This is a genomic window from Candidatus Babeliales bacterium (assembly GCA_040879965.1).
Lineage (GTDB): Bacteria > Babelota > Babeliae > Babelales > JACPOV01 > JBBDJI01.
The window spans coordinates 57,672-115,342 of record JBBDJI010000007.1 but is presented as its reverse complement, the minus strand read 5'-3'; the positions used below and the strand labels follow the sequence as shown (position 1 = coordinate 115,342).

56 protein-coding genes and 1 tRNA gene (1 of these 57 only partly in view) are annotated in these 57,671 nt (G+C 31.6%); 36 read left to right on the top strand and 21 right to left on the bottom strand.

All coding sequences use genetic code 11. From position 1 onward, the window contains the following. Positions 1–103 precede the first annotated feature (103 nt). On the top strand, positions 104–1,645 hold the full coding sequence (locus WDZ41_01110) for a hypothetical protein (protein MEX0939940.1): 1,542 nt from the start codon (positions 104–106) through the stop codon (positions 1,643–1,645). On the opposite strand, the gene WDZ41_01105 is transcribed toward WDZ41_01110, so the two are convergent. The 3 genes from WDZ41_01105 to WDZ41_01095 are packed head-to-tail and all read right to left on the bottom strand — an operon-like array spanning position 1,642 to position 4,005. Then, complete coding sequence (locus tag WDZ41_01105) at positions 1,642–2,643, bottom strand: NAD(P)H-dependent glycerol-3-phosphate dehydrogenase (GenBank protein ID MEX0939939.1); 1,002 nt, start codon at positions 2,641–2,643, stop codon at positions 1,642–1,644. The genes WDZ41_01110 and WDZ41_01105 overlap by 4 nt on opposite strands. Continuing rightward, on the bottom strand, positions 2,640–3,326 hold the full coding sequence (gene uppS, locus WDZ41_01100) for a polyprenyl diphosphate synthase (GenBank protein MEX0939938.1): 687 nt from the start codon (positions 3,324–3,326) through the stop codon (positions 2,640–2,642). The genes WDZ41_01105 and uppS overlap by 4 nt, the downstream gene beginning before the upstream one ends. Before the next feature lie 28 nt (positions 3,327–3,354). Then, the gene (locus tag WDZ41_01095; protein ID MEX0939937.1) at positions 3,355–4,005 is read right to left on the bottom strand and encodes a hypothetical protein; all 651 of its coding nucleotides are present in this window, start codon (positions 4,003–4,005) and stop codon (positions 3,355–3,357) included. A 272-nt stretch (positions 4,006–4,277) separates the two neighbouring features. On the opposite strand from WDZ41_01095, the gene WDZ41_01090 reads away from it, so the two are divergent. Beyond that, complete coding sequence (locus tag WDZ41_01090; GenBank protein MEX0939936.1) at positions 4,278–4,910, top strand: HAD-IA family hydrolase; 633 nt, start codon at positions 4,278–4,280, stop codon at positions 4,908–4,910. On the opposite strand, the gene WDZ41_01085 is transcribed toward WDZ41_01090, so the two are convergent. Genes WDZ41_01085 through WDZ41_01075 form a run of 3 tightly spaced genes read right to left on the bottom strand, consistent with a single transcriptional unit; the run spans position 4,902 to position 6,665 of the window. Continuing rightward, the gene (locus WDZ41_01085) at positions 4,902–5,330 is read right to left on the bottom strand and encodes an EamA family transporter (GenBank protein MEX0939935.1); all 429 of its coding nucleotides are present in this window, start codon (positions 5,328–5,330) and stop codon (positions 4,902–4,904) included. The genes WDZ41_01090 and WDZ41_01085 overlap by 9 nt on opposite strands. After that, entirely contained in the window at positions 5,323–5,967 is a 645-nt protein-coding gene (locus tag WDZ41_01080) for a TIGR00730 family Rossman fold protein (protein MEX0939934.1), read from the bottom strand. Before WDZ41_01080 ends, WDZ41_01085 begins: the two co-directional genes overlap by 8 nt. Further along, complete coding sequence (locus WDZ41_01075; protein ID MEX0939933.1) at positions 5,964–6,665, bottom strand: TIGR00730 family Rossman fold protein; 702 nt, start codon at positions 6,663–6,665, stop codon at positions 5,964–5,966. Before WDZ41_01075 ends, WDZ41_01080 begins: the two co-directional genes overlap by 4 nt. A 188-nt stretch (positions 6,666–6,853) precedes the next feature. Between WDZ41_01075 and WDZ41_01070 the strand changes: the two genes are divergently transcribed. The 4 genes from WDZ41_01070 to WDZ41_01055 all read left to right on the top strand — a co-directional run bounded on the left by WDZ41_01070 (position 6,854) and on the right by WDZ41_01055 (position 10,443). Further along, a complete protein-coding gene (locus WDZ41_01070) occupies positions 6,854–7,255 on the top strand; it encodes a hypothetical protein (protein MEX0939932.1) in 402 nt (133 codons plus the stop codon). A gap of 126 nt (positions 7,256–7,381) precedes the next feature. Continuing rightward, the gene (locus tag WDZ41_01065) at positions 7,382–8,224 is read left to right on the top strand and encodes a hypothetical protein (GenBank protein MEX0939931.1); all 843 of its coding nucleotides are present in this window, start codon (positions 7,382–7,384) and stop codon (positions 8,222–8,224) included. Positions 8,225–8,236: 12 nt separating this feature from the next. Continuing rightward, a complete protein-coding gene (locus WDZ41_01060) occupies positions 8,237–8,929 on the top strand; it encodes a VTT domain-containing protein (GenBank protein ID MEX0939930.1) in 693 nt (230 codons plus the stop codon). Between the two features lie 131 nt (positions 8,930–9,060). After that, positions 9,061–10,443 (top strand): hypothetical protein, encoded by a 1,383-nt coding sequence (locus WDZ41_01055; protein MEX0939929.1) that lies wholly within the window; start codon positions 9,061–9,063, stop codon positions 10,441–10,443. Here WDZ41_01055 and rsmA read toward each other — a convergent pair. The 4 genes from rsmA to WDZ41_01035 all read right to left on the bottom strand — a co-directional run bounded on the left by rsmA (position 10,424) and on the right by WDZ41_01035 (position 13,650). Beyond that, entirely contained in the window at positions 10,424–11,212 is a 789-nt protein-coding gene (rsmA, locus tag WDZ41_01050; GenBank protein MEX0939928.1) for a 16S rRNA (adenine(1518)-N(6)/adenine(1519)-N(6))-dimethyltransferase RsmA, read from the bottom strand. The genes WDZ41_01055 and rsmA overlap by 20 nt on opposite strands. Positions 11,213–11,219: 7 nt before the next feature. Then, a complete protein-coding gene (locus tag WDZ41_01045; GenBank protein MEX0939927.1) occupies positions 11,220–12,260 on the bottom strand; it encodes a rod shape-determining protein in 1,041 nt (346 codons plus the stop codon). Between the two features lie 17 nt (positions 12,261–12,277). Then, on the bottom strand, positions 12,278–13,519 hold the full coding sequence (locus WDZ41_01040; GenBank protein MEX0939926.1) for a hypothetical protein: 1,242 nt from the start codon (positions 13,517–13,519) through the stop codon (positions 12,278–12,280). 39 nt (positions 13,520–13,558) lie between these two features. Next, positions 13,559–13,650, bottom strand: a tRNA-Ser gene (locus tag WDZ41_01035). Positions 13,651–13,856: 206 nt separating this feature from the next. Here WDZ41_01035 and WDZ41_01030 point away from each other — a divergent pair. The 8 genes from WDZ41_01030 (at position 13,857) to sbcD (ending at position 21,156) form a co-directional block, all read left to right on the top strand. Beyond that, entirely contained in the window at positions 13,857–14,690 is an 834-nt protein-coding gene (locus WDZ41_01030; protein ID MEX0939925.1) for a hypothetical protein, read from the top strand. Between the two features lie 123 nt (positions 14,691–14,813). Beyond that, a complete protein-coding gene (locus WDZ41_01025; GenBank protein MEX0939924.1) occupies positions 14,814–15,467 on the top strand; it encodes a hypothetical protein in 654 nt (217 codons plus the stop codon). A gap of 256 nt (positions 15,468–15,723) precedes the next feature. Then, the gene (locus tag WDZ41_01020) at positions 15,724–16,260 is read left to right on the top strand and encodes a hypothetical protein (protein MEX0939923.1); all 537 of its coding nucleotides are present in this window, start codon (positions 15,724–15,726) and stop codon (positions 16,258–16,260) included. A 72-nt stretch (positions 16,261–16,332) separates the two neighbouring features. Then, the gene (locus WDZ41_01015) at positions 16,333–16,965 is read left to right on the top strand and encodes a hypothetical protein (GenBank protein MEX0939922.1); all 633 of its coding nucleotides are present in this window, start codon (positions 16,333–16,335) and stop codon (positions 16,963–16,965) included. A 117-nt stretch (positions 16,966–17,082) separates the two neighbouring features. After that, positions 17,083–17,592, top strand: coding sequence for a hypothetical protein (locus WDZ41_01010; protein MEX0939921.1), 510 nt, complete (start codon positions 17,083–17,085; stop codon positions 17,590–17,592). Positions 17,593–17,607: 15 nt separating this feature from the next. Then, positions 17,608–18,366, top strand: a complete 759-nt coding sequence (locus tag WDZ41_01005) for a hypothetical protein (GenBank protein ID MEX0939920.1) — start codon at positions 17,608–17,610, stop codon at positions 18,364–18,366. Positions 18,367–18,463: 97 nt separating this feature from the next. Next, a complete protein-coding gene (glmU, locus tag WDZ41_01000; protein ID MEX0939919.1) occupies positions 18,464–19,915 on the top strand; it encodes a bifunctional UDP-N-acetylglucosamine diphosphorylase/glucosamine-1-phosphate N-acetyltransferase GlmU in 1,452 nt (483 codons plus the stop codon). Next, entirely contained in the window at positions 19,912–21,156 is a 1,245-nt protein-coding gene (sbcD, locus tag WDZ41_00995) for an exonuclease subunit SbcD (protein ID MEX0939918.1), read from the top strand. The genes glmU and sbcD overlap by 4 nt, the downstream gene beginning before the upstream one ends. Here sbcD and WDZ41_00990 read toward each other — a convergent pair. The 6 genes from WDZ41_00990 to pheT all read right to left on the bottom strand — a co-directional run bounded on the left by WDZ41_00990 (position 21,143) and on the right by pheT (position 27,258). Further along, positions 21,143–22,051: a hypothetical protein gene (locus tag WDZ41_00990; GenBank protein ID MEX0939917.1), complete on the bottom strand. Its 909-nt coding sequence runs from the start codon at positions 22,049–22,051 to the stop codon at positions 21,143–21,145. The two genes, sbcD and WDZ41_00990, sit on opposite strands and share 14 nt — an antisense overlap. 99 nt (positions 22,052–22,150) lie before the next feature. Further along, positions 22,151–23,278, bottom strand: coding sequence for a hypothetical protein (locus tag WDZ41_00985; GenBank protein ID MEX0939916.1), 1,128 nt, complete (start codon positions 23,276–23,278; stop codon positions 22,151–22,153). 77 nt (positions 23,279–23,355) lie between these two features. Beyond that, positions 23,356–24,009 (bottom strand): phosphoribosyltransferase family protein, encoded by a 654-nt coding sequence (locus tag WDZ41_00980; GenBank protein ID MEX0939915.1) that lies wholly within the window; start codon positions 24,007–24,009, stop codon positions 23,356–23,358. Next, positions 24,009–24,464, bottom strand: coding sequence for a phosphatidylglycerophosphatase A (locus WDZ41_00975; protein ID MEX0939914.1), 456 nt, complete (start codon positions 24,462–24,464; stop codon positions 24,009–24,011). Before WDZ41_00975 ends, WDZ41_00980 begins: the two co-directional genes overlap by 1 nt. A gap of 2 nt (positions 24,465–24,466) precedes the next feature. After that, entirely contained in the window at positions 24,467–24,928 is a 462-nt protein-coding gene (gene lspA / locus WDZ41_00970) for a signal peptidase II (GenBank protein MEX0939913.1), read from the bottom strand. Then, positions 24,925–27,258: a phenylalanine--tRNA ligase subunit beta gene (pheT, locus tag WDZ41_00965; GenBank protein MEX0939912.1), complete on the bottom strand. Its 2,334-nt coding sequence runs from the start codon at positions 27,256–27,258 to the stop codon at positions 24,925–24,927. The genes lspA and pheT overlap by 4 nt, the downstream gene beginning before the upstream one ends. A gap of 177 nt (positions 27,259–27,435) precedes the next feature. On the opposite strand from pheT, the gene WDZ41_00960 reads away from it, so the two are divergent. Continuing rightward, on the top strand, positions 27,436–28,368 hold the full coding sequence (locus tag WDZ41_00960; GenBank protein MEX0939911.1) for a rhodanese-related sulfurtransferase: 933 nt from the start codon (positions 27,436–27,438) through the stop codon (positions 28,366–28,368). Beyond that, complete coding sequence (gene murB, locus WDZ41_00955; GenBank protein ID MEX0939910.1) at positions 28,369–29,349, top strand: UDP-N-acetylmuramate dehydrogenase; 981 nt, start codon at positions 28,369–28,371, stop codon at positions 29,347–29,349. Between the two features lie 3 nt (positions 29,350–29,352). Here murB and WDZ41_00950 read toward each other — a convergent pair whose 3' ends face one another. After that, entirely contained in the window at positions 29,353–29,802 is a 450-nt protein-coding gene (locus WDZ41_00950) for a hypothetical protein (GenBank protein MEX0939909.1), read from the bottom strand. 149 nt (positions 29,803–29,951) lie between these two features. On the opposite strand from WDZ41_00950, the gene WDZ41_00945 reads away from it, so the two are divergent. The 5 genes from WDZ41_00945 to WDZ41_00925 all read left to right on the top strand — a co-directional run bounded on the left by WDZ41_00945 (position 29,952) and on the right by WDZ41_00925 (position 35,554). Further along, the gene (locus tag WDZ41_00945; protein MEX0939908.1) at positions 29,952–30,623 is read left to right on the top strand and encodes a queuosine precursor transporter; all 672 of its coding nucleotides are present in this window, start codon (positions 29,952–29,954) and stop codon (positions 30,621–30,623) included. After that, complete coding sequence (gene tgt / locus WDZ41_00940) at positions 30,620–31,750, top strand: tRNA guanosine(34) transglycosylase Tgt (protein ID MEX0939907.1); 1,131 nt, start codon at positions 30,620–30,622, stop codon at positions 31,748–31,750. Before WDZ41_00945 ends, tgt begins: the two co-directional genes overlap by 4 nt. A gap of 2 nt (positions 31,751–31,752) precedes the next feature. After that, positions 31,753–32,499: an RNA methyltransferase gene (locus tag WDZ41_00935; GenBank protein ID MEX0939906.1), complete on the top strand. Its 747-nt coding sequence runs from the start codon at positions 31,753–31,755 to the stop codon at positions 32,497–32,499. A 78-nt stretch (positions 32,500–32,577) separates the two neighbouring features. Beyond that, positions 32,578–33,879 (top strand): amino acid permease, encoded by a 1,302-nt coding sequence (locus WDZ41_00930; protein MEX0939905.1) that lies wholly within the window; start codon positions 32,578–32,580, stop codon positions 33,877–33,879. Between the two features lie 70 nt (positions 33,880–33,949). Beyond that, the gene (locus WDZ41_00925) at positions 33,950–35,554 is read left to right on the top strand and encodes an ankyrin repeat domain-containing protein (GenBank protein MEX0939904.1); all 1,605 of its coding nucleotides are present in this window, start codon (positions 33,950–33,952) and stop codon (positions 35,552–35,554) included. Position 35,555: 1 nt separating this feature from the next. Here WDZ41_00925 and mraY read toward each other — a convergent pair whose 3' ends face one another. Then, entirely contained in the window at positions 35,556–36,617 is a 1,062-nt protein-coding gene (gene mraY, locus WDZ41_00920) for a phospho-N-acetylmuramoyl-pentapeptide-transferase (protein MEX0939903.1), read from the bottom strand. Positions 36,618–36,990: 373 nt separating this feature from the next. Here mraY and WDZ41_00915 point away from each other — a divergent pair, with 373 nt between their 5' ends. The 10 genes from WDZ41_00915 to WDZ41_00870 all read left to right on the top strand — a co-directional run bounded on the left by WDZ41_00915 (position 36,991) and on the right by WDZ41_00870 (position 48,149). Continuing rightward, positions 36,991–37,599: a hypothetical protein gene (locus WDZ41_00915; GenBank protein MEX0939902.1), complete on the top strand. Its 609-nt coding sequence runs from the start codon at positions 36,991–36,993 to the stop codon at positions 37,597–37,599. A 146-nt stretch (positions 37,600–37,745) separates the two neighbouring features. Beyond that, positions 37,746–39,563: a tRNA uridine-5-carboxymethylaminomethyl(34) synthesis enzyme MnmG gene (gene mnmG, locus WDZ41_00910; GenBank protein MEX0939901.1), complete on the top strand. Its 1,818-nt coding sequence runs from the start codon at positions 37,746–37,748 to the stop codon at positions 39,561–39,563. A 50-nt stretch (positions 39,564–39,613) separates the two neighbouring features. Next, positions 39,614–40,273 (top strand): hypothetical protein, encoded by a 660-nt coding sequence (locus tag WDZ41_00905; GenBank protein ID MEX0939900.1) that lies wholly within the window; start codon positions 39,614–39,616, stop codon positions 40,271–40,273. Next, the gene (locus tag WDZ41_00900) at positions 40,270–41,037 is read left to right on the top strand and encodes a prolipoprotein diacylglyceryl transferase (GenBank protein MEX0939899.1); all 768 of its coding nucleotides are present in this window, start codon (positions 40,270–40,272) and stop codon (positions 41,035–41,037) included. The genes WDZ41_00905 and WDZ41_00900 overlap by 4 nt, the downstream gene beginning before the upstream one ends. Then, positions 41,024–42,820: a DNA primase gene (dnaG, locus tag WDZ41_00895; protein ID MEX0939898.1), complete on the top strand. Its 1,797-nt coding sequence runs from the start codon at positions 41,024–41,026 to the stop codon at positions 42,818–42,820. The genes WDZ41_00900 and dnaG overlap by 14 nt, the downstream gene beginning before the upstream one ends. Further along, positions 42,817–44,790: an RNA polymerase sigma factor RpoD gene (rpoD, locus tag WDZ41_00890; protein MEX0939897.1), complete on the top strand. Its 1,974-nt coding sequence runs from the start codon at positions 42,817–42,819 to the stop codon at positions 44,788–44,790. Before dnaG ends, rpoD begins: the two co-directional genes overlap by 4 nt. 35 nt (positions 44,791–44,825) lie before the next feature. Then, entirely contained in the window at positions 44,826–46,127 is a 1,302-nt protein-coding gene (locus tag WDZ41_00885) for a hemolysin family protein (GenBank protein ID MEX0939896.1), read from the top strand. A 128-nt stretch (positions 46,128–46,255) separates the two neighbouring features. Continuing rightward, complete coding sequence (locus tag WDZ41_00880; protein ID MEX0939895.1) at positions 46,256–46,699, top strand: hypothetical protein; 444 nt, start codon at positions 46,256–46,258, stop codon at positions 46,697–46,699. Then, positions 46,684–47,439: a hypothetical protein gene (locus tag WDZ41_00875; GenBank protein ID MEX0939894.1), complete on the top strand. Its 756-nt coding sequence runs from the start codon at positions 46,684–46,686 to the stop codon at positions 47,437–47,439. Before WDZ41_00880 ends, WDZ41_00875 begins: the two co-directional genes overlap by 16 nt. An 8-nt stretch (positions 47,440–47,447) precedes the next feature. Continuing rightward, positions 47,448–48,149 (top strand): hypothetical protein, encoded by a 702-nt coding sequence (locus WDZ41_00870; protein ID MEX0939893.1) that lies wholly within the window; start codon positions 47,448–47,450, stop codon positions 48,147–48,149. A 56-nt stretch (positions 48,150–48,205) separates the two neighbouring features. On the opposite strand, the gene WDZ41_00865 is transcribed toward WDZ41_00870, so the two are convergent. Next, the gene (locus tag WDZ41_00865; protein ID MEX0939892.1) at positions 48,206–49,123 is read right to left on the bottom strand and encodes a hypothetical protein; all 918 of its coding nucleotides are present in this window, start codon (positions 49,121–49,123) and stop codon (positions 48,206–48,208) included. A gap of 190 nt (positions 49,124–49,313) precedes the next feature. Here WDZ41_00865 and WDZ41_00860 point away from each other — a divergent pair, with 190 nt between their 5' ends. The 3 genes from WDZ41_00860 (at position 49,314) to WDZ41_00850 (ending at position 53,433) form a co-directional block, all read left to right on the top strand. Then, positions 49,314–51,386 (top strand): hypothetical protein, encoded by a 2,073-nt coding sequence (locus WDZ41_00860; protein ID MEX0939891.1) that lies wholly within the window; start codon positions 49,314–49,316, stop codon positions 51,384–51,386. 74 nt (positions 51,387–51,460) lie between these two features. After that, positions 51,461–51,886, top strand: coding sequence for a hypothetical protein (locus WDZ41_00855; GenBank protein MEX0939890.1), 426 nt, complete (start codon positions 51,461–51,463; stop codon positions 51,884–51,886). Positions 51,887–52,269: 383 nt separating this feature from the next. Continuing rightward, the gene (locus WDZ41_00850) at positions 52,270–53,433 is read left to right on the top strand and encodes a ubiquitin carboxyl-terminal hydrolase family protein (protein ID MEX0939889.1); all 1,164 of its coding nucleotides are present in this window, start codon (positions 52,270–52,272) and stop codon (positions 53,431–53,433) included. Between the two features lie 41 nt (positions 53,434–53,474). Here the strand turns inward: WDZ41_00850 and WDZ41_00845 are convergent, their stop codons facing one another. Further along, the gene (locus WDZ41_00845) at positions 53,475–54,425 is read right to left on the bottom strand and encodes an SPFH domain-containing protein (protein ID MEX0939888.1); all 951 of its coding nucleotides are present in this window, start codon (positions 54,423–54,425) and stop codon (positions 53,475–53,477) included. A 167-nt stretch (positions 54,426–54,592) separates the two neighbouring features. On the opposite strand from WDZ41_00845, the gene WDZ41_00840 reads away from it, so the two are divergent. Together WDZ41_00840 and WDZ41_00835 are read left to right on the top strand one after the other, a co-directional pair. Beyond that, the gene (locus tag WDZ41_00840) at positions 54,593–55,486 is read left to right on the top strand and encodes a hypothetical protein (GenBank protein MEX0939887.1); all 894 of its coding nucleotides are present in this window, start codon (positions 54,593–54,595) and stop codon (positions 55,484–55,486) included. A gap of 28 nt (positions 55,487–55,514) precedes the next feature. Further along, complete coding sequence (locus tag WDZ41_00835; GenBank protein ID MEX0939886.1) at positions 55,515–57,212, top strand: glycoside hydrolase family 3 N-terminal domain-containing protein; 1,698 nt, start codon at positions 55,515–55,517, stop codon at positions 57,210–57,212. Here WDZ41_00835 and WDZ41_00830 read toward each other — a convergent pair. Then, positions 57,193–57,671, bottom strand: the 3' portion of a protein-coding gene (locus WDZ41_00830) for an EndoU domain-containing protein (protein MEX0939885.1). The gene runs 115 nt beyond the window's last position; the window shows 479 of its 594 coding nt (coding positions 116–594); its start codon lies off the right edge, out of view; its stop codon occupies positions 57,193–57,195. The genes WDZ41_00835 and WDZ41_00830 overlap by 20 nt on opposite strands.

Sequence of the window (57,671 nt, the reverse complement as noted above, 5' to 3'; positions counted from 1 at the left end):
ACAAATACTTTTCTATTTGAAACTTTTTCTTGCAAAAGATTGATTCTGTGCTAAAATAACACTATATATTACTTTCAATCTAGCTAAAAAATGGTGGTTTTTTATGAAATTTAATAAAATTTATCGTTCAATCTTACTTTCGCTCTTAGGAGCTTTCTTCATTTCCAGCTCAGCACAGGCTTTCAGCTGGGGCCAATTAGGTATTTCTTCAATTTTTAACAAAGAAACAGTGAGTCAAAAAATTGAAGGATCAGCAAAATATTGGCCTATTTTGGTGGGCGCCGCTATTGCGGTACCAGTTACTTATTTTGCATATAAATATTTTACTGCACCCAAAAATAAGCCCGAAAACTCAGAAATAAAAGTTATAGTTGTACCAAAAAAGGAAAATATTCCAGTGCCAGAAATTATTGTATCACCGGAAGATTCAAATAATATTGAAAATTCAAGCCAACGAGAAGAATCCAATACTAAAATAGAAACTGAAGAAGAAACACAAGAAAACATTGGAAATCCTCTAGAACCAATAGAAGACCCAAAAAGCTCAGAAAATCAATCTCATGTTCCAAGTGAAATTCCTTGGGCCAAACAAGAAAATGAAGATGAAAAGCCTTCAGATGAACTTACTATGTCTGAAGAAAACGGTTTTGTTAAATTATCAAAATTAGAATCTGAGAAAATTAACAATGGATTGAATCATTATAGCAATATTAAAAACAGCAACTATAACAATGGCTTTGACAATCTATTGAAAGATAAGGATCATTTAACCCAAATTACGGAATTATTGCATTATTTTTATGCATTAGCAGAAAATAAAAATCAAGAATTTAATGAAGGAACATTTGTTATTCAAGATTCCAATTTTGGAATTTTTGAATTTCTAAAATCTTATGTAGATAAAAAATATCAAGGTATCAATGCTGAAAGCCCTGCTATTTGCTTTCAAAATTTAACCGCTTATCCGCGGCCTTCAAGCCATTTTAATCAATATTATGAACAAAGTAATAAAGTTGAACCAAAACCAACTTTTATATCAAGTATTTTTTCTTATTGGGGCTTAGATAATGCTGCGAATTCAGTAAAAAGCCTTCAGAAAAAAGAAGCTTATATACATTATGGTATTGATATTGATAAGCAAGATATCTTTTTACCAGTTTCTAATAAACGCCATATTTTATTTGGTAAAGTTGATGAAGAAAAGCAATTAATTTTTATCAAAATGGAAAATCACGGAATAGGAAATGTACAAGATGCAGGACTTCATTGTCGTGAATTTGGACATTCCATTCTTCGCAAGCTTTATCCTCAATGGTTTGGATCTGATGATGAACAAAATATGCGCAAAGAACGAGTACCTCAAGCGATATTTAATAAGTTCAAATCTATTCTTAATAATTGTGAGGACTATGCTTCTGCTGATATAAAAGAAATCAGAAAAAAAGCTAAAGGACTAGGAATTCAACTTATGTATCGAGAAGCCAAAACTATAAAACAAAACTACATCGATTATAAAAAAGAAGTTCCGCAATCAGTAAATGATTTTATTGAAGACATCAAAAATAAACAATATGATCATTTAGATCTAAGAATTGGTCAAGAAGTAATATTAACCGATGAGCTTGGTCAACAATTTAAAGTTTAAAATACACAATCTTGCTCAGGTGGCCGCTGCATAAGCAAAGTTAAAAGTCCGTCAATTGATTGCTTGCCATTAATAATTTGATACACGCCATTACAAATCGGCAAATCAAGATTATGGTTTTCAATTAATTGATGGACTGAATTTACGGTATTGATTCCTTCAGGGATATAACCAGTTTCATCCAAAATTTTTTCTAATTTTTGACCTTTACCTAATCTTCTACCAACTTCTCGGTTTTTGCTTAATTTACCCATCGCGGTTAACACTAAATCGCCCACACCACAAAGTCCATAAAGCGTCTCCGGTCTGCCGTTATATAACTTTGCTAACGTAATCATTTCCGTAAGCCCGCGTGTTAAAATGAATGCTTTTACATTATCAGTATGTCCTGCGCCATCAAGCATGCCAACTGCTAAAGTGATCACATTTTTTATTGCTGCACCAACTTGCGCGCCCATAATATCCAATGATAAATAAGAACGAAAATAATCGTTATTAAGCAGTTCTTGCAATGAGTAGCCTAACATACAATCATTGACACCCAACGTAACCGCTGTAATTTCTTTATGTGCTAAATCCTGTGCATAGCTGGGGCCTAATAATACCGCCTTTGGCACTGAAATCTTGAATACATCATCGATAATTTGGCTTGGCAGCAACAATGTATCTTGTTCTATTCCTTTGCTTAAAATAACCCAATTTTTTTCGTTTACCGCATATTGCTTAATCTCTTCAATTACTTTGCGTAAAAACTTAACTGGAATAGCTTCAAAAATCCATGAGACGTTTTTTGTTGCCTTTGCAATATCAGTAATAGGTTTAATTTTTGCATCCAAATAAACATTTGGTAAATAACGATTATTATAGCGAGAGATTTTAATATCTTCGGCAATATTTTTATCATAACACCACAACTGAACTTCAATATTATTTGAAGCCAGTAATGTTGCTATCGCAGTACCCCAAGCACCTTCACCGAGCACACAAACCGTCTTCATGAACCAAAATTCCTTTTGCAGTCATTAAAATAGCCAAGCGCCTTTTGTAAATGTACTTGAGATATATCTGGCCATAAACAATCTAAAAAATAAAATTCAGAATACGCTGATTGATACAATAAAAAATTACTTAATCGCACGGCACCGCCAGTTCGAATAATAAGATCCGGCTCCGGTACTCCACGAGTCCATAAATAATCAAAAAAAGATGCTTCAGAGATTTCATCTTCTGCAAGCAAGCCTGCTTTCACTTTACGTACAACCATTTTGATTGCATCAATAATTTCTTGACGAGCACCATAACAAAATAAAAAGTTCACATTCAATTGCGTATTTTGTTCAGTTTTGTGTTCTAATTGCTCAATTATAGATTTAGTTGATTCAGGAAATAATGCACGATTACCAATAAATCGTACTCGTATACCATTTTGAATAAATTCACCTAAATGATTTTGAGCTTCTTGTGTAATTAAGTTAAAAAGATAAGTGCATTCTTGCTTAGATCTATTAAAATTTTCAATTGAAAAAGTAAATAAAGATAAATAATGAATATTGTTATTTAAACAAAATTTGATTACTTCACGAATAGATTCAGCACCTTTTCGATGTCCTAGCCATGGTCTTAAACTATTTTTTTTTGCCCATCGACGATTGCCATCCATAATACAGGCTAGATGCTGCATATGCTTCCTTTTTTATCGATCAATTTTTTTATGCATAAAGATATAAATGTACTCGATTTGCTAACCTTTGGGTGCTAGATCGAGCCGCACTCAATAAGTAATACATAATAGTCATGCCACTTGCGATCAACAGCCGTTCAATAAATACAATTGGCATCAGTGTATAAAAAAGCTCAACATTCATTGAACCAAAATAAAGCCACAATACTGTTCCAACAGCATGCGCAGTAAAAGTACTACCTAAAGATTGGGTAAAAATTGTTTGTGTTGGCAAGCAGTAAATTACCAAAGGAATAAACCAATAAAGTGAATAAAACCACGCGGCATTACCAATTGGATGAATCACAAATAAAGCCATACATACTAAAGGAAGAAAAAGTCTTATTAATTTTGATTTATCTTTCCAATATGCCATGGCACACAGAGTTGGCACATAATAAAGCAATGGGTTAAGAAAGTTGCCGCTTAAAATGTATAATTTAAAAAGATATTTCACGGCTAATATTAATATGGCAAATGGTAGCCCTAAAAAGATCCCTGCCAAAGGCCCAACCAAATTAAACCCTGATAAAAAGGAAAAACTAGATCCCCAAATCATGTTTATTTTGATACCACTGACAATAAATAATACACTAGTAAATAGCAGTATAAAAACAGAAGAAGCAAAACGTTTGCTCATATAATTCTCCGATCATTAAAAACAGGTGTTTTTTATTATTAGTATAGCGAATTTGGCAAAAAGCAAAAGGACCTTTTAATCAAACGACAATCGAAAACCAATACATTCTGAAAGTAGTTGTTTAATTAAAGCTGTATTTTTCTTATTATTATGATAAGCAAAAAGAATGAATTATATCCTTCTTTGTCTAAATTTACATTAAAACCCTTTACCTTTCTTAAAGGAATTAAGTAGCATGAAAAAAGATAATGCTGGGGTTAGGGGGATTATTTATGAATACCAATCCAAATAAGGCTATCTTTGTTTTTGACTTACATGATGTTCTCGTAAAAAAAAATTATCCAAAAATTCTCCGTTATCTTGTTAGGCATTGTTATCGGATCGATTTACTCTGCTTTTTTTTATCACCTTCTTTTATAAAGCATATTATTCAATTACTCACTACAAGTCGCGTTCCAGAACATTATATTGTAAGCACTGCCAAAAAATATCCTAAATTTTCTCCGTTCGTTGATGTTATTATTAATATGATGAATGAACAGGTTCCTATTGATGATACATTAGGATTGGTAGCAGAATTAAAAAATCAAGGTCACCCACTGTATTTATTTTCAAATATTGGTCAGCGTACATTTGCACAATTCAAACAACGCTTTCCGCATATTGTAAATCTTTTTGATGATGTTGCAGTAGCACAAGAAAATGATAATTGGATTCAAAAGCCTTACCATGAAGCATTCGAAAAGTTTATTAAAAAATTTAATCTCTCAGCTCATCAATGCATTTTTATTGACAACAATAAAAGAAATATTAATACGGCGCGAGAATGTGGTTTTAACACTATTCTTTATCAATCTCCTGAAAAACTTGCTCAAACGCTTAAATTTAAAAAAATATTAATTTAAAAAAATAAAAATTATTCCTATCATTATAATTAATAAATCAATAAGTGTTTTCCAGTAAAAACGCTCCCCAAACCCAATTGATAACAATACTAAAAAAATCATTGTAAGACGATCAATGATACTTATCCGAGAAATCGGTGCAATTTTTAATGCAAAAAAATAAGCGAGCCAAGAACAAGCACCGCATAATCCAGATAAAAACAAATAACATAAAGACTGAGAATCAATATGCCAAAGAAGATAAATTTTTTTGTTAAAAATAGTTATCAAAAGAAGATAAAGAAAAGTAAGAAAAGTATAAATCATTACTGCTAAAGTGCTATCAAGATGAGCCACCCCAAGTTTATTAAAAATGCCTACTAATGCGGCAAAAAATGCTGATGTAACTCCTAAGAAAATCCATATATGCTCATCACCCATGTGCTCCTTTAGTTTTTTTGGCTAAAATATTTAAAACATCATCAATATTATCTGTCACATGAAGTATATCAGCATATTTTTTATTAACATATCCTTTATTAACAGCCATTTGAAACCAATTTAAAAACAATTGCCAATATTCTTTGTTGATTAAAATAATTGGCATTATTTTAATTTTATTTGTTTTCATTAAATTCATTACTTCTAAAAGCTCATCTAATGTACCAATCCCTCCTGGAAATATTATGAATGCTACTGAATAATAAATAAGCAATTGTTTGCGATGTGCAAAATCATGCAAAAAAATGGTTTTCTGATTGCATACCGATTCAAATTCAATATCAACACCAGCAACCCCAATTCCCAATGAATACTTTTCTCCTTGTTCTCGTGCACCGCATAATCCCGCTTCCATAATACCAGGGCCACCTCCCGTAATTACCCCAAAACCGGCGGCAATTAATTTTTTTCCTAGCTCAAAAGCCTGATTGTAATATATTGAATCCTGTTTCATTCGCTTTCCACCAAAGATTGTCACAATTGGTTTATTTATTCGATGTAAAGTCCATAAGCCATATACATAGGTAGGGAAATTGCCAAGATAAAAAAAAGCATCTTTTATTACTTGCCAATTCATTTTTGCTCCCATTTATTGTTTAATTCAGCAATACATTTCTTGCATAGTTCGCAGCGTTCTTGCAACAAACAAAATGCTTCATACACATCATCAGTAATGCGTATCAAGTTAATATCTTCTAACGATACTAAGCCATATTTTAAGGCAGATTCATGAAGCCAATTCATAAATGGATCCCAATAATCTCTTCCAAATAGTATTACGGGAACACCTGGTAATAATTTTTGCGTTTGTAATAAAGTTATAACTTCCGCAAATTCATCAAGCGTACCAAAACCTCCAGGAAAAACTGCAAAAGCCACTGAGTAATTAATCATCAACCATTTTCGTGCAAAAAAATGATCAAGCGTTATAAAATTTTTTGCACAAACATTTAGAGGCTCCAAACCTTTCACAGTGATCCCTAAAGTTCGCATTTTCATTTTTTCTGTTTTCTTAAAAATTGCGCCACAATTCACTGCCTCCATAATACCAGTGCCGCCACCACTAATAACTGAAATATTTGCCTGCACTAATCGATGGCTCAACTCATGCGCCTTTTGTGCAAAAAAATCAGTTTGTTTTAACCGTGCACCACCAAATATAGTCACAATTGGTGCAGGCAAATGTGATATTTTCCAAACACCATAAGTTAATTGAATGCTTGATTTAAACAGATGCTTAAATAAAATTAAATAGCGCATTAAAATCTGATTCATGCTTCTCCTTTGAATCACTATATGATTTTAATCATGTAAAGCTCAAGAATTCTTTTTACTTTTGTAAGAGCAAAATATGCTAATCTGAAAAAAATTTTTGACTTGATTTTTTACCTTGATGAAATTTACAAACTCAAAAAAATTTTTTATACTAATGCCTATTAAAATCTTCTATTCAAAGGATTCTTATGTTAAGAAAACTAGCCTTTATTGCCTTAGTTACTATGAGCACTTCTACTTATTCACTTCAATGGCAGGATGCAAAAACAAAAATAATTGCAAAAGCTAACCATATTACCAAAGCATACAAAAAAGAAGAATGCCCGATAGTAATGGAAATTTGTTCAATTATTTTATCTTGCGACGAAGAATGCTGGAAAATAGTAGAACAAGTTGTTAAAGAAATAGAAACTTTACCAGTCTACAAGCTTGCACAAGCTAAACCTTATGATGATTGTTTTTGGTCTGAATTACTATATCAAGGAAATATGATCGCTGGGCAAAAAGCAAGCACATTTGAATTAGGGGCACGCCTAGGCATAATCATTGGTCTATATGTTGATACACTAAAAGAATCGCTCCGTAAATAATAATTTTTTTATAATTTTTTTAAGCCACTTTATATAAAGTGGCTTTTTTTATTTATCCCCATTTTTTGATATTGAAGCGTCAAAAAAATACCTTTATGATAGAAAAAAGCAAGAAAGGAAGTTTTAATGCAAGATTATCTGCTTAACTATTTAAAGTATTTTTTTTTCTTTAGCTTATTTATTACCCATTCAACTGCGTATCCTCAATTACCTCCATTAATAGGAGAAGCGCTTGGCGAGCGTTTGGGTGGTAGAATTACCACCCAAAAAGGAGCTTGGATTCTGCAAAATACGCTTGAATATATCAAAGCAGGTGAAGAAAAAGAACTTATCTGGGCAGCTGAATTTGCGTATGGGTTAACTAAAGATATTGGAGTAGAGCTATTTATACCAATTTTTCTAAAGAATGCTGCTGCTGAAGGAATATCTAGAGGTTTAGGAGATATAATTGCTACTGTAGAATGGAAACCTTTTGTAAATGGTCCACATAGTTTATTAGTTATGGGTGGCATGAAATTTCCAACTGGCGACCGCTTAGCTATTCCTTTACTTGGTACTGGTACATTTGATATCGTATTCAATATCTCTGCTGCACATTATTCTAATAATTGGTATGCCGCCTTAAATATCGATACACTATTAACTACTAAGCGCAAAGGATTTAAGCCCGGAAGTGTTTATGAATATGAACTTGTTTTTGGGCGTGCAATTAATTTCATGAATAAAGGTTCATCAAAATTATTTATAAACTTAGATCTTACAGGTATTTATGAAAAGCAAGATAAAATTAATGGTATCATTGATGAAAATACGGGCGGCAATGTTATTTTTTTTGGCCCTTTAATTTCTTGGACTCGCAAAAATTTATTATTCGAAGTTTTATTTCAGGGCCCTATTGCACAGAATTTATTTGGCAATCAATCAAAGTTTAATTATACCACTTTCTTTTCATTTACCTTAATTTTTTAAAAAAGGGAAAAATTGAAATTGATACATTCTTTTCGCTTTTTATTACTCATGTTAATCATTTTTGCTCTATCATTATATTATTATTTTGATGTAAATCAGTATCTTAATATTGATGTTTTTCAATATTATAAAACTCTTGTTATAGCATTTGCAAATCAACACTACCTCCTTTCTGTATTGTGTTACATTGGTACATATTTGTTATTAGCTGCTTTTTTGATTCCAGGCTCAGCATCAATTACTTTAATTGGTGGGTTTTTATTTAATACTCTTCCCGGATTTATTTACACTATTATTGGGGCAATAGCAGGATCTATTATTGCCTTTTTAAGTGTAAGATTTATTATAGGTTCAATATTGCAAAAACATTTTAAAGATAAATTAAAAAATTTTAATCAGAAAATTGAAAAATTTGGTATTTATTATTTATTAACCTTACGCGTAATTCCCATCATGCCTTTTTTTTTGGTTAATATTCTTGCTGGGCTTACCACAATATCAATATTTACTTTTAGCTGGACCACTGCTCTTGGCATCATGCCCGCTACTTTGATTTATTCTTTTTTAGGTGAACAGCTAAAACATGTTAACAAATTGCAGGATATTTTTTCTCCCTTAATTATTTTAGCACTTATATTATTAAGCTCTCTTTCTTTAATGCCATTATTTTTACGATTTATTATCCCTCGCTTTATAAAAGAGTAAAATATCTCATTTTTATTTTTAAATTATTAAAGATGATTGCAGAATGATAAAATTATTGTGTATACATAGTGATGGAGAACGCTATATTAAACTATGAAAGAGAGGCTCTATACATTAAAGCCATTGGATATATGAAAACAATTGCTGCAAAAAAATTATCCTTATTAATTTTGTTATTGATCACTCTTTCTTTAGTGCCACGACAACAAGAACTTCAAGAAAAAGAATCTTTGGCACCATCCCAATCAATTATTTTAGAAGATAAAAAAATAGTAGAAAATATTGCTCAATTAGAAGAATGGATAACTATATTTATACACGGTATTATTAGCGTTAAGCCATATTTAAATATTCCAAACGTAGTCAAATTTGTTAGAGATAAGATTGCGAATACTACTTATGCACATACCATAGAGCTAACACGACGAGATCAATTTTTTTATCAACATCATCCCATGCAAGATCTTGGTTTACATAAAATTAATGCTTCACTTATTCAAAAAGGCGCTGCCGCTTCAGCTTATGCACAATTATTTGATGATATGTATTTGCATGCCGGCCAACAAATGAAAAATCAATATTATACTTTTGGTTGGTCTGGTTTATTAAGCCCTCGCATGCGTTATCTTGAAGCAAAAATTTTTTATGATCAACTTCTCAAGGAATTACCTAATATAAAACAAAAAAGTGTAAAACCTAAAATACGCATTGTAAGCTATAGCCATGGTGGCAACGTAGCTTTGAAGCTTGCTGAAATATATAAATCTGAAGGATATAAAAAAGAAGAAAAAATAATTATTGATGAACTCATTCTAATTGGTGTACCAATTTTGCCAGAAACGGATTATTTAATAAATAGTTCAATATTCAAAAAAATTTACCATTGTTATTCTTATGGTGACCGCGTACAAAGAATGGATTGCTTTTCGGTAAATCGTATGTTTTCTAATCGCATCTTTAAAAAAAGATCCGATTTTCCTGTATCAGAAAAATTAGTGCAAATTAATATTCGGATGAAAAGACCAGCATTAACTAAAGACCGCAAACCACAAACTGCTGATGAACGTATGATTGCAATAAAAAAACGTAAGCATTTACGCACTGCTGATCCTGGCCATTCTGAATTATGGTCTTTTGGATGGACACCAGTCAATTTTCGTAAAAATTTTCCTCTTTATCCATTGCCTTTGGCAATTATAATTCCTTATATCGTATCTCAATTGCAGCAGCATTTACCAAATACTAAAAATATCTCTGTAGAAGTACACCCAAGTTATGAACAATTAATTGCTTATGACTTTTTGAGTAAAAAAGAATATTTTTTACCTTTCTTAACCGTAGAACAATTAACAATGGCAAAAGAAAAAGCTGAATTATATAGACCCGATAATTTTAACAAAAAAATATATAATGCTAAAATTAATGAAGCTAAACGGAATGGAAAAAAACGGTGGTTATCTAATCGCAACGTACAGCGCATGGGGCATCAACGGTTTAAATACCCGATTGCCTAATTTTTTCCCAAATATTTAAAAAATCTTCCATACTTAATTGTTGTGCACGTAATACTAACCTTTCGGGAGAAAGGCTACTTAAATCATAATGAGATTGTTGCAAATTATTTTTCAATGTGCGTCGTGGGTAATGAAAACAAGCCTTGATAAATTTCCAAAATTCGGTTTCTTGTTCAATGGGCTCTACAAATTTTTTAGGCTTAAAATATAAAAGACGCGAATCAACTTTCGGTGGTGGGAAAAAAGCATCTGGCGGTATTTTATCTAATAGCTTCCAATCAAAATAATATTGAAAAAATAAAGAAGGATAGCCATAACCTCTTCCTGAAGTTTTCAAAATTTTTTGAGCAACTTCTTCTTGCATCATTACTACACCTTCTGCAAATAAATCACTATGCTTTTTAATCAAATGTAATATGGGAAAAGTAATCTGATAGGGTAAATTTGAAAGCAAAACCCATGGCTTATGTGCTTCTAACCTTGTAAAATCTATATCAAGAATATTTTCTTGAAAAACCATTAAACGATCATCTTGAATGGTATCCTTTACATAATTTACCCAATCAGGATCAATTTCAAAAACCCAGAGACGTACAATTGGTGCCTGCAAAATAGTTCGGGTTAAAAATCCATCTCCACAACCAATTTCTAATACTGAAGATGAAGAATCTAATGAAACTGCTTCAATCATATGATCAGCAATTGATTGATCACGGAGAAAATGTTGCCCAAATTTTTTTTTAACCGGAATACCTTGAATGTTTTTCAACAAAGCCTCACATTAATGCTTCTTTAAAAAAATCTAATTCTTCTAGGACTTTACCTGCTCCTTTTACTACCGATAATAATGGATCTTCTGCTAATTTTACTGGCAATCCAGTTTCTTTAGAAATAAGAGTATCAAGTCCACGCAATAATGAACCACCACCAGCCATTGTAATACCTTGATCAACTAAATCAGAAGATAATTCTGGCGGTGTATTTTCTAAGGCTACACGCACTACTTCAACTATTGTTGCTATAGTTTCTAATAATGCTTCATGTACTTCCAAACTTGTTAATTGAACGGTTTTTGGTACACCGGTAACTAAATCTCGGCCTTTAACTTGCATAGTCGTAGAATCTGCTTCAGGCATTACAGTACCAATACAAATTTTAATTTGTTCTGCAGTACGCTCACCAATAAGCAAATTATATTTCCGTTTAATATATTGCACTATTGAACGATCCATTTCATCACCACCAACACGCACTGATCTACAAAAAACAACATCCTTTAATGTGATTACAGCAACTTCTGTAGTACCGCCACCAATATCAACAATCATGGTTCCTGAAGGATCTTGAACCTGCAATCCCGCTCCTATAGCAGCAGCCATTGGTTCCATTATTGTATAAACTTCACGCGCACCTGCTTGCTTTGCCGAATCTTCTACAGCACGTCGCTCTACTTGCGTAATACCAGAAGGAACACCAATGATCATACGTGGGCTAATTAAGGTTCGTCTATTATCATGAACACGGCGAATAAAATAACGCAACATACTTTCGGCTAATTCAAAATTAGCGATCACTCCATCACGCAATGGACGACAAGCAATAATACTTTCCGGTGTTTTTCCGAGCATATCCTTTGCCATTTTTCCTGCTGCTAAAACTTGATTCGTATTCGCTTTAACTGCTACCACCGAAGGCTCATCTAATACAATGCCGCGGTTACGTACATAAACAAGCGTATTAGCAGTACCTAAATCTATGGCAACATCATTAGAAAAGAACTGAAATAATCTCTTGGCCGGTAAAAATTTAAACCTCATGAACCTCTCCTAGCTAATCAAAAGCTAAATTTAATTCCTAATGCAACACGACTCGTTTTGCTCACTCTTTCAGTTAAGAAAAATTGAATTGGAATATCCCATGTTAATGAAAATACTGGTGCATAATACTTATCAACTCTCACTCTAGCAAAATCATAAAAAACTTTAAGAGTCAAGTATTCTGAAGTCCAATCGGTTACATTAATCCATGGTTGCAACATTGGTTCTGGTGAAGGCGTTCCTACACGTGCATCTTTAATTAAATCATCAAAATGAGTAACTATCGTATATTTTGCTTGAATGCCAAGTCCATCTCGAATATCTTCAAAACGTAGATAAGGGCAAAAAATAAAAGTAATACCAGGATCTATATGAGCTTCTCCAAGTAACGCACCAAATAATGGCTGCTCTCCTGCCAATGGAAGTCGTTCTATTTTTTTCCGTCCAAAACGTTTATTAAAACGGAATAAAAAACCGGCAATCCAATCTTCTTTAAATTCTATTTCTAGATCACTTGCTAAATATATCCCCCAATGACCATCACCACCAAAAGGAACAGAAGCGGGATTATTGGCATCTCGCCGCACACCAGTTGGAATCATAACACCTGTACGTACGCCTGCATCAATTCTTCTAAATTTATAAGTATAATTCCAAATATTGCCAAACCTTAAATATAAATCGATATCAGAAAAACCAGATTTACTCCATTTTGGCGCCTCCAATCCAATTGAGTTTTGCATGCAACGTCGTAACGCATCCAATTCTCGAACTTGTTCCGTAGTCAAACCCAGCGTATTTTCTGCTAACATAAAATTTATACGAGAAAAAACATGCATGGCAAACCAAGTGGCTCCAATTCCTACGTTTTCGGTAAGGCTTTGATAATATGCAAATGCAAGACCCTGCGCTTGCAATTTCCCTTTCATGCGATATGGAATTTCTCTACCAAGATATTGTTCAAACTGTGTACCAATAAAAGGATTTGGTCTGCCAAGATCAACAATGGCATTTGCCAATTTATTTAAATCATAGTTTCCTAATATTTCCGGAATACCAATACTATCATCATTATTCTTTGCAGCATCATTTGCAGTCATTACAAAAAGATCACCAATGAATACCGATGGTTTTTCTTTGGTACGCGAATAAATGTGCTCATATAACGGAAAAAAACGATTATCATATACCATAGGAAAAATGGTACTATTTAAACTAATTATACCGAAAAAAATAATGATGCGCTTAAAATTAAACATAAAAATCCTATTTTTTGCTTACTTATTTATTATGTCTATTGGTGGAGAGAGTGGGATTCGAACCCACGATCTCATTTTCATAAGATAATCGCTTTCGAGGCAACCGCATTCGTCCGCTCTGCCATCTCTCCAATTAATCATCTACTAAATGTTTAATACATAATACTGGATTCTGGTTTTTTTTAAAGGTATTTCCCACACATTACTTTACATGGGAAAATTTTTTTTTTATTATTGTAAGCCATCAACCAGATAATTCAATTAGAAAAAGCAATAGTTTTTTTGTGATAACAATTTAAAAGGAATTAATATTATGAATTCCATAAGGAAAAGAAATATGAAATTGACACTCAAATTTCTATATCTATTTTTATTATTTTTTTGGGTGAGCACCTATCCAATGGAAGAATCTAAGCAAAAAAATAAATTAACAGCAACCAAAAGAGGCTCTCTTTCGGTCGATAATTATTCTCAATTACAATTAACCAAAATACTAGAAAAACAAAAAAATGAAATAGAGTTTCTCTGCAACCAAATAGAAAGTCCCAAACCTACTCATAAACACGTGCTAAACTTTATGTACCAAATATCAGGTCTTATATCGGATCTTATTTTGAATATTGAAAAAAATGCAAAAGAAAATCATCCGACTAAAACTATCGATCAATCAGAAATTAATAATATCCTTCAAGAAAAATTATCCAATCTTGGATCACATTTACTACAAAAAACATCAAAGAAAATGAAAGCTCTACAAAAAACAACCAACTCTACTAAAAAAGAATTATATTATTGCCATACTTATTTTTATCTAAATTGTTTTGATATTATTCAAACTATATTTATTACCTATGGCTTTAAATTTAATAAACAAATAAAAAATAAGACAATAGAATCTAAGTGCAAATTCTGGCATTTACAAAGTGCAATTTGGCCTAGTTTATTAAAAAAACATAAAGAAGAAAAAGAATTGTATCGTGCAAAAAAATTAATACCTATACTTTTACTTGCTGAAGATTTTTACCTCCAACGAGATTTAGAAAAAAATTGGGCTGCACAACATCAATATTTTCAATCTTTAAAACAAGCGGAACTAGTCATACTTGATAAAAAAAATAAAAGTACATCAAAAATCACTCGCACAAGAAGTGGTGCAATCTCATTTGAGTAATTTCTTAAAAAAACTAAATTCGCCTTATCATTAATAATAACTTTACAATATCGCTATTAATGATATACTCCATCTGCAATAAGAAGAAAATTGAAAAATAACTTTAACCAAGAGGTTTCCATAATGAAATTTGCAAGCAAAAATAATTTATATGCTTTATTACTTGTTTCTTTATCAATTAACGCCAATCCCACTATTGAAAGCAAAGATACTAACGGTTCATTTATAAAAGATATCGATCAAATAAAACGGCGTTCTTTAACACCTAAATTATTTGAAAAATACCAAACTAGTATTCATAATGAAGCAAACGATGTAATAAGAGGTATAGAAAGTAGCTTTAAAAACATAGGTTTTCCAGAAGATTTTTATATAGAAGCATTTAAAAAAAGTCTTCCGGAAATAGCAAAAAAAATTATTTTATTATCTCCAACCAATAGCAAATATCCAAAGAAAAAATCACAAAAGAAAAAATTCAAAAATAAGCTTATTACAGAATGCTTTGCAGAATTAAACAAAAATATTTTAAAGAAAATATCCGAGCAACAAATAGATATATCAGAAGAAAATCAAGATTTTAACAAACTACTATATGTTTTTCAAAATATATTAGCCGATACATTTCGCTTTAAACCATTAGTAAACAATTATATTAGTAACATTCGAACAATCGCGCTAATTACAAAGAAAAGCAAAGAATTAGATATAAATGATTTTAAAGTACAAGAAAAAGAATTAGATATAAGTAAATTTAAAATAAAAAAAGTAAAAATATAAAATTTATAACGAGCATTCAATTTGATCCAGAAAAACAATCGGCTATGTATTATTCAATTAAAGAAAATATAGATGAATTTAAATTTTTTAATTTCTAAATTTAGGCATCTTAAATTGAATGTCGAATTGTTAACTAAAGATAAGTGATTTTTTTAACCTGAAAATTACACGACAATCAGACCCCCTTGACATAAGGGGGTTTCTAACTTATACTTTCAAATAGAATTAGACCATATTCTCATAGGAGTTTTTTACGATGAATAAAACAATCTATTTCAAACTAAGCTTGATTATGGGCTTAGCTACTTTACTCCCAAGCTCATTGTTCGGTATTTCTTTTGATGAAATTAAACAATTAAAACAACGTAAACTTGATCAACAAAGGTACAAAGATATCTATAGAGAAATGTATTATGAACATTTACAAATTATGGAAAATATAGTAAATAATCAATTTTCTCTATCTATAGAAGATTTATTGGGATCCTATAAGGAAGAGGTTGCAGAAAAAAAAGCAATGCTTGATGAGCTTTCTCGTAAATCTAAAAATTATCCAAGGTTTAATAAGATAGGAAAATGGGGACACCGACAAGAAAGCTTTAAAGAAAATAAAACAAAAGCATTTTTTCTACCTGTAGCTGGTTTCATGAGACAAGAAAACTTACAGAATGAAAATTTATCAGAATATCAGCGTCAAGTCCTCAATGTATGTTTTGGGCATATAACTGGTCAATTTGGTTTAGGACATTCAAAAAACATTTGTATTAATCCAATCAATAATCCTCATTCATAATTTAACTTTAAAATTAAAAGCTACGCATTTATAAATGCGTAGCTTTTTTTTGTCATTAAACAAGGATCTATAATGAAATTTAAATTTTTATTATTTTTATGTTTCTTTAACGCGTTTCTGATAAATGGAATGGAAAGAAATTTAATTATATCCAAATCAAAGCGAAAAGCTTCACAAATAGAAACGGCTATAGCAGATATTAATAATGAAAATCTTATGTTTTTATCTAATTTCATCAGATATTCTAAACTTGTATTGCCAGAACAAGCTGCAAATAGTTTTTATAATGAACTTAAAGAAATAGATCATAAAATTAAAATCTGTCTTAAAAAACATAATATACAAAAAGAAGATTATTATCATTCTCTTTCTTTTTCTTTTTTGGTTGCGCATATCTGCTTTGAACTTAATCAATTATCATCTGAAAAAGTTCTTAAACAATTAGAAGATAATATTGATATTCAAGATCACGATACTTTAAAGTTTCTAATGAATTATTTTTTACAAACTTTGCTTAATTCAAAACTTGATATATATTTACCTCACGTAGAACCAGATAAAATGAATTATAGTTTTGGAGAATTCAAAGAGCAATTTTCAACAATTGTTAATAAAAATTCGTATTTAAAAACTGTTGAAAAACAAAATAAACTCTCTCCTATAAAATTAAATTCTCCTATCATAAAAAGACATTCAATAAATTAAATTCTTATCCCGAAGATGCTTAAATATCTTCGGGATCTTTTAAAAAGAAATAACAAAATGCATTTTCCCTTTATAATTTTTTTAATTTCTATTAATTTTTTTTCTAATTTTTTTGGAATGAATTTAGAAAATCAATCATTAACATGTAAAAATAATATTGAACAATTAGAAAACAGATCTTTACATGAAGTCGTTTTTAATCAACATATTGAAACAATTAAAAAGAGTGTTATTCAATATGCCAACAACCTCACGACATATCGTACTTTAATAAATGATGAAAATTATTTTTCAACAAATGTTAAGAACTGTATTAAAAATTGCTTATATATAGTAGATAAATTATGCGAAAAAAACAGATTCTTTCCCCACAAGAAAAAACAAAAGATTGCTTTTAAAAAGAATTCTTTTAAGATAATTTTCGATGCTTTATCAAATCAATTTTTAGCTGATACTGAAGTATGTTTAAAACTTGCAGAAAATTTATCTGATCATGAGTACTTAAAATTAGCGTATATTTATTATTCTTATTTTAAGATTGACGATTTATTAGCTCGGAGGTATAAATGTCCTTTAGATAAATCTATTACCGATAAAGCACAAATTATTTCTCTCATTTTAAACTAAATCAGAAGGAACAGAATGCTTCAATTCTTTATGTTTTTTTTACTAATTATTCCTTCGGCTATCTTAGGAATGAACCAGGTTTTAGAAAAATCTACAGATACTATCAATATATTAAAAAATATAAAAGACAGCTCCTTATCAGATAACGATTTTACTAAAGGTTACTCAGCACTGAGCACACAAAGAATGAATTTTATCGAACATATCAAAAGTCAATCATCTCAAGATAATGGCGAAGAGGAATTTATAATTTCTCTAAAAAATCTTGGCCTTGAAATAGAAATCTTAAGCAGCAAATGGCTTAACTATCCAAAAAACTCTTTAACTAAGAACTTTTACAAAGAACAATCTTGCATTAAAAAAAATACTAAAAATACTTGTTTTTCAACTTTATCTTTATATATTTTAAATCAAATTAAAAACTTAATAGAATCGCAAGAATCTAATGCATTACCTATTGAGAATCAATCAAAAATAACTTTTTTATTAAAGTACTTCTATATTGTGGATCAATTATCCCAAGAAATTAATTTTACTTTGCATTCATCAGTCCTTGAAAAACATAAAGAAATTCTTGAAAAAATAAAAACTATGATAGATTTAAAAAAATTTAAATTCAAAGAAATACACCGTTCTCAATTAACAATAGATAATCTAGAAAATTCAGAAACATTAAAAGAATTAAATATTTGCAAAAACATCTTAGCAATTGAGCCAACAGCCTTATTATCTAGAACTTACTTGAAACGCAAAAATTCTTTAATCAGAAAATAACTTCACAAAAATAAAGCTCGCTGCTGATTTTTTTTTAAGTTTTGATAAGATACTCATAATTAAAAATTGAGCATAAAAAATAAAAAAGGAGCTTTCAATGAAAAAAAATACTGTTCAAGCAGTTGTACTAGCTGCTGGCAAATCAACGCGGTTCAAAACCGGTTCTACTAAATTATTAGAAAAATTATGTGGCCAAGAGATTATCCTTTATCCATTAAATATTTTAAATCAATTAAAAATTGCAAACTCTATCGTCATTGGTTATAAAGGTCAGGCGATTCAAAATACCATCAGAAAAAACTTTAAAAACAATGAATTTATTGAACAAAAAGAACAACTCGGCACGGGACATGCATTATTACAAACAATGCAACTTTGGAATCTTGATAATATCCTTGTGCTCAATGGCGATACACCACTAATTAATAAAGACTTAATAAATGATTTAATTGAAAAACATATCGATACACAGGCAGCTATCACTTTTGTAACTGCACATCACACTGATCCTGTTACTCATTATGGCCGCGTTATAAAAACAGAAAAAAGCATCGAAATTATAGAATCTAAAGACTTTACAAAAAAAACAGAAGATAGTTGTTGTATAAATGGCGGTATTTATATTTTTAAAAAAGATTTTTTACTTAAAAATATTGTAAAACTATCTAATAGCAATGTTTCCAGTGAATATTACATTACTGATTTGATAAAAATTGCAAGTAAACAAAAATTAAAAGTTGAAACAATCAAAGCACCATTTGACCATATCCGTGGTATTAATACCCTTAAAGAATTATGGATGGCTGAGCAAGTTAAACGATGCGAAATTATTTCTTATTGGATGGAACAGGGTGTACGGTTCTCATTTGCACAATCAACACATGTCGATGTTAACGCATTAATTGGTAGCGGTACTTTTATTGGTTCTGGCGTGCATATTCTTAATAACACCAAAATTGGCAGTAATTGTGCCATTGAACCATTCTCAATTTTAGACAATGTACAAGTTGCCGATAATACTATAATACGTTCCCATTCAGTTATTTCTGATTCTATTATCGAAGCAAATTGTACTGTTGGCCCGTTTGCTCATTTACATGATAAAACTTACATCCAAAAAGGATCTATTATCGGTAATTTTGTTGAAACTACACGATGTACATTAGGTCAACACAGTAAAGCTAAACATTTAACTTACCTTGGTGATACTGCAATAGGAAAAAATGTTAATATTGGTGCTGGCACAATTGTCTGTAATTATGATGGAAAAGAAAAGCATAATACCACAATAGAAGATAATGCTTTTATTGGGAGTAATAATACTTTAATTTCTCCAGTAACTATTGGTCAATCGGCTATAACAGGAGCAGGATCTGTAGTAACCGATAATGTTCCAGCAAATTCGCTTGCAATTGGCCGCGCTAGACAAATTAATAAACATGATTATGCTAATAAAATACAAAAAGATAGACGAAAAAAAAATAACCCTGAACTCTCTTTTATTGGCGCTACTAAAACCCAAAACGATATCGTATCCTCAAAAGAATGATTACTTTTATTCATACTGCAGACGTTCATTATGGCATGGAAAATTATGGCAAAATCGATCCACAAACAGGGATTCATTCTCGTTTGTTAGATTTTGATAAAGCATTTAATTATTGTATTGATGTTGCAATAGAGCGCCAAGTAGATCTTTTTCTTTTTGCAGGTGATGCCTATAAAACAACCAATCCAAGCCCAACTCAACAAAGATTATTATTAAAGTCCTTATTGCGCCTACACAAAGCGGGCATACCAATTGTTATTGCAGTAGGTAATCATGATAACCCCCTAAGCTTTGGCAAATCAAATACTCTTGATATGTATGGTGATTTACCTTTAGATGGTTTTCATGTAATCGCAAAACCAACATCTTTCACTTTAAAAACTAAAAATGGGCCGATTCAGATTGTTGGTATTCCTTGGCCTACCCGTAATACGGTTTCGCTTTCTGATACACATAAGTTCAAATCATCTTTTGAACTTACTGAATATATCTCTGGACGAGTTCACAGTATAATTAATCATTTTGCACAACAATTAGATCCAGAAATACCGGCAGTTTTAATGGGTCATTTAACCGTTACTTCTGGTATTTTTTCTGGATCAGAAAAACGCGCCATTTATGGCAATGACCCGGTATTTTTACCATCTCAACTGGCGATACAACCATTTGATTATGTTGCTTTAGGTCATTTACATAGATACCAAAATTTAAATGAAAATGGTTACCCACCGCTTGTTTATTCTGGATCTATAGAACGCATTGATTTTGGTGAACGAAAAGAAGATAAGGGATTTTGTTTAGTTTCGATTCATGAAAAAAATAACACTACTTATGAATTTATTAAAACACCACAGCGACCATTTATTCAAATCGAAGTCTCAATAAAATCAACAACTGATGAATCGCAAACATCTCAAATTATTGAAAAAATTAAAGAATTTGATCTTACCGATGCAATTGTAAAAATTATGTACCATTTGCCACCAGAACTTAAAGATATGGTTGATTTAGCAGCAATACAACGTGCATGCCATAACGCACAGGACATTGTCGCTATCATTCCTATATATCAACCTAAAATACGGACTGCTCGTGCAGCAATGAAAATAGATATGGATCTTATCACATTACTCCAAACATATTTTAAAACTCGACCAGAATTAGAAAATAAACAGGTAAGCTTAATTGAAAAAGCCTTACAATTAAAAGAAAAAATCGATAACGATATTAAAGATAAATAATAGTTGCCGCATCAAATAAGGATTTTTTGTACTTTTCTAAATTTTTAACAAACTTTGGTTTGCGTAATGTCTCAACAATTTGTTTATACCGTTTTTTAAGCGGAACCGCTCGTTGCGGCTTTTTTTGTTTTAATTGATATAATTGATACCCGCCAGCAACTCGTTGTTTTTCTATGGTATTTTCTTGCATTTGTGTTATAAAATCTAAACCCTCTGCTATCTCACTTTCTTTTAACCAATATGGATCGCTCCACATAACATCAACACCTTTACCGGTCTTAATGAATCGTTCTATATCTTTTTCAAGACCTTTCATTTTTTTACCTTTTTCTCGTTCTAATGATAAAAATGCAGTCTGAAGAAAGTATACAGGTTCTTTAATAACAGGATTCTCATTATAATAGGCTATAACATCATCTTCTGGTACTAATAAAGCAGATCTAACACGCTGATCAATCATTGTATTTACGCCATACATAATACGAAATTGATTAAAACCTTCATCATAACTATACCCCTCTTGTGCAAAAATTGATTGTTCATCACCAGGCTTTAATCCAAATGCTTGTAACGTTCTTCTTAAATGATCTTTTACAATTGTATCATCAATAGGCAACTTAAACTTTAACGCATCTTGATAAATGAGCTCATCTCCTATCAAATCACCTAAAGTTCGTTGACGACTATCAATTCCTCTTCGTTCTTGATCTGATTTACAAAATATTTGTGAACGTTCCGGACCATGAGCAACGGCAATAATTTCATCAAGCAAAATACAATCCGAAGGAATTTTTTCTACCACTAATGTTGGGAGAACTGTTTCTTTATCCGATTTTATACTACAGATAACTAAAGAATGTACTAAAAAAATAAGTACTATAATCAATTTTTTCATGAACGCCTTCTGATATTTCATATTAAAAAAGGAATTTGCGTTATCGCAAATTCCCTTTTGATACTAGTTTACAATGATTTCATTCATTTTTCAATTAGCTTAGGCCCCTTTTACTGGTGCAGGCATTGGTGGAGTTTTTTTAGGTTGCTGATTATTAGCTTTTTTTGCCTGTGCAGAAGCTTTTGCAGTATCAGCTTTCGCTTTCTTTTGCATATTTTCTTGTTTTTTCATCTGCTGCTGCATTTTTTCCATTTCTTTTTCACGCTCTTTTTTCTTTTTTTCAAAATATTCAGTATGCTCTTTAACATTCATTTGTTTTTTGAGTTTTTCTAATTCTTCAGTAAATAAGCGATTTACTTTAAGTTGTTGCTTAATTGCATCTTTTACTTGCTCAAACGGCACATATTGCGTTTCTTCTTTGCTTGTAGCTTGTACAACCCAAAATTTATCTTTTGTTTTAATTAGTTGAGTTTGTGGAAATTGTTTCATCTCAAGCAATTTTTCTCTAATTGGGGCTTCAATATCAAAGCTTTGAGCATTTACTTGTTTAAATTCTTTAATCATTAATTTTTGATCTTTTGCTGCTTTTTCAAAATTAGCGCCTGCTTCTTTGATTTTATTTAAAAATTCTTTTGCATCAGCTTCTTTTTCAAACATAACGCCTTGAGCATTTACACCACCACGAGAAATAGTTATTTCTTCTGGGGAAGTTTCTTTGCGTTTTTCATAATCTTTTTTTGCTTGCGCATCAGTAATTTCGATTTTTTGCATCTTTGGATATTCTTCAAAGAAATATTTAAGTGCTAATTGTTGTTCAACAAGATCCATCGCTTGCTTAAGGTCTTTTTGGTACTCTGGTCTTTGTCGGACATTTTGATCTTTAAGCCATTCTTGAATTACTAATTCATTCATTTTTGTTTTAAAAAGTTCAGATTCTGCATCGGGATAAAATGAAATAATTTGTTTAATTTGAGGATTAGCTTTTGCTGCTTCTTCAACATATTCTTCAAATTGTGGAACAGTTAGAACGTCTTTTCCTTTAATAGTTAATAATACTTGTCCATTGGGGACCTTAATCATATTTGTATCTGAAGTAACCCCAGACGGTCTTAAAGGTACTGCTTCTTCATCTTTTTCCATAATTGGTTTTGGTTTAAACCAGTCACAATTTGGCAAAAATAATAATGAAACCATTAATAACGATAAACTTAAAAACTTTCTTTTCATGAAATTCCTTTCTTTTTTAGGAAAATTGCATTGATTTCAAACTGTATCCTAACATGAAACTATAAGAGTTGCAAAAATCAAATCACTCGACAGGTCACTATCGCCGATATACTTGCTGGTTTTAATGGTAGTAAAATACGTGCAGCTTCTCTTAAAGTTGCTCCAGTAGTCATTAAATCATCTACTAAAACAATATGTTTATTTTTTATATTTTTTTGCATTATCTTCAACTCAAAAGCCTGTGAAATATTGTGTGCGCGTTCTAATACCGTTAATGATGATTGCAAATAAGTTCTCTTTGTCCGCTTTAATATTGGCAACATTGGTTTTTTATTTTTTTTAGAAAATATCTTAGCCATAACTTCTGCTTGATTATATCCTCGCCATGCAAACCGTGTCCAATGCAATGGTATAGGAATCCAAATATCACATGGCTGTGAACTTATATTCGTATATTTCCAAATCAATTCAGCCATCTGAATACTTGCTACTTTTTGCGACCATCCTTTTGCTAATATTAATGATTTTAATGGTTCTTCATACGAAGAAAGCGCATTCACTATTATTTTTTTCTTGGCCGTAACTGCTACCATCGTTGAAACAATTGGAGCTATTTTCTTAATGCAATTATCACAGAAAATAGTGTCTAATGTTAAAAATATTTTACAGTAAACACAATAGGGTGGTGTAATCATTTGAAAAAAAATATTAGATAAAGCTTTTGCAATCATTATAATAACTCAAAAAAAACACCGCTATAAATCAGAATGCTTGCAAATAACCCTGCCACTACATCATCAACCATAATACCTAATGCGCCATCAAGAGATTCACATGCCTTAATACCAAAGCATTTTACAATGTCAAAAAATCTAAAAAATAAAAAACTTAATAATATCGCCCAAAAAGTATAAGGAACTGCAATTAATGCAACAAATGACCCTACATATTCATCAAGTACAATCTCTGAAGGATCTTTACGAATAAAAAAAGGCAAAGCTTTATCAACAATAATACATGAACCCACAAAAAGAAAAATACATATTATGCAATACCATTTAAATGGAAATATTAAACGAAAAAATATAGCACACGGCCAGGCTATAATACTTGCCATTGTTCCTGAAGCGGGCAAATAGCCTACATAACCGAGTGTGCTTAATGAGCGCATTGAACGGTTTTTCATATTCATTTTAATAATGACCATCCCATAATAAAAACACCCAGTACAATACATGCATCTGCAATATTGAAAATTGGCCATGCCCATCCATGATAAGATAATAAAATAAAATCTACTACGCCTGCATGCATTAGGCGATCAATAATATTGGAAAGCCCTCCGGCTAAAATTAATAATTCGCCAATCTTAAGACTTTCAAAAGATCGTCTGCAATTGCCAATAAAAAAGTATCCAACAAACAGCTGATAAACAACAATAATAGCTAAGCTCACGCCTATAAATGCATGTTTTTCAGAACAATTAAATAAACCAAATGCAATACCGCGATTGAATACTAGTTTACAAGACACTATTGAAAATATTTTATATGTTACCCCAAAAATACAATATTTTAAAACTAACCATTTACTCAATTGGTCAATACTAATTAATAATAAAAAAAGTCGACTATTACGTATTAATCTCATCGAATCTCTGCATCTATTTTTTTAAGGGTTAAAATCACATGATTATAAATATAATCAATATCGTCTTTTGTTAATGTTTTTTCTGGATCTTGCGCTAAACACCGCATCGTTACTGATTTTTTATCTTTCCATTCCTCTTTTTGGAAAAAATCAATTAAATCTACTTGTTTAATGCGGCTATCTGCATGTTTTATGTTCTCTGTAATTTGTGCAATAGTAACTGAAAGAGGAATAAGAATACTAACATCAAAAAATGACGCCGGGTATTTCACTATAGGCTCAAATTGTTTAGCTTCTGGCATTAACGATAATAATGCTTGTCCATCAAGCTCAAAAACAAACGCATCGCCTTCCGCCAATGGCGCTAAAAATGAACGATCAATTTTACCAGCATAACCAATATTATTCCCGAGACATATCAACCGTGCTGTTTGATGAGGGTGATACCATGGTGCTGGTACTTGATCTGGTTTTTTCCATTCAATTGCAAGCTCTAAAGCATCAAATAATGTTGAAAGCGTATATTTTTCTTCATAAAAATCAATTTCTTTTTTTTGGTCAAAAAAAATACCTGCCAATTGCTTCTTTTCAATTACTGCATCATTTATTTTTTCCCAGCAACGATTCCACTCAAAAAACCGCAATGTATCATATTCTTTTTGATTTTGCTTTATATTTTTTAGCAAATGCGGCATTAAAGAAGTTACTAATTGTGTAGATAACTCAGAAAGCGGATTTGCAATAGTTACGGTGTTTTGTGGCTTCCACGATAATTCGTTTAAAAACTCGTCATCAAATAAAGCATAATTATTTACTTCATGCGCTTGTAATGAAAATGCTGCCAACTGTTTGATCATCCGTCGTTTTAATACCCAACTAAGAACCGTAGATTTTATCTGCATATATGGTAACTCGAGTGGAATATTAGAAAAACCAAAAAAGCGAGCTATTTCTTCAACAATATCAGTTTTTATTGATATATCTTTAGTGGCACGGAAAGTTGGCACAACAATGGAATAAACATCCGTATCATCTTTTTTAAATTGCGTAACTTGAAAATCAAGAGCAATTAATGTTTTAATGATAAAATCAGCTTCTATTTTTGTGCCTATACAACTTTCGATAAAATTATGCTCAATATCAATGGTTGGTGCCTTAAATTCTTTGCCCACAGAAATTACATGATCAGCTACTACGAGCGGTATTTTTTCATTTTCTAACAATTTTAAAAAACGCAATAACGCTTGCGTATTTTGCATTGGATCAAGGCTCTTTTCAAAACGTGCTGACGCTTCAGTCCGTTTTTTTACACGCATTGCTGTTTTTCTAATAGTAGTTGCATCAAATGAAGCTGATTCTACAAATAACGCCTGAGTATTAGTAGATACGGCAGTATCTTTTCCACCCATTACTCCCGCTAATGCAATCGGTTTTTGACTATCAGTTATCACTAAATCTTGATCAGTTAATTCTATAGTTTCGTTATCAAGCAATGTAAGCTTTTCATGATATTTTGCTAATCTTGGTTCAATTTTTTTTGTTGTAATGGTATTTGCATCAAATGCATGAATTGGTTGGCTCCAATCAAACATCACATAATTGGTAGTATCAACAATCGCGTTGATTGGACGGCTATCAACACATGCTAATCGATATGCCATCCATATCCAAGAAGGCTGAAACCCCACAAGCGGCATATATAAACCTGCAAATCTTTTACATTTTTCCGTATTAGTTAATTCTATCGAAAAAGGTATAGAAGATGTTGCAGAGGCAAATGATTCATATTCTCTAACAGGCAAAGATGCTAACAACATTTCTGCTGAAATAAAAGGAAGATTTAAAATTGCTGCTATTTCTCGTGCAATGCCGCGATGTCCCCATAAATCCGGTCTATTAGTTATCGATTTATTATCAATTTCAATTATGTAATCTTCTGGTTCAAATGCATCTTTCCATGATCCAGTCAAATTATCTTCACTACAACTTACCGCTGAAATAAATCCTTCTTTTTGAGAATACCAATCGGTCAATGTTGCCCAGCGAATTGTTTTAAGGTCCTTTTTAATTACATATGTATTATTTTCCTGCAAGTCATCTCGAAAGGGTAATTTTAATTCCGTAGCTAATTCAGGACAAAATACTACTGCTTGTTTATCATCAAATTGTACTACTCGTGCTAGAAAATAATTACTTAAATCAAGGTGTATGTGCTTAAATTGTTCTATTTCTGCTGTAGTCTTATTAAATGTATCAATTAATGATGGAATATCGTGCTCTTTCCATGATCCAATAATATGATCAAATATCCATGATAATGATAATTTCATGCATAAACCTTTATTTATTGCGTTGATTTCGCTTTAAGAATAAAATAAAAAGGAAAATGGTGCAATTTTATGGTCTACTCTAAGCGAACCCCATATTCGACGATCTGCTTAAAATATGCTAAAATAAAACTGTTTATATATTATATTTTGAATTTATTAAAATTGTTATAGAAAGCCATGAATAAAATTTTACTTTTTTATAAATACATCGATATCACTTACCCTGGAAAAATAAGAGAATGGCAACGCACACTCTGTGAATCTCTTAATTTAAAAGGAAGGATTCTTATTGCCCATGAGGGTATTAATGGCACCATCGGTGGATCTCCTACTGATATTGAAAAATACATCATAGAAATGGAAAAAAGCGAACTCTTTCATGATGTTGATTTTAAAGAAAGTTACGCTCAAGGAGAAAGCTTTCCTAAACTCAAGGTCAAAGTTCGGGCAGAAATTGTACGTTTAGGTGTAGATCCTGAAAAAATTCATGCCAAGAATGGTGGCAAACATTTAACACCAGAAGAAGTACACGCATTAATTGAAAAAAAACCGGATAATTTAGTAATTTTGGATGCGCGTAATACTTTTGAAGCAAAAGTTGGCAAATTCAACGAAGCAATTGTACCCGATATTGAATATTTCCGTGATCTACCAAAATTTCTTGATGAACATGAAGAACTTTTTAAAGATAAGCAAGTTTTAATGTATTGTACTGGCGGTATTCGCTGCGAACGCGCTTCTGCTTATCTGAAAACAAAAAATGTTGCTAAAGATGTGTATCAGCTAGAAGGTGGCATTCATCGGTATATTGAAAAATATCCTGATGGCTTTTTCCGTGGAAAAAATTATGTATTTGATGGACGCGTATCGGTACGCGTAAATGACGACGTGCTTAGCACCTGCGAACAATGCAATAAATCTTGCGATGAATATACTAATTGTGTGAATGCTGAATGCAACAAACATTGTATTTTATGTGTTACGTGCATCAAGGCTTTAGAAAATACTTGTAGCACTGCATGTTTGAAAAAAGTTCAAGCCCAAGAAGTTATTATGAGAACAATTCCTGCTAAAACATCTGAAGCATTAAACACCAAAAAAGGCTCATAAATGGAAACGAGTGTAGTAAAAAGCTTTCACAAAAATTATCCACGAGTTTTAATTCAAGAAAATGTGCCTTTGGCTAATAAAAATTGGTTTCGCACTGGCGGCTCTGCACGTTTTTTTTGTGAACCAACTACTGATCTTGCTTTTCAAGATGCCGTAAAATGTGCTACCGATAATTCTTTGCCTTTATTTTTACTTGGCACTGGTGCAAATATTTTAGTCAGTGATTCAGGTTTTAATGGGTTGGTTATTCGCCCGCAATTAAAAGATATTTCAATTGACAATCAAGATAATACTTATGCTCGGGTCACCGCCGGAGCCGGCGTTCTGCTGGATGATTTTATTGAATTTTGTCTTGAGCATAATTTAAGCGGTCTGGAAGAATTTAGCGGTATTCCTGGAACTATTGGTGGCGCGGTTTTTATAAATCTTCATTATTTTCAATATTTATTTGATCAATTTTTAGTTCAAGCTCAGGTCATTGAAAAAAATACCGGTATTATGCATACCGTTGATAATAATTGGTTTAATTTTGGATACAATCAATCAACATTAAATCAAGGTAATCATTTTTTACTGAATGCAACCTTTAAAGTTAAAAAAATATCTACAATAGAAGTCGCTTTTGCTAAAGGACGCAAACAAGAAATCATTAGACATCGTACCGCACGGTACCCTTCTAAAAATACTTGTGGCAGTTTTTTTAGAAACTTTAAATCTGAAGAAGTTGAAGATCAAAAAGACAAGATAATTCATGTTGCTTACTATTTAGATAAAATTGGCGCAAAAAGATCCCTTTTCCATGGCGGTGCTCAAGTATCACCTCAACATGCCAACATGATTATTAATACCGAAAACGCTTCTTCAAATGATATTATTCAAGTAGCAAGAACTATGCAGCAACAAGTTAAAAATATATTTAACATTTTACCGCAACCAGAATGTCGCCTAATTGGGTTCGATAAATATCCATTGATTACCTGAATATTATTTTTTCCAATGGACCGTTAACATATTATTTATTAAGTGCTCAGTAAATTCATATTCTGACCAATATCTTTTTAGTTTTTCTTTCAATAACCTAAAAGACGATAATGACAATTCTTTAATTAACTTTTTTCCTAATGTGGTTGGAACAAAATTTTCCGTAATTCTTCCTAATATTCTATCTTGCAAAACTTCAGATTCAATATCTTGAGCTAACTTGAATTGCGCAACAACATTGTTAACCGTTAAAGGACAACATTGCATAATAAAATTTTCCCACTCTTTTTTTGAACATTCTTTAAGATCAAGTTCATTATTTAAAATAGCTTGATTAAATTCTTCAGGTAAAATTTCTTGAATACTGCGTTTTGAAATTAATAAACGCCCAGCCATGATATCAATAGAAAAAATCATAAAAAATGCTAAAAATAGCATATAATTTTTTTTCATATCCCTCCTTTATTTTTTAATATGGTCTTTTTTTGTGAATCTATACCAGAAAATCATAATACTCAATAAAGAATTTTAGCTCTTTAAAATGGTAATTTTCTGAATTTTATTTATAATTAGTAATAAACACAAAGGATAATCTTGATATTATGAATGAATTAATTTTCGTTTTTCAAAGTACATTTTTGATCGGCATAGCCCTTCTGGCTCTCTGGTTGGGCAAAGAAGCGCTCATAACCTTCGTTGCACTATCAGGCATTTTGGCCAATCTTTTTGTCGTTAAACAGATTACTCTATTTAATCTACAGGTAACGGCAAGTGATGCTTTTGCTATTGGTGCGGTAACCGGTCTGAATCTATTAAATGAATATTATGGACGCCTATCTACTCGCAAAGCACTTTATATTGCATTTGGCGCTACGGTAGTCTTTACTATTTTTAGTACTATCCATCTATGCTATCAGCCTAATTGGTGCGATACGAGCCATTTGCATTTTAATGCAATACTGGGCAATACGCCACGTATTGTAATAGCTTCATTATTTTCGTATTTTACTTCCCAAAGCATAGAATACCGGTTATATTCACTGCTTAAAACAGCAACAAATGGGCGGTATCTGGTTTTAAGAAATATAATAACCATGACAGTGTCACAAGGCATTGATACAATACTTTTCAGCTTTTTAGCTTTATACGGTATAGTGGGCAATATTTTTGACGTTATTCTGTTTGGTTATGCTATTAAAATTATAACGATAACCAGCATGAGCCCCTTTATTTGGCTCTCTAAATATATTCCAAAAGAAAAAATCGCCTCATGAATACCTTTAAATTTGAAGTAATTCATCAATCAAAAAAATCTCGTGCACGGGCAGGAAAAATTCATACACCACATGGCATCATTGATACGCCTAATTTTGTCGCCGTTGGCACTAATGCTACGCTGAAGGCTCTCGATTCAAAAACTATCGAAGATATTGGCTTGCAATTAATGTTTTGCAATACCTATCATCTTCTACTTCAACCTGGTACGGATGTGGTAAAAAAAGCAGGTGGTTTGCATACTTTTATTAACCGAAAAAGTCCTATTATAACCGATTCTGGTGGCTTTCAAGTATTCAGTCTTGCTTACGGCACCGTTAAAGATGAGCTTAAAAGTAAAGGTAAGAAAAAATATGATAATTCTGTAATAAAAATTGATGAAGAGGGAGTGCTCTTTCGTTCTTATCGCGATGGCTCTCCAGTTTTACTTACACCCGAAACTTCAGTACAAGCACAAAAAGATTTGGGTGCCGATATTATTATTCCTTTTGATGAATTGCCACCCTATCATATTGATCCTAACGCATTAAAACGTTCACTCGATCGCACACATCGATGGGAAAAAAGATCGCTCGATGAACATTTAAAAAATCCAAATAATCAGGCGATGTATGCAGTTATTCATGGTGGTATTGATAAAAAATTACGCATAGAAAGTGCTCAATACCTAACCAGTCTTCCATTTGATGGATTCGCCATTGGAGGAAGCGTCGGAAAAAATAAACAAGAAATGATCGAAATGCTTACTCATCTCATGCCAACTTTACCAATTGATAAGCCTAATCATTTACTCGGCATTGGCGATTTACCATCTTTAGAGGCAGGAATTTCTCTTGGGGTGGATACCTTCGACAGCTCTCATCCAACTCGTTGTGCACGCCACGGACTCTTATTTACTAATAATGGCAATCTAAAGATTCTTAATAGTGCAAATAAAACTTCTTTTGAACCTATTGATAAGCATTGTACTTGTATGACCTGCAGAACATATACCCGTGCTTATTTGCATCATTTATTCAAAGCTAAAGAAATGACGGCATATCAGTTGGCATCTATTCATAATCTTCACTTTATGGTACAACTTATGCAAAACTATCGAAAACAAATATTAAATGATGAAATTTAATAATGAAACAAATAACTTCAAGGCAAAATCCTGAAATTATAGCCGTTAGTAAACTAAAAAATGCTAAAGGACGTTCTCAACAAAATAGATTTATTGCTGAAGGATTGCGAACCTGTAGTGCTTTAGTAAAAGCTGGATTAAATCCTCTACAGATTTATGTGACGGAACCAAATATTGATCATGTGAGATCTTTAGTATCAATAGATTATATAACTGAAACCACATCTGAAGTTCTTGATAAAATTAGTCAAACAAAAACGCCAAGTGGTATAATTGGCGTTTTTCCTATCAAACCACAACCACAGCCTTCAAAACTTTCTGAGGGCATAGTTCTTGCTCAGATCACTGATCCTGGAAATATGGGCACTCTCATTCGTACGTGCGCTGCTATGGATAAAAAATCAGTTGTTATCATTGATGGTGTCGATCCTTGGAATGCAAAAGTTATTCAAGCAAGTGCTGGTGCTATTGCACAAATTGATATTTTTCAATGGACATGGCAAGAATTATTACATTATAAAAAAAATTTGAATCTTATCGGCTTAATTGTACATGGCGGTAAATCTATGCATGAAATCAATACTAAAAACGCATTACTTGTTATTGGTAGTGAAGCACAAGGAATTCCCACTGAATGGCTTTCTGATTGTGATCAATTTGCCACTTTAGCAATGCCAGGCGGCATTGAAAGTTTGAATGCTGCAGTAGCTGGTTCCATAGCCATGTATTTAGCGTGGGCCAATCAATAATTTTTTGATGAATTATTTTATTAGTTATGTAAATAAAGTTATAGTTTAAATAATAAATTTACATACAAGGATTTTTTAATGGCAGAAACTGGCAAATTGTCTTTACGGTCAGCCACTTTAATAAATATTAATATTATGTTTGGTACTGGCGTATTTATTAATACCATTAACCTCATTAAAATTGCTGGTTTTTTTGGTTTTGTAAGCTATTGTTTAGTTGCCTTAATCTTGTTGCCATTGATTATTGCAATCACTCAGCTTATACAAAAATACCCTGAAGGTGGTTTTTATGCGTATGCCGCGTATGAATTAAGTCCTTTTTGGGGGTTTTTAAGCACTTGGGCTTATTTTATTGGTAAGCTTGCTTCTGCAGCATTACTTATTCATGTTTTTTCGTTGCTTATGCAAACCATTATTTTTACTCTTGCAACTATTAATCCCTTTATTCTAGATATTTTTACTCTTGCACTATTTATGTGGATTAATCATTATGGCTTAAAAACAAGCACACGAATTACCTATTTATTTATTTTTTTAAAATTAGTGCCGATTATTTTTGTAATTCTCGCCGGTATATATTTATTTAATCATTGGACTATTCCTGCTCAAACATTAAAATGGGCTGCCATTCCAAGTACTATACCGCTTGTATTATATGCTTTTCTTGGCTTTGAGGCCGCCTGTGCATTGAGTCAAACGATCGAAAATCCACAGAAAAATGCAGTTCGTGCTATTTTTTATTCTTTTATTTTTACTATTACTATTACCATAATTTATCAATTGATTATTTTTTTAGTTTTAGGGACACTTTTATTTGAAAGTAATTCTTTTCTTGATATTTTCCCTTCTCTTTTCAAAACTTTTATCATAAATAATAAAGTATTAGTTCAACATATTATTAATATATTACATATTGCTGGTGCATCATCAGCATTGGGTGGTGCTTATGGTATGATTTTTAGTAATGCATGGAATTTGTATATATTAGCTGAACAAAAGCATATTTTTTTTGCCTCTTTATTTAGGCGCAAAAATCAATATGGCATCCCTTTTTTTTGCGTTTTATTTGAAGGATTAGTTTGTATAATGTATTTATTAACAACATTAGGGCATCAAACCACTCTTCAACAAATAAGCGTTTTAGGTGTAATCATTGCTTTTACTTTAAGTATTATCGCTCTTTTAAGGTTATCGTTTAATCAAGGCAACTACTTTCCGCCTATTGCCTGGCTTGGTCTTGGCAGCTGCTTAATTTTATTAACGATGAGTATTAGAAACTTTACTGTAGCAAAAACAGAACATCTCATATTTTTTTTGTTTTATATTGTATTTGGTGTAATCATGTACTTATTTAAAAATTATAAATCTAAAAACATCTAAATACTGAGTTTTTAAAATGCATAAAATAATTTGTCTCATTTCATTCACTTTTTTTCCATTATCTTACTCAATGAAACAAAAAGTCTTAGTTAGGTCATTATCGCATTCTTCGGGTTTAGATAATTACAAAAAAGCTTTGCAACAAAAAGTTTCTAAAAAACAACCTCAGAATTTATTAATCGATGAAAAAAAACAATATAAAAACATAAAACTTCCTGTAGAAATTGAATTTAAGATAATAGAATCTTTAATTTCCCAATCACTGACAGAAAAAGAATATTTTTTTATAAGTAGTTTTTTAGATGATTTACTTTGCTATCGTTTATATAAAACACATCATACAAAAATTTATGAACTCAGGGCATTAATAACTACCTACCCAAATATTTTAAATGAGTATTGCAAAGCCAATATCAATACGGCTATAGATTGCTATTGCTTTAATTGGCAACTAATTAAAACATTATTTTCAGATCATAGAATAAATCCAACAACAGCTTTGCATCATTTAATATTAAATGAAGATATAAATAGATTTACTAAAATTTTAGCTTTAGTAGACCCAAAATGGATTATAAATAATAAAAAATTAATAGAAATCGCTTTAACTACAAAAAATAATAAATTTTTAAATGAGCTACTTGCAAAAGGGGCTAAACCGTCTATACAACAGATTGGTATATTAACAAAAAAACCTAATAATACCGGTAATGAGTATGATCTATTATTAAAGTACAACATTATTACCCCTGATCAGCTAGCAATGCTTAATGATTTTTCTTTGTTTAAGTGCTTAGTGACGAAAAATTTAGTAAATATAAACAAAAAAAACCTTTATGGATCAACTCTTTTACATATAGCAGTGGAGAAAGGCGATTATAAATTAGCTGAAAATTTATTAAAGAAAGGTGCATCACTCAACATATTAGATTCCCAAGATAAAACAGCATATTTATATGCACTAAAAAAAATAAATAAAAAACACCATGACTGGAAAATATTTTTTTTACTGTTGCAATATGGCGCTCAATTAAATGAAATAGATAAATTAGCAATATTAAATAATATTAATTCTTATTCTAATTCTTTAATACCTACTGAAGATTTTTCTATTATCAAAAACTATATGAAAACGACAGCAGAAGCTATTTTAACTTTACATCAATATTATCCATATAATGAAAATGAATCCTCCATTATCGATTTAACACCAATCGAAAAAGAATTTATGCAACTAATCGACCCACATTTTGTTTCTTTAGCTGAAGAAGCTATTGTTTCTTATGAAAATAAATTAATCAAAATAACAACTCTTTCAAAAATAAATAATGTAAATGAATATATCCATGAATTATTATCAATGATAATTAATACCCCCTGGATGCTTTTTAAACATAGTTCAGCTTATGACACACACTTTGATATTGAACCTCTGGAAAATATATTTAAAAAACATATTCCAATTGTAAATCAAAAAATTGAGCAAAAAAAGTTAGAAATCAAAAAAGAAAAAACAAGACTTAAAAGTTTTAAAATAATATTGGGTCTTATTAGTTTTCATTTTGCTTATTCATTATTTTCTAAATTATTTTTAAATAAAACTATTAAGGCTTTCTTATTTTCTTATTCTTCATATTCAAAAAACCTCTTGAACACATATTTTTTTAAATATTAATTTAACGCATTTTTATCGTCATTAAAGCAAGCAAACACAAAATAAGAGAAATAATTCCAAATCGTGCGGTAATTTTTGATTCTGGCCAACCAAGCAGCTCAAAATGATGATGAATTGGCGCCATTCTGAATATTTTTTTTCCAAATAATTTATATGAGCCAACTTGCGTTATTACTGAAAGTGCCTCGATTACAAATAACCCTCCAGAAACAGACAATAAGATTTCTTGTTTTGACAAAAGTGCCATTAATGCCAAACCACTGCCAAGCGCTAAAGAACCAACATCTCCCATAAAAATTTGTGCCGGATATGCGTTATACCACAAAAATCCTATCGAAGCGCCCACAAGTGTTGCACCAATAACGGTAATTTCTGCACTGCCAGCAAATGGAATATGCAAATAATGCGCAATTTTATAGTGACCAGCCAAATAACAGAGTATGGAAAATATTACAAAATTCGGTATTAGTGAAGTAATTGCCAAGCCATCAAGCCCATCAGTTAGATTAACTGCATTACTACAACCTACAATAATAAAAACTGCCCAAACTAAATAAAACCAACTAATATCAGGCATTAACCATTTAACAAAAGGGAAACTTACCGTCGTTGATAAGCCATTCATAATAAAAAGAAAAATAGTAACTGCACTTATAAATACTTGTAATTTAAATTTTAAACCAGCACTCATTCCTTTACCATGCTTGATCTTGGCCCAATCATCGTAAAAACCGATTGCACCAAAACCAATCAAACAACCTAAAAAAATCCATATATCTGTTTTATACCAATTACACCATAATAAAATATTCAAGGTAACAATTGCTAAAATAAACAATCCACCCATTGTCGGCATGTTATCTTTAGCTCGATGAGAAGAAGGTGTCCATTCTCGTGCTTTTGATCTAAAAAATCGCTTTGAAGTCTCGATAAATTGTTGCCCAAAGAGAAAAGAAAAAAAAATTGAACTCAATAAAGCAGCCATTGCACGAAAACTAACATAATGCACTACATTAAAAAAAGACCAAATGGATTTTAAATAATAAGCTATATGATAAATCATGATTTTCATTCCTAATTAATTTATTTATAATTAGCATCATAATAGAATTAACAAAAAAAGTGACAATAAAACTTACTTTTTATCCAAAGGAATTATCTAAATAGAAAACTAAATCAATTAGCTATTGCCAAGATTTATTCAAATAAAGAATTAAAATCTGGTCGTTGCCTACGTCATACAAAAAACAATAATATGGCGATAATATTACCCATAAGGCATTTTGATGCATAAAACAAAGACTATGGCATACGCAAACTAACCATTTCTCTTGATAAGCCTTTTGACAAAGCATTCTTTTTGATTAAGAATTAGAGTATGCTAACTGGAATTTTACAGATTATTCTACATCCTAGAAATTATAGGAGGAAATAATATGAAATTATTATCATTGAAAAGAAAGTCGTTATCACTGAGTTTATTGATCGGTTGTGCACTCGCAACATCAATGACAGAACGCACAATTGCTGCAACACATCAAAGCAATGTGGTTACAGTTAATGTAAATGCAGAAATCGAACGCATCATTAATGCATGTTTATTTAACTTTGAAGGTGCATTTAAAAATAAACCACTTTATGAATTCATAGATGAGCTTCTTTCTTTGCTTGAAGCAAATAAAGAACATCCTCAAGTAAAAGGCAACGCAAAACTTAGAGAATTTGTTACTGCTTTAAAATCAATTCGCAATAATCGTATTTTTAGTGTTGTATCAAAAACTTTTGTCAAATATCGCGACTTATTATCCAAAGACACTCGTAAACGTCTTATCAATAATGGTGGCATTGCTGGTCTTAAAAAGCGTCTGCAAATTAAACCTGTTGCTGTTCAAAATACTGCAACTCCTGCTGGAACTGAAGCAGAACAAGTTGCAATTAATAATGATATTGATGAAACAAGCCAATCAAAAATAAATCAAATTGTGGGTTATTTAGCACTTGCACTTGAATATGCAAAAATGTATAACCCATTTGCAAAATCATAAGGGAAATGGAGGTACATTCATTCGGTTAACGAATGGGTGTTAATTGCTATCAGAAACCAGTTAGGATATACTTAAATCGTAGGATATTGCTCTCAGTGAGTATATACCCTACGATTTTTTAATTGATTTTTACTTTAAAAGATTTTATGAAGAAATTGCTAACTGATTTTGATGTTATTGTAGTCGGCGGTGGGCATGCCGGCATTGAAGCAGCTCATATTGCTGCTCAGATGGGTTCCAGAACCCTTCTCATTACTCTTGATCCCAATAAAATAGGTACTATGCCTTGCAATCCTGCTATCGGTGGTATTGGCAAAGGGCATATTGTGTTTGAAGTGAGTGCCTTAGGTGGTCTTATGCCTAAGCTTTGTACTCAAACGTATTTACAAGCTCGTATGCTAAATACTAAAAAAGGACCTGCCGTTCAAGGGCTACGATTACAAATTGATAAAGAATCTTATAGTAAACTTAGCAAAACATATCTTGAATCAATCAATAATTTAACTATTTTGGGCGATACTGTCGAAGATATTATCGTTAATAATAATATTATTGAAGGGGTAAAAACCGCTCAAAACCAGATATTTCGTGCTCCTTGTGTTATTTTTACTACTGGTACTTTTTTAAATGGCCGCGTTCATATCGGTTTAGAAAATTTTGCAGCAGGACGGCGTGGTGAAAATGCGGTAACTGGTCTCTCAAAAAGCCTCACTAAGCTCGGTCTTCAAATGGGGCGCCTTAAAACAGGTACACCCCCACGTTTATCAAGAGAAAGTATTGATTTTTCTAAGCTTACTTTGCAACAACCTGATAACTTAAAGTTTTTGTTTGAATTTACACCCCATGAGGCAAAACACACTCGAGATTGTTACATCACGTATACTAATGAAAAAACTCATGAAATTATTAGGCAAAGCCTCCATTTATCCGCAATGTATAGTGGTAATATCTCTGGGAAAGGCCCTCGCTATTGCCCGTCAATTGAAGATAAAATAGCACGTTTTCCTGATAAAACTGGCCATCATATTTTTGTTGAACCAGAAAGCGCTTCCACGGAGGTTGTTTATCCGAGTGGTATTTCAACTTCATTACCGCTCGAAACTCAAAAACAATTTATTAATTCTATTAAAGGCTTCGAAAACGCCGAAATTATATATCCGGGCTATGCAATTGAATATGATTTTGTATACCCACATCAACTGAATCATACACTTGAAGTTCGTCATGTTAATGGTCTTTTTTTAGCAGGACAAATTAATGGTACAACTGGTTATGAAGAAGCAGCAGGACAAGGAATTATTGCCGGTATTAACGCACATTTAAAAGCACATAAACAACCGTCGTTTATTCTTTCCCGTCATGAAGGATATATCGGTGTTATGATCGATGATTTAGTCTCGCTCGGCATTGATGAACCATATCGCATGTTTACTTCTCGTGCAGAATCACGTTTAACTTTACGTCAAGATAATGTTTTTTACCGGCTTGCTGATAAAAGCTATAATCTTGGCCTTATAGATAAGTCCTTTTATGAAACTATTCAAAAAGAACAACATATTATTCAAGATGCAATTCGTGATTTAAAAAATGGTAAAAACAATGAAAAACTACTTGCTTTATTGGGCAAAGACGAACAAAATATAGCACAACTTCACCAAATGACTAATAATACCCTTAATGAACGCAGCATTCAATCTCTATGGGCTGAGATTCGTTATGAACCATATTTAAAACGTGAGCAACGTGAAATAGAAAAAGCAAAAAAATATCAAACACTCATTATACCGGCTGCTTTTGATTATACTGACTTACCCGGATTATCAAAAGAGCTTCAAGAAAAGCTTAAAAAACATAAGCCTACCTCTATTGCTCAAGCTGCATTGATTCAAGGAATAACACCGGCTGCTATTTCCGTATTAATATTCAAAATACAAGAATTTGAAAAAAAACATAAAATTCATTAACTTAACCTAACTGAGATCAAACAAAAGGATCTATACTTAGCAGGATTTTAATGAAAAAAACAGTGTATATATTTATTATTTTTTGTACTTTTTTTTCTCTATTTATTTTTTCTCAAAAAGGTCATTATTCTACAAAAAAACAGCAGAAAAGTTTAGAAAGTAATCAACAACATAATGATTCAATAAAGCAAACTTCTCTCTGTTTTAATAATCAAGAAAAAATTTCATTAGATTCTTCAAAAGAAAAAGAATCCGACAAGAGTAAAAACTTAATATTGGAGAAGCCCATAAAATCAACGAAAAAAGAAAATAGCACTTCTATTTTAAAAAAAGATGAAAAAAAAACTCGCATTATCACAATACATAATAAAATAACAAAGGATATGGTTACTTACCGAAAACCTCCCGCACCATGGCCAGTTATTCCAGAAAAATTCATTGTTTCAATACAAAATAAAGAAATCGATTTAAATACAAAAAAAACTTTCGAATTAACTGAAAATAACCTTCAAATTTGTTATGAATGTGAATTTAAAAAATGGGGAATTTTATATCATCGCGAAAATCATGCTGTTGAATTTAATCTATCAAAAAAAGAAACTGATTTCGATTTAGAATTTACTTGGGAATCTGATTTCCGCCTTGATATTAAAAATGCTTCACCAATAAATTTTGTAAACCTTGATACCCTTAAAACAAAAAAACGATGAAAATCTTACATTTATTTGGCCCTATTTATATACAAAGTTATGGCATCTGTATCGCTCTCGGGCTTCTTGCCTTTATGAATCTCATGTATCGTGATGCTCGAAGAGCGGTCTTGCTTACTTATGATCAATTTATTTCGCTTATCACCATTGGTATTGCCGCTGCAATAATTGGTGGACGTGTTTTATATATTCTTACGGAGTTTTCATATTTACATTCAATTAATATATTTGAAATCTGGCATGGTGGTTTTTCCGTTTTAGGAAGCATAATTGCAGTTATTGCAACCATTCCTTTTTTTCTTAACAAACATGGTATACCACTATTTTCAACGCTTGATTTATGCGCAACCTATGCACCACTTTTACAAAGTATTTCCCGGATTGGTTGTTTTTTTGCCGGCTGTTGCTTTGGAAAACCTACCAATTCTTTTTTTGGTATTATGTATTCTACTCCTTTTGAAATTGCACCAGCATTGATAAAAATTCATCCTACTCAGCTTTATAGCTCTATTATCCTTTTTAGTATTTTTCTTTTTTTATATATCTACCGGAAAAATAATTTCTTTGATGGATCATTCTTGTATATCTATCTAGTCTGCGCTAGCTTAGAACGCTTTTTTGTTGATTTTTTTAGAGGAGATCAGCAATTTTCTAATTCTTTGCCATTATTTTCAATAAACCAATGGCTTTCTTTATTTATTTTTTGCGGCGCAACTTGTTTCTTTTGCATAAGATACTACAATAAATCATATGAACCTCTTTAATTACATAAAAAATAATGTTTCCATACTCGAAGTAATAAGCGAATATGCTACCCTTAAAAAAGCGGGCCTCTATTATAAAGGAGTTTGCCCATTTCATCATGAAAAAACAGCTTCTTTTACGGTCAGCCCTCACAAAGAAATATTTTATTGCTTTGGCTGCCATATCGGTGGTGATGTTATTAATTTCATTAGCAAAACTGAACATTGCACCCCTTTACAAGCAGCACAATTCTTAATTGAGCGCTATCGATTAATAATTCCTAAAAATATTTCTATTGATTCTGATCAAGATGATCGATTAGATGAAAAAAATCGTTACCATAATCTTTGTCAGCTAATTGCTTCTTGGTTTCACGAACAGCTTATAAAATCACCTGCTCTTTTGCGCTATTTAAAAAGCCGTGGCTTTGAAAAAAATGTTATCGAAAATTACCAAATCGGTTATTTTCCTGGCGGTTTTAAATCAATTGATCGTATCACCACTTACGCACAAAAAAACAATTTTTTAATTGAAGACCTCATCGTTGCAAATCTAATATGCGAAGGGAAAAACATTTTATATTCTCCCTTTGAAGAGCGCATAATATTCCCGATAAAAGATAATCTGGGGCGAATATGTGGGTTTGGTGGGCGTGTCTATAAAAAAGATGATGATCGCCCTAAATATTATAATTCACGAGAAAATAAATACTTTTTAAAGGGGTCATTACTTTTTGGCCTTGATCAAGCAAAAAAAGCAATTCAGCAAAAAGAAGCAGTATTTTTAGTAGAAGGATATACTGACTGTCTGGCAATGGCTCAACATGGATTTTTAAACACTGTAGCAACACTTGGCACTGCCTGCACCCTGGAACATCTAAAACGAATTTCTCGTTATGCCGATACCTTGTTTGTATTATATGATGGCGATAAAGCTGGTCAAAAGGCGGCACTTCGCCTTACTGAACTCAGTTGGCAAACTAATTTAGAGCTCAATATAATCAAGCTCCCTCAAGGAGAAGATCCTGCCTCTTTTTTGCAAAAAGGTGCTGACTTGCCTTCATTAATCGCTCAATCAGAGGATATTTTTCTATTTTGCCTTCAATCAAGTACTGAAGGCTTTTTTGAAAAAACAATTAACGAAAAAGTGACAACCATTCGTCATTTAATGAATATTATTGTAACTATACCTGATGCATTAAAAAAAGAAATGCTCTTACAGCGGGCTTCTAAAGCCTTTGATATTCCCCTGCTATCATTAAAAAAAGAACTTATTCTGCTGGCAAAACAAACCCAAAAACCCCTTAACTCTTATCAAGAACCAGATAAAGAAGTTGAAAACTCTGAAAATATTACCCTAAAGACCATATTGCAAGAAATACCAATCTTGGAAAAAAAATTATTTTCTGTTATAATAAATAATGTGGATTTGATGCAGCCAGAAGATGAAACGTATGTAGAAACATATTTAAGTCAGCCCTTGCAGGTATTTTTTAAAAAAATAAAAACAGAAAAAAAAGGAGGTACCAATCAATTTGATTTCGTTCAATTTTTTGATGTGCTCAATGAAAAAGAAAAAATATTAATTAGTCATCTCCTACTTGAATGTCAGGAGTATGAAGGACCAGAAAACTTTGAGTATTTACTTGAGCAATTTCAAAAAAAAAATTGGAAATCATTTGTCATGGATACCAAAATAAAACTTGCACGAGCTAAACAAGCACAAGATGAAAAAACAATGCGGCAAATTTTGCATCAATTTCAAGAATTGAAAAAAAAGTTATTGCATAAGGGACTCGTATGATAAAAAAAGTAATCTCAAAAAAAATAGAAAAAAAAGAAATTGATACTAAAAAAACAAAAAAATTAGCACAGCCAAAAAAAGATATGCCTGCAAAAAAAGATATGCCTGCAAAAAAAGATGTTCCAATAAAAATGGAAGATAAAGAAACCGATGTTAAAACTGGTATTTTTAAAGTTGTTCTGGAAAAAGGACAGCGAAGTGGTGCACTCACTTACGAAGAACTAGTTGAATTTGGTCAACGCTACCAACTTTCTGAGAAAGATGCTCATGAATTACTCCGCCTTCTTGATAAAGAAGGTATTGATATTATTGCTCATGATGAGCTTGAAAGTACTCTCACGCTCGATGATTTTCAAAAAGATGAAGAAAAAGGCGTAAAGCCAAAATTTGAAGAACTCGATTTTGAAGGCGAATCTGATGAAGATACAGATGAACCTTCTGAAGAAGCAGAAGCTGAAGAAGAAGAGGAAGTTATTACCGTTCGTGAACCAGCCGGTGTAGCTCAACTTACTGATGGCGTAAAAGTATATTTACGAGAAATTGGTAAAATTCCATTATTGAACAAAAAAACTGAAAAAATTATTGCTGATCAAATAGCATCAGGAAAACGTGAATCAATAGAATCACTCTCTCGCTTCCCTTTCATCCACAAAGAATTTATTTCAATTGGTGAAAAATTACAAAAAGATACGGTTCCTCTTAAAGATATTATCCAATTTTCAGAATTCGGTCCTGAAAATTTACCAAAAATTGAAGAGGAAAAGCACACATTACTGCAAACTATCAATGTTATTAAAGACTTAATTGCTAACGAAGAAAAAATCTACTTAAGTTATCGTGGCAAGCTTGATAGTGAAGAAAAAAAGCAGGAAATGCTTGAAAAAGTTCGGCAAAATAAAGAAGAAATTAGCAAAACAATTCAATCGATTAAATTATCGAATAAATTGATTCGTAAATTTGCCAAACGACTTGAAAAGAACGTCAACAAAATAGAAGAACGTCAACAAGAAATTAAGCGTGACGAAATTCGTTTAAAAAACTTGCAATTAATAAAAGATCCTACCGAAGAACAATTGCAAGAAAAAGAAGCAATTGAACGAAATATTCGTGCCGCTCAAAAATTAATTAAAAAAATTGAAAATGAAATTGGCTTACCGCTTGAATTAGTTCGTACTTATTTTCAACAACTTCAAATCGGACTTCAAAAAGATAAACAAGCAAAAGATGATTTGGCAAAAGCAAATCTTCGTTTAGTGGTAAATATTGCCAAAAAATATATCAATAAAGGCCTTCATTTTCTTGATTTGATTCAAGAAGGTAATATCGGCTTAATGAAGGCGGTTGAGAAGTTCGAATTTGAACGTGGATATAAATTTTCAACTTATGCAACTTGGTGGATCAGACAAGCAATTACTCGTGCGATTGCCGATCAATCAAGAACTATTCGCGTACCGGTTCATATGGTGGAAACACTTAATAAAATTAACAAAATTAAGCGGGTATTCGTGCAAGAAAATGGTCGAGAACCAACACATACTGAACTTGCAAAAGAACTTAATATTGATGAAAAGAAAATTAAGAATATTATCAAAATTTCTAAAGAACCTGTATCACTTGAAACACCAGTTGGTGATAGTGAAGATGCGTTTATAAAAGACTTTATTGAAAATGAAAATGATTTCTCTCCTGCTGATACTGTAACCAGTAATGATCTTAAGGAACGAGTACGAGAAGTGCTTAAAACATTAACTCCTCGGGAAGAAAAAGTGCTCAAGATGCGTTTTGGCATTGATGTTGCTTCAGAGCATACACTTGAAGAAGTAGGTAAGGATTTTTCAGTAACCCGTGAACGTATTCGTCAAATTGAAGTAAAGGCATTGCGTAAACTACGTCATCCATCGCGCAGCAAAAAGTTGCAATCGTTTTTTGATAAAGAATATGATAATATTTCGGGTGATTCCATAGAATAATGAATATTAAATTAAGAAAAGGATATATATAATCTATGCAGCCAGATTCGTATGTAAATAACTTTATGTATACAGAATTTATTGCATTTGTTATTTCGCTTATGGCATGTGCTCTATTTTCCTTTTTGGAAACTACAGTAACTGCTTTACGGTTATTTAAATTGAAAGAACTTGCAACAACTACACCACGTTATCAAGCATTATTTAAAACATTAGAAGAACGTCCTCAACAAGTGCTGATATCTATTCTAATTGCAAGTAGTTTAGCAAATGTGACCGCCGCAGCATTAATAACTAATATCATGGAAAATATTTTTACTCGATTACAATTATCGGGTGGGCTTGGTTTTTCTCTTGGGATTGGTATTGCTACCAGTTCTATTTTGATTTTTGGTGAAGTAATTCCAAAAAACTTTGCAAAAATATATGGCGAAAGACTTTTTAAATCAACCCTGTGGTTTACCAATATAATTTTTTATATTTTGTATCCATTCGTAACGTTATTAATTCGTTTTTCCTCTTTATTAGTAAGTTTTGTTGGCGGATCTACTATACCAACTGAATCGGTAGTTTCTGAACGTGAAATTCGTTTTCTAATTGATTACATCAATGAAAAAGGATTAATGGAACGCGAAAAAACTGCAATGCTTCAAAGCATTTTTAAACTTGGCAGTAAACAAGCTAAAGAAATAATGGTACCAGCAATTGATATTGTAATGCTTGATGTAGATTCCACTATCAAACAATCATTCGATGTATTTTCAGAATATCAATTTTCACGACTACCGGTATATCGTGAATCAAAAGATAATATTATCGGTATGGTTTTACAAAAAGATATTTTTGTATGCATGACTAAAGATCAAGAAAAACCGCTTGAAGACTTAATTCGACCAATTCTTTTTGTACCAGAAAGTATGAAAATCAATCAACTTTTGCGAGAATTCAGACAAAATCGTATGCATATCGCGCTCGTACTTAATGAATATGGTAGCATCACTGGTCTTGCTACGCTGGAAGATATTTTAGAAGAAATTGTAGGTGAAATCCGTGATGAATATGAAGCAGTACCAGAAAAAATAATTCCATTGAAGGAAAGCGATTGGCTTGTTGATGGTAGTGTTGATTTAGATTCTTTAGCACGTGTTCTTGATATTACATTTGATGTAGAAACAGCAGTTACGATCGGTGGATTTTTAACTGAACAATTGCAACATTTACCAAAAACCGGAGAACGCATTTTATATAAGGGATACTATTTTCATGTGCAACAGGCTAGCCCTAAACGCGTTTTACAAGTTCGCATTTTTCAAGAAAAAAATGATCAAGAAACATAAAATTATTCCCATGATTTAAAGTCATGGGAATTTCTATTTTTTTTGTAGTAAAAACATCTTACTTTTCATAGAACATTGACTTTAAAAAACTCTCCTCAATAGAATACAGAAAAAAGGAGATGTTTTTTATGAAGTATGGACTATTTTTTTTATTGTTGTTTCTAGGAATAATTCAAAATAATCTCGCTGCACCACGCCAAAAAATTCGTTCTCAATCAGAACAAGTAGTATATGTTCCTGTACCAACGCCTCCTTCTAATACCTCAGTTCCTATAAATCCTCTTGAACGAGATAAGCTAATGGATCAAGCTTTATTTGCTCATTTTGTTTCAATTTTAGGAAATTTTGGCAAAGTTCTTTTAGATCCTCACAATAAAGAAAATGTTACAACACATGTGGCAAATATGATCGACGGCATTGTCTCTGTTGCACAAACTGTAACAAGAAGCCGTATGCAGGCCGAAACGCCATTAGTTCTTAAACGAATTGCTTTAGCACTCATGATAAGCCTAGCACGACAACGCCACACTAAAAAACACGCGCTGCGTGCTCGTTCATGTCGCCATTGCTAATTATAGCTGAATATACCATTAAAGATTGTCTTCATCATCGCATTATATCATTTGCTTTGGCAATATTTTGCGGAATTCATGGGGTTGCACATGTAATTGGACAATCTCTTATTGGAAGTTATCATAAAATTTATCTTGATAGCGCACTGTTCGCATATCAATTATTTAGTTTTTCATTTATAATTTTATTTGCGATACCTTTTTTAAAAAGGCAGCAAAATTATAATACTTTTGCTTTTTTTCTAACTAAAAATATTTCTCGGGCAACTTTCATTATTAGTTCTGTATTAGGTTTTTTTATTATTTTTATCATGAGCGCAATTATTTTTTATGGAAGTTCAGTTTTATTAGGTTTTTATTTAACCAATCAATGGTTTTTATACTTACTTCCTGCTTATATTTTAATCGCCTTAGAAGGTATCTTCATAAGTATCTTTGGCTTCTTATATTCTTTATTATTTTCTTCGACACTTGCTTATTTTGCAACCAGTGCTACATATATTGTATGCTATTCGATACAAACATGGTATCTTGCAATATCAAAAACATCGCTCAGTATGTTTGGCTCAATGCTATATTATTTTTTGCCTGATTTACAACTATTGGATATTAAAAGTATAATAATATATCAACTTCCGATACCTATATTACCGTTATTTTTTGGTATACTTTATTTGCTTGTTTGGTGCATGTTCGTGTTATTACTCACTACCTGGGTTTTTGAAAAACATTATTTGTAGGAAAAAATATGAAAAAATTATTGTTAATAAGTATAATAATAGGTACTTTTCATCAAAGCTACACCGTAGATCCAATCAAAGAATTATTTATTAATCAGCCATGGGACTTCATGGAATACACGTTTATAATCAATGCGCAAAAGGAATCAACGACTATCCTAAATTATTTTAAAAGATATCTACCTACATTGAGCGTTGGCATTACTGCTGGCTATGCCACTGATATGCTTAGTTTAAATTATATTCCAAAGCAAAAGGATGATGTGCAATATCAATTACTTGCGCGTACATTTGGCGTCCCACTTTCAACAATACTTTCTGGTTACGGTGTATACCGCATAGTAAACCATGCTATAGAATATCGCATTAACTATAAAATTCTTAAAAAATTTATAAAACATTGGTCAACTAATAAGCCATTTACTCCGGCTACACTACAACCATCGTTTGAAACTTTATATGGCATTTATAGCAAGCATGGCGCTACTAAAAAATTTAATAAAATAGCACCAGAAATGATTAATTTAATTCATCAAGCAATCTATAAACATTTTCCTGAAAAATACCAAGATAAGCTCAATATTAAATCACAAACACAATCGTATAATTTTTTCCATACAGTCGTAACTTGGGATATCGCACGATTAATTGATACTTTAGCATATTGGATTTCTAAAACATACCGTTATTATGTACAAAATGAATCATAAAAAAAGGCCCTCATTTGAGGGCCTTTTTATTTCTTTTTTTTAATATTTTTATTTAATTACTTTGGGGCAAGCATTGCTAGCAACCCTACTGTTCCAGCAACACCAGTAGCAACGCCACCGGCTACACACGCAACGTATGGGGTACTTTTTGATAATACTTTTTTAAATTGATTTTCTTCTTGTTTAGCTGATTTAACAAGTTGCTCATGAAAAGATAATTGCTCTTGGATAAAACGTTTTTGCCAAAACTCTTTTTCTTCTTTTGTTTTTGCTTTATTACATTCATCCATAATATTACTTATCACTATAATATTATTACTTAGAATATTATTTGCTTTTCGCAAATCTTCACAAGTAGCTTTTTCATTTTTTTGCGCTTGATAATCACTTGAAAGAATTTCTGCCAATTTTTGCTGGTTTTCTGCCAATAATTGATTTTTTATTTTTTGATCAATCGGTAGTGTTCCTATAAATTGCTTATTTTTATCAAATAGATTTTTTAACTGTGTAAGAGCAGCTTGTTTAATACTGCCAAGTTCTTGCTCTTTTACAACTACTTCTTGCGGATTTGGAGATATATATTTATAAAAGTCTGAACCGTGTTGAACTACAAGTTGAACTAATAATTGTCCAGTTGTCTGACTTGCGCCAGCAGCAATTCCGTTTAGAGTATGACTTATAATTTGTTTCATTAAAGGATGTTCTGGTTTTGCTGGTTTTTTTTGATCAATGTCAATATTAAGACCGATATTAACATTATCTACAGGATTTCCACCAAAATTAATTTTATACTTTTTTGCATCATATTGAGTATTATTATCATCATCTGGTTCTACAACTCTAGTAGGATTATTATATTCTTCATTCTCTTTTTTAGACTCTTTTGAAGATTGCTCTTTTACTCGAATCTCTTCCATCCCAAAGCAATTAAAACTAAAACAAAAAATCATTAAAAAAGCTAAATATCTTTTCATCAAAAATCCCTTTATTACATTAACCTATAAATCATCTTAAATTATACGTTTTTTTTGAATTTCTATCAACTCCTGGTTTAACTTTTAAATATATATTTTAAATTTGAATTTATTTATATCATTGCAACATCCATCCAAATCATTTATTATCTAAATAGTAAATTGTTTATAATTCTTTTAGTCGGTTGTTATGAATTTTTCAAAAATATTAGTTATTAGCTTTATTGGCTCTTTATTTAATTATCATTGCTTATCTGCGGATGAAAAACTTCTCATTATTGATTCTGCACTTAATCATCCTTATGTTTATCGCAATACTCATGTTTTAGCGCAGTCAGTAGGTTTTTTGCCCGATTTTCGTCATATCACTGCAGTATCAAAAGACGATATTGAACATGCTCAAGCAATACTTTTAATTCTTGATCCGGCTTTTTTAAGTGCTACATCACGAGAACTTGCACAAAAACATAAAATAAGAAGTCCATTGTTAAAACAGATATATCAAGTTTTTGAAATAATCAAAAATCAAAAGAATAAAGTTATTATGATTGCATTACCATCAGTTGGCAATCATGTTGCTATTGGACTTTCGTATGTACAGAAAATTTTAAAGAAAATGGGCGTATTTAGTACTTCTCCTTTAGATCAATCTACCAAAGAATTACTCACACACCTACTTTATTCTGGTGCAAGCAAAAGTTATCGCTATGATACAGCCTTATTAATGGAACGAGAAAATAAAAACACACTGCTCAATATTCTTCACAATAAAAAAGTTAAAAACAATATAATTAAACCATTGCCAGATCGTAGTATTTTTGAAGCATATCCAAAAATTTCACCTTTATATCCACTTGGTTTTCATACTAAAAATCTTGCTACTGGTAATGATTTTATTATTACGAGCGCACAATACCTAACCTTCGCCGATATTGCCGAAAACTTTACTCTTAACCCGGTAGATTTTCAATTAAGACTAGCATTACTTTCTGGTTTGCAAGAAGTTTTTGCAATATTTCATACTCTTACTGGATCACATAAAAATAAAACAGTATTCCCAAAAAAATTGACTCCAGAATTCAGTCTGGCAGAAAAAAAACGTGCTCAACAAGAACGAAAACAAACAGTATTCCCAAAATATTATTGGATTGAAAAAGAAGGTATTGCATGCGGTTGGATGGCAATAGACCCATTTAATGGCAAAGAGAATGAAGTAGCTGAAAGATTGTTAAAATCGGGATTAAACATGCTCTGGCTACAACTTAACCCGGAAATATATTTCAGCGATAATGCTTTTAAAACCTCTGAACAAAAAAAAGAATTTCTTGAAAGTATTTTTCGATTTACTGCTGCACTCAAACAAAAATCGATTGAATTAAAATTACCACTTCCTCATGTTTTTATTGGCATGGAAATCTCAGGTAATTTTGGCACCAAGGCTCCTGTAGAAAGCACAAAAGATATGTATGGTAAAAATTATACTAAAGTCCCAAGTCCATTAGATTTTGAAAATTACTGGCAAAAAGAGGTTATTGAAGTTTTTGATCGTTTTTACGAAGAATGGCAACATAACATCAGTAATAATCTGCCGCTTGCTGGCATTTTCTTAGACTTTGAAATGTATCATGCGCAAAATCAAACTGGCCAATATACTAATTTAATGGATTTTTCTGATCTTGCTTGGCAAAAATTTTATATAGCAGACAATAATCCAAACTTGGCTAAACTTAACAAAGTTAACGATCGGGTTAAGTATTTAATTGAGCATAATCAATTGCAAAATTATTTTGGAGTTTTAAAACAAGAAGCAAAAAATATCGGCAAAAAAATTAAAAATCATATTAATAACAAACTACCTACTGCACTTATTGCTGCTTATAATATTACACTACCCCACTCATGGTTGTATAAAGGCATCATGGCTGGGCTTAGCTCGGCACAAGAACCGCTTATTTTAGCCACTTTTAATAATAATTTTTATGCCCATTATCAATGGCTTAAAAAAAATCAAATCTATCTTTATCACATGCCGGTTTTACTTTTTTCAAAACTACAAAAAGATACTGATTTTTCAAAAATAAAAAACCTATGGCAGCATCATGATGGTATCTGGTTTAATCGCTATTCTCGATTGGAAGAACCCCAAAAAACGAGCAATGAACAATGGGATTTTTCGTTGGAAACAACGCCATTAGAAACTAAAGACGTGATTAAATTAATGAACAATGCAATTCAATTAACTCGAAAAGAATTATACGAATAATAAAAAAATATTTACTCAATTACCAAATCATATTATAGTCCCTAGAAAAAAACCTAACTCAAAAGGACATGATAATGCTGATAATATTCTTAATTTTCACTTTTTTTTCTTTCTTAAATGTTATACCGCTCATTGCGGAGGAGCCAGGATCCTTTATGCGACCTCTTATTAAAAATAAGACTGATAAACCAATCAAAATTGTTATTGAATTTAATTGTCCTTCCGGAAAAATTAAAAAACTAGGAACTCTCATAAGACGTGGAAGAATTCCCCTAAAATATGGGCCGGTGATACTTGAACCTGGAACGAAACAAATAGCTACCCCTACCCCTATTACCAAAAAAGATAAAACCTGGACTTGGCAGCAAGCAATTGGCTTACTTTCTATCCAAACATATCCATTAAGCGGTTTTGCTGGATATCATGTTAAACATGAAGCAAACCCTGAAAACTCATCTGGCCTTATAATCAGCCTAATACCAGATCAGAAAAATAATTAATTTTGACAGGAGGAAATATTTGCAATTTGAAACTTTTATGGTATCTTAGATATAGATCCTAGCTTGCTAGGAAGAAGGGGGGCTGCTTTAAACTTCTAAGAACCTCCAGTTCTAGAAACCTCCATATTTTCCTCCATTCAATTAAGGCAGCCTCCAAAAAAATAGTCAAATTTTTCTTCTCATAGTTAAACTGAGTCTTTTTCGATAAATTACGCTTTTTAATCTCTGCCAAAATTCTTTTTATTTAAAATATTAACAACTTTCTTGATTAAATATACAAAGAAATAAAACAGAGACATCACAATAATTGCTTTCAAAGATTTATTTTTTATATGCTTTTGCTTGGAAAAGAACAGATGAAATAAAAAAAAGGAAATAGTACAATGAAAAAAATATTATTTATTATTTTTATAATTAGCTTTATTCAATTAAAACCACAGCCTCCTGGTTTAGCAAATTGTGGCAATACTTGCTTTTTAAATGCTTCAATTCAAGCTCTTTATAATATTAACCCTCTTACAAACATTTTAACAGCAAATCCGAATCCTTATTCATCAAGTACCAGATCACTGAGTTATCTTTACACAGAATTGATAAAAGAATTTGAAAAAGAAAATAGACCACATATTTTTTCGTGTGACACCGTTTTAGGCGAATTGGATAAGGAAGCACCAGAAAAAATTCCAGGATTTAAGTGTGGTGCTCAAGAAGATGCAACTGAATTTTTCTTTTATCTTTTAAATGATCTTCTGGCAAATACTGCGCTACAAAGATCGATTAGAGTATTATTTAAACTTTATCTGAAACCAATTATTGAGTGCCCTGCAATTGAAGGCTTTTCAGCTTCAACCAAAGGACTTCCTCCTGAATCAGATTTATCAATAAAAGTAGAAGTAATCGATGACGAAATTCCCTTAACCTCTCTTATGGCTTGTCTTGAAAGTTTTTTTAAAAAAGAGAAATTCTCTGATCCTCAAGACCCCTACCGTGATACTTTTACAAACAAAAACAGACTTGATTGTACTAAACAATTCAAACTACTCAATTCACCAGAAATTTTACAGATTACCTTAAAAAGATATCAATATATTTCTTCTACACAAACACAAAAATTAACTCATAAAATTGATATCCCTTTAAAAATTAATATATCAGAATTTCTGTTTACTAGACCAAAAGATCCAGAAAACAAACACTATGAACTTATCGGAGTAATTATACAAGGAGGAACCGCGAAAGGAGGACATTATTGGGCCTATGTAAAAACTAATGAACAATGGTATAAGTGTAATGATAGCGTAATAACTCCGGTAAACATTTCTAGAGAAAATATACCAAATGACATTACTGGATCAGCCACCGAAGGAACAGGCTATCTTTTTATTTACCAAAAAACAACGATAACAAGATCAGAATATGAATTATGGCAAAAACTAGAAAAAGAACGCAAGCGCAAAGAAGCCGAACAGATAGCATTCAAAGCGTTATCAAATGAGTTAGAAAAACTTACTGGCAGTTTAAGATCACTTACAAATCTTTTAAAATAATAGCCAAATTTAGAAAAAGGCACCATAATTGGCGCCTTTTTCTATTGTATTTTATCAAATATCGTTTTAATCGAAGATAAAGATCCAATTAATGAAGTAGCCTCATATGGCACAACAATGAGTTTATCATTCTTACCTTTAGCCATTTCTGGTAATGCTTTAATATATTGCATCGCAATTAAATATGGTAATGGATCTTGCTCTGGCATTATTGCTTTAATTATTTCAACCGCCTTTGTTTCCGCTTGCGCAATAACTATGCGTGCTTCCGCTTCACCTTTAGCTCGCAAAACACTAGATTCTTGCATGCCTTCAGCTTCTAAAATTGCAGCGCGCTTACTTCCTTCTGCCGCTAAAATTATGGCACGTCGATCACGCTCGGCGCGCATCTGCTTTTCCATAGCTTGACGGATGTCCGCTGGTGGCTTAACTTCTTGTAATTCTACACGATTAACTTTTACGCCCCATTTATCGGTTGCCTCATCTAAAATCACACGTAATTTTTCATTAATACTATCACGAGAAACAAGACTTTCATCCAAATCCATTGAACCGATAACATTACGTAATGTCGTTTGTGTTAGCTTTTCAATTGCTTCAGGCAAATTAGATACTTCATAAACGGCTGCTTTTGGATCAGTAATTTGATAATAAAGCAACGCATTAATTTCCATGGTTACATTATCACGTGTAATCACATTCTGCTTAGGAAAATCATATACCGATTCTCGCAAATCTATTTTCTCAATAACTTTTGAGTAACGGATATAATGTTTTCCGTTATCATCTGAGATAAGATATGTCCAAATAACACGGCAAGGGTTATCCACAAATGGCACAACTAAATTAAATCCAGGGACAAGTGTACGATTATATTTACCAAAACGTTCAATAACCACAACTTCTGCTTGCGTAACCAAATAAATAGATTTGAACAGTAATAGCGATATACTTAATACCGTAAAAATTATTATTCCTATTATTATTTCCATCACAGTAAATCTTTCTCTTTGTTATTAAATAGCTGAGCCACAAAATGTAATTATTTGTTTAAATAATAGAATATATTTTTCAATTGTCAACAGCATAATTACTTTATTTTGACTAAATTTTAAAGTTTCATTAAATTATATTTAGAGAAAACATTAGGGGGAAATTAATGGAAAGAACAATGTATTGGTTGTATTGCCTCTTATTACTATTTGCTCTACTATTTATAGCAGGTATTTACATATATTCCGATATTCAAAAAAAACAGATAAAAAAGCAACAAGCTTTACCTGTTACCGTATGGATACATGGTACACTCTTTTTTCCGGATTATTTTTTGCCTAAATTTTTTTATTGTAAGCCTGGTTTGAATTTGGCAACTGAACTTGATGAAAGCTATCATCATAATCAAATTGCACAAATACTCGCAAAGGCAGACCCTAAACGATTCCCGCTAAAAACTTTCTATCTTTTTGGTTGGTCAGGCAAATTAAGTTTTCAGGCACGCAAAAAAGCAGCTGAAGATCTTTATGCGGATTTGAAAAAATTAATAACAAACTATAAAAAAAAATATGGTTTTGAACCTTTCATCCGAATTATTGCGCATAGCCACGGAGGAAATGTTGCATTAACTCTTTCTAAAATTAACAATAAAAATGATTTAACTATTTGCGAACTTATTTTGCTTGCATGCCCTGTGCAAGAACGCACTAAGCAATATTTAGAAGATCCAATATTTCAGCAAATTATTTCTCTATATTCTGCTTTTGATACCATACAAGTTTTAGACCCTCAGGGTCTTTATTCTAAAGATATTCATGACATGCAAGATGCTTATGATAAACAAAAAAATATTCCTTGGTTTTCTGAACGAATTTTTGCGCCAACTAAACGACTTATTCAAGCGCAAATTAAAATTGATGGGCGTAATATTTTTCATATCGAGTTTATGCTTCAGAAATTTTTATCTTTATTACCAACTATTCTTGATCAATTGGAGAAAAGACAAAATAAAAAAACTATTCAAGAAAAACCATATTCGCTATCTTTAAAAAGTCGATAATTGCTTTTAAAAAAAAAGGATAGTATATATGCAGTATTATTGGTTTCTTATTTTAAATATTCTTATATCTTCAATGCTTTGTGCACAAAATCAATCATGGGCAGAAAAAACACTCACAACCATGAGCCTGCGTGAAAAAATCGGACAATTATTTATGGTCGCAACATGTGCCAATTTACATATGCATGAAGAAACTATTGCAAAAGCAATCCTTGAATCGCCTTATTTAATGAATCATGATTACATTGAAAAACTCATTAAAGAATATCACATTGGTGGTCTTATTTTTTTATACAAACAAAATATTAATCAACAAATCATGCTAACGAATCTTTTCCAAAAAATAAGTACCATTCCCTTATTGATTGGACAAGATGCTGAGTGGGGGCTTGGCATGCGATTATATGATGGCATTTCTTTTCCTCGAAATATGACGCTCGGTGCCATTCAAGATGAATCACTGATATATGATCTTGGTTATGAAATTGGTCGGCAATGTAAAAAAATAGGTGTGCATATTAATTTTGCGCCCGTAATAGATATTAATACTAATCCTGAAAATCCAATTATCCATATGCGTTCTTTTGGTGACGATAAAAAACGTGTCGCTCAATATGGCATACTTTTAATGCAAGGTATGCAAGACGCTGGTATTTTAGCATGTGGAAAACATTTTACAGGTCATGGCAATACTTATACTGATTCTCATGCAAAATTACCGCTGGTTTTACAAACACGTGAAGAATTATATGAAAATGAATTCTATCCATTTAAACAACTTATTAACGCAGGTATTGCTGCCATAATGACTGCTCATTTAAAAATCCCCGCATTAGATAGCACACCTTATTTGCCATCAAGTTTATCTTATCCAATTGTTACTGATTTACTCAAAAAAGAACTTGGCTTTTCAGGCCTTGTTGTTACCGATGGTATGGGCATGAAGGGAATCACCAAATATCACAAACCCGGTTATGCTGAATTTAAGGCTTTTTTGGCTGGTGCAGATATTATATTGTGTCCGCTTGATGTACCAAAAACAGTTGCATTAATAGAACAAGCCATTGAAGACAAAGTCATATCTGAAGAAGAATTAAATCAACGGGTATTAAAAATATTAAAAGCAAAAGAAAGAATGAATGTACATACATCGCGTTTTGTTGATAACAAAAATACCCTTGTAATTAACACATTTTATGCGCATCAATTAAAACAAGCTCTTTTTAATAATGCTACCAGCGTAGTTACTGACGAACAAAATTTGATCCCTCTAGCTAGTAAAAAATATGATGATTCGGTTCTTATTCAAATTGGTGGTACTATTCCGAGCGAATTTGAAAAAATATTAAAATCAGCAATGAATATCCCTTCATTTCATATTTCTACCGACATGCCGCAGCAAACTATCGATTATGTTATGCAAAAAATTAATAATAAAAAAACAATTATTATTGCGCTATTAGGTATGAATCAAAATATTAAAACTAATTTTGGCATTCATGAAAAAACGCACCAATTTATTAATGATTTAAAAAACAAAGGGAAAAAAATAATAATAACTATTTTTGGAAGCCCTTATAGCTTACGGTTATTTGAGAAAGAAAACATACTTCTTTTAGCCTATGAAAATGATCCTGAAGCACAACGCACGGCAGCGCATGTAATTCTTGGTAATCAACAGGCATTGGGCAAATTACCAGTTAACACTAAATTTTTTTGGGATTAATTCTTGGAAACGCAGTTTGAATAGTACCATCAGGCTTAATAAACAATTCTATATTAATGTCATTGCTTGTTTTACCTAAAATGCGTACACCATTTCTAACTAATTTTATCCCTTTAATGTGAGCTAATGATTCAATAATGTTATCAACAATTACTGATGCAGACCATAATGAAGGGAAAAAACTTGAAATTTTAGCTAAATTAGATCTTTCATCTTTCCATTGACCCAACCAAATACCTTTTTCATTGGGCGGAATAATAACTTTTTTAATTTTTTCTGGGCAAAATTGATCAGTATGCAAACCAGTTAATTTTAATTGTTTTTTATTCAAATTACCCAAAGCAATATGTCTCATATTAAGCTGATCAACCCGAACGCCCTCATGAGCAATATGTTTTTGATTCTTTGAAAGCACTAACCCAATATTAGCACTAATTTCACGTTTATATTTACCTAACT

Coding starts and splice junctions, on each gene's coding strand:
- WDZ41_01015 (MEX0939922.1), top strand. CDS start 16,333: ATGAAATTTAAATTTTTATTATTTTTATGTTTCTTTAACGCGTTTCTG.
- uppS (MEX0939938.1), bottom strand. CDS start 3,326: ATGCAGCATCTAGCCTGTATTATGGATGGCAATCGTCGATGGGCAAAA.
- WDZ41_00980 (MEX0939915.1), bottom strand. CDS start 24,009: ATGATTGCAAAAGCTTTATCTAATATTTTTTTTCAAATGATTACACCA.
- lspA (MEX0939913.1), bottom strand. CDS start 24,928: ATGAGATTAATACGTAATAGTCGACTTTTTTTATTATTAATTAGTATT.
- WDZ41_01010 (MEX0939921.1), top strand. CDS start 17,083: ATGAATTTAGAAAATCAATCATTAACATGTAAAAATAATATTGAACAA.
- murB (MEX0939910.1), top strand. CDS start 28,369: ATGGAAACGAGTGTAGTAAAAAGCTTTCACAAAAATTATCCACGAGTT.
- WDZ41_01070 (MEX0939932.1), top strand. CDS start 6,854: ATGTTAAGAAAACTAGCCTTTATTGCCTTAGTTACTATGAGCACTTCT.
- tgt (MEX0939907.1), top strand. CDS start 30,620: ATGAATACCTTTAAATTTGAAGTAATTCATCAATCAAAAAAATCTCGT.
- WDZ41_00870 (MEX0939893.1), top strand. CDS start 47,448: ATGAAAAAATTATTGTTAATAAGTATAATAATAGGTACTTTTCATCAA.
- sbcD (MEX0939918.1), top strand. CDS start 19,912: ATGATTACTTTTATTCATACTGCAGACGTTCATTATGGCATGGAAAAT.
- WDZ41_00850 (MEX0939889.1), top strand. CDS start 52,270: ATGAAAAAAATATTATTTATTATTTTTATAATTAGCTTTATTCAATTA.
- dnaG (MEX0939898.1), top strand. CDS start 41,024: ATGAACCTCTTTAATTACATAAAAAATAATGTTTCCATACTCGAAGTA.
- WDZ41_00935 (MEX0939906.1), top strand. CDS start 31,753: ATGAAACAAATAACTTCAAGGCAAAATCCTGAAATTATAGCCGTTAGT.
- mraY (MEX0939903.1), bottom strand. CDS start 36,617: ATGATTTATCATATAGCTTATTATTTAAAATCCATTTGGTCTTTTTTT.
- WDZ41_00880 (MEX0939895.1), top strand. CDS start 46,256: ATGAAGTATGGACTATTTTTTTTATTGTTGTTTCTAGGAATAATTCAA.
- WDZ41_01045 (MEX0939927.1), bottom strand. CDS start 12,260: ATGAGGTTTAAATTTTTACCGGCCAAGAGATTATTTCAGTTCTTTTCT.
- WDZ41_01020 (MEX0939923.1), top strand. CDS start 15,724: ATGAATAAAACAATCTATTTCAAACTAAGCTTGATTATGGGCTTAGCT.
- WDZ41_00990 (MEX0939917.1), bottom strand. CDS start 22,051: ATGAAAAAATTGATTATAGTACTTATTTTTTTAGTACATTCTTTAGTT.
- WDZ41_01025 (MEX0939924.1), top strand. CDS start 14,814: ATGAAATTTGCAAGCAAAAATAATTTATATGCTTTATTACTTGTTTCT.
- WDZ41_00835 (MEX0939886.1), top strand. CDS start 55,515: ATGCAGTATTATTGGTTTCTTATTTTAAATATTCTTATATCTTCAATG.
- WDZ41_00875 (MEX0939894.1), top strand. CDS start 46,684: ATGTCGCCATTGCTAATTATAGCTGAATATACCATTAAAGATTGTCTT.
- WDZ41_01110 (MEX0939940.1), top strand. CDS start 104: ATGAAATTTAATAAAATTTATCGTTCAATCTTACTTTCGCTCTTAGGA.
- WDZ41_01095 (MEX0939937.1), bottom strand. CDS start 4,005: ATGAGCAAACGTTTTGCTTCTTCTGTTTTTATACTGCTATTTACTAGT.
- WDZ41_01030 (MEX0939925.1), top strand. CDS start 13,857: ATGAAATTGACACTCAAATTTCTATATCTATTTTTATTATTTTTTTGG.
- WDZ41_01005 (MEX0939920.1), top strand. CDS start 17,608: ATGCTTCAATTCTTTATGTTTTTTTTACTAATTATTCCTTCGGCTATC.
- WDZ41_00960 (MEX0939911.1), top strand. CDS start 27,436: ATGAATAAAATTTTACTTTTTTATAAATACATCGATATCACTTACCCT.
- WDZ41_00905 (MEX0939900.1), top strand. CDS start 39,614: ATGAAAAAAACAGTGTATATATTTATTATTTTTTGTACTTTTTTTTCT.
- WDZ41_01080 (MEX0939934.1), bottom strand. CDS start 5,967: ATGAATTGGCAAGTAATAAAAGATGCTTTTTTTTATCTTGGCAATTTC.
- WDZ41_01090 (MEX0939936.1), top strand. CDS start 4,278: ATGAATACCAATCCAAATAAGGCTATCTTTGTTTTTGACTTACATGAT.
- WDZ41_01085 (MEX0939935.1), bottom strand. CDS start 5,330: ATGGGTGATGAGCATATATGGATTTTCTTAGGAGTTACATCAGCATTT.
- WDZ41_00865 (MEX0939892.1), bottom strand. CDS start 49,123: ATGAAAAGATATTTAGCTTTTTTAATGATTTTTTGTTTTAGTTTTAAT.
- WDZ41_00950 (MEX0939909.1), bottom strand. CDS start 29,802: ATGAAAAAAAATTATATGCTATTTTTAGCATTTTTTATGATTTTTTCT.
- WDZ41_00845 (MEX0939888.1), bottom strand. CDS start 54,425: ATGGAAATAATAATAGGAATAATAATTTTTACGGTATTAAGTATATCG.
- mnmG (MEX0939901.1), top strand. CDS start 37,746: ATGAAGAAATTGCTAACTGATTTTGATGTTATTGTAGTCGGCGGTGGG.
- WDZ41_01040 (MEX0939926.1), bottom strand. CDS start 13,519: ATGTTTAATTTTAAGCGCATCATTATTTTTTTCGGTATAATTAGTTTA.
- WDZ41_00915 (MEX0939902.1), top strand. CDS start 36,991: ATGAAATTATTATCATTGAAAAGAAAGTCGTTATCACTGAGTTTATTG.
- WDZ41_00985 (MEX0939916.1), bottom strand. CDS start 23,278: ATGAAAAGAAAGTTTTTAAGTTTATCGTTATTAATGGTTTCATTATTA.
- WDZ41_01075 (MEX0939933.1), bottom strand. CDS start 6,665: ATGAATCAGATTTTAATGCGCTATTTAATTTTATTTAAGCATCTGTTT.
- pheT (MEX0939912.1), bottom strand. CDS start 27,258: ATGAAATTATCATTATCATGGATATTTGATCATATTATTGGATCATGG.
- WDZ41_00855 (MEX0939890.1), top strand. CDS start 51,461: ATGCTGATAATATTCTTAATTTTCACTTTTTTTTCTTTCTTAAATGTT.
- WDZ41_00840 (MEX0939887.1), top strand. CDS start 54,593: ATGGAAAGAACAATGTATTGGTTGTATTGCCTCTTATTACTATTTGCT.
- WDZ41_01065 (MEX0939931.1), top strand. CDS start 7,382: ATGCAAGATTATCTGCTTAACTATTTAAAGTATTTTTTTTTCTTTAGC.
- WDZ41_00945 (MEX0939908.1), top strand. CDS start 29,952: ATGAATGAATTAATTTTCGTTTTTCAAAGTACATTTTTGATCGGCATA.
- glmU (MEX0939919.1), top strand. CDS start 18,464: ATGAAAAAAAATACTGTTCAAGCAGTTGTACTAGCTGCTGGCAAATCA.
- WDZ41_01105 (MEX0939939.1), bottom strand. CDS start 2,643: ATGAAGACGGTTTGTGTGCTCGGTGAAGGTGCTTGGGGTACTGCGATA.
- WDZ41_01055 (MEX0939929.1), top strand. CDS start 9,061: ATGAAAACAATTGCTGCAAAAAAATTATCCTTATTAATTTTGTTATTG.
- WDZ41_00885 (MEX0939896.1), top strand. CDS start 44,826: ATGCAGCCAGATTCGTATGTAAATAACTTTATGTATACAGAATTTATT.
- rpoD (MEX0939897.1), top strand. CDS start 42,817: ATGATAAAAAAAGTAATCTCAAAAAAAATAGAAAAAAAAGAAATTGAT.
- WDZ41_00860 (MEX0939891.1), top strand. CDS start 49,314: ATGAATTTTTCAAAAATATTAGTTATTAGCTTTATTGGCTCTTTATTT.
- WDZ41_00900 (MEX0939899.1), top strand. CDS start 40,270: ATGAAAATCTTACATTTATTTGGCCCTATTTATATACAAAGTTATGGC.
- WDZ41_00930 (MEX0939905.1), top strand. CDS start 32,578: ATGGCAGAAACTGGCAAATTGTCTTTACGGTCAGCCACTTTAATAAAT.
- WDZ41_00975 (MEX0939914.1), bottom strand. CDS start 24,464: ATGAAAAACCGTTCAATGCGCTCATTAAGCACACTCGGTTATGTAGGC.
- WDZ41_00925 (MEX0939904.1), top strand. CDS start 33,950: ATGAAACAAAAAGTCTTAGTTAGGTCATTATCGCATTCTTCGGGTTTA.